This window comes from Leisingera aquaemixtae, from assembly GCF_001458395.1.
GTDB classification, from domain to species: domain Bacteria; phylum Pseudomonadota; class Alphaproteobacteria; order Rhodobacterales; family Rhodobacteraceae; genus Leisingera; species Leisingera aquaemixtae.
Map to the genome: position 1 here is coordinate 273,215 of NZ_CYSR01000021.1, position 54,708 is coordinate 327,922.

At 66.1% G+C, this 54,708-nt stretch carries 58 protein-coding genes (2 of these 58 only partly in view); 29 read left to right on the top strand and 29 right to left on the bottom strand.

Annotation, left to right across the window (positions count from 1 at the left end):
- From PHA8399_RS09850 to PHA8399_RS09875, 7 genes are all read left to right on the top strand, one after another.
- A protein-coding gene (locus PHA8399_RS09850; protein ID WP_058285972.1) for a hypothetical protein crosses the window boundary here: on the top strand, positions 1-205 show its 3' portion. 119 nt of this gene lie to the left of the window's left edge; 205 of the gene's 324 nt are visible here — the last part of the coding sequence; the start codon falls outside the window, past its left edge; it ends in the stop codon at positions 203-205.
- A gap of 3 nt (positions 206-208) precedes the next feature.
- A complete protein-coding gene (locus tag PHA8399_RS09855; RefSeq protein WP_058285973.1) occupies positions 209-634 on the top strand; it encodes a DUF4376 domain-containing protein in 426 nt (141 codons plus the stop codon).
- A gap of 107 nt (positions 635-741) precedes the next feature.
- On the top strand, positions 742-1,023 hold the full coding sequence (locus PHA8399_RS09860) for a hypothetical protein (RefSeq protein ID WP_058285974.1): 282 nt from the start codon (positions 742-744) through the stop codon (positions 1,021-1,023).
- Positions 1,016-1,858, top strand: a complete 843-nt coding sequence (locus PHA8399_RS09865; RefSeq protein WP_145977020.1) for a hypothetical protein — start codon at positions 1,016-1,018, stop codon at positions 1,856-1,858. The genes PHA8399_RS09860 and PHA8399_RS09865 overlap by 8 nt, the downstream gene beginning before the upstream one ends.
- A gap of 172 nt (positions 1,859-2,030) precedes the next feature.
- A complete protein-coding gene (locus PHA8399_RS22315; RefSeq protein WP_145977021.1) occupies positions 2,031-2,219 on the top strand; it encodes a hypothetical protein in 189 nt (62 codons plus the stop codon).
- Between the two features lie 346 nt (positions 2,220-2,565).
- On the top strand, positions 2,566-3,144 hold the full coding sequence (locus tag PHA8399_RS09870) for a nitroreductase family protein (protein ID WP_058285976.1): 579 nt from the start codon (positions 2,566-2,568) through the stop codon (positions 3,142-3,144).
- Positions 3,141-3,830 (top strand): EI24 domain-containing protein, encoded by a 690-nt coding sequence (locus tag PHA8399_RS09875; RefSeq protein WP_058285977.1) that lies wholly within the window; start codon positions 3,141-3,143, stop codon positions 3,828-3,830. Before PHA8399_RS09870 ends, PHA8399_RS09875 begins: the two co-directional genes overlap by 4 nt.
- A gap of 317 nt (positions 3,831-4,147) precedes the next feature.
- Here the strand turns inward: PHA8399_RS09875 and PHA8399_RS09880 are convergent, their stop codons facing one another.
- Together PHA8399_RS09880 and mce are read right to left on the bottom strand one after the other, a co-directional pair.
- The gene (locus tag PHA8399_RS09880; protein ID WP_058285978.1) at positions 4,148-4,423 is read right to left on the bottom strand and encodes a DUF1467 family protein; all 276 of its coding nucleotides are present in this window, start codon (positions 4,421-4,423) and stop codon (positions 4,148-4,150) included.
- 56 nt (positions 4,424-4,479) lie between these two features.
- A complete protein-coding gene (gene mce, locus PHA8399_RS09885; protein ID WP_058285979.1) occupies positions 4,480-4,884 on the bottom strand; it encodes a methylmalonyl-CoA epimerase in 405 nt (134 codons plus the stop codon).
- A 174-nt stretch (positions 4,885-5,058) separates the two neighbouring features.
- Between mce and PHA8399_RS09890 the strand changes: the two genes are divergently transcribed.
- Together PHA8399_RS09890 and PHA8399_RS22655 are read left to right on the top strand one after the other, a co-directional pair.
- Positions 5,059-5,778, top strand: a complete 720-nt coding sequence (locus tag PHA8399_RS09890) for a response regulator (RefSeq protein ID WP_008554988.1) — start codon at positions 5,059-5,061, stop codon at positions 5,776-5,778.
- Position 5,779: 1 nt separating this feature from the next.
- On the top strand, positions 5,780-5,920 hold the full coding sequence (locus tag PHA8399_RS22655; RefSeq protein WP_167510255.1) for a hypothetical protein: 141 nt from the start codon (positions 5,780-5,782) through the stop codon (positions 5,918-5,920).
- Between the two features lie 474 nt (positions 5,921-6,394).
- On the opposite strand, the gene PHA8399_RS09900 is transcribed toward PHA8399_RS22655, so the two are convergent.
- From PHA8399_RS09900 to PHA8399_RS09920, 5 genes are all read right to left on the bottom strand, one after another.
- The gene (locus PHA8399_RS09900; RefSeq protein ID WP_058285981.1) at positions 6,395-7,615 is read right to left on the bottom strand and encodes a DUF1501 domain-containing protein; all 1,221 of its coding nucleotides are present in this window, start codon (positions 7,613-7,615) and stop codon (positions 6,395-6,397) included.
- 14 nt (positions 7,616-7,629) lie between these two features.
- A complete protein-coding gene (locus PHA8399_RS09905; RefSeq protein ID WP_058285982.1) occupies positions 7,630-9,015 on the bottom strand; it encodes a DUF1800 domain-containing protein in 1,386 nt (461 codons plus the stop codon).
- Positions 9,016-9,251: 236 nt separating this feature from the next.
- Positions 9,252-11,036, bottom strand: coding sequence for an aspartate--tRNA ligase (aspS, locus tag PHA8399_RS09910; RefSeq protein ID WP_058285983.1), 1,785 nt, complete (start codon positions 11,034-11,036; stop codon positions 9,252-9,254).
- Positions 11,037-11,407: 371 nt separating this feature from the next.
- On the bottom strand, positions 11,408-12,061 hold the full coding sequence (locus PHA8399_RS09915) for an aminotransferase class IV family protein (RefSeq protein WP_058285984.1): 654 nt from the start codon (positions 12,059-12,061) through the stop codon (positions 11,408-11,410).
- Positions 12,004-13,209: an aminodeoxychorismate synthase component I gene (locus PHA8399_RS09920; protein WP_058286156.1), complete on the bottom strand. Its 1,206-nt coding sequence runs from the start codon at positions 13,207-13,209 to the stop codon at positions 12,004-12,006. Before PHA8399_RS09920 ends, PHA8399_RS09915 begins: the two co-directional genes overlap by 58 nt.
- A gap of 199 nt (positions 13,210-13,408) precedes the next feature.
- Here PHA8399_RS09920 and carB point away from each other — a divergent pair, with 199 nt between their 5' ends.
- Both carB and PHA8399_RS09930 read left to right on the top strand, forming a co-directional pair.
- Positions 13,409-16,765, top strand: a complete 3,357-nt coding sequence (carB, locus tag PHA8399_RS09925) for a carbamoyl-phosphate synthase large subunit (protein ID WP_058286157.1) — start codon at positions 13,409-13,411, stop codon at positions 16,763-16,765.
- Between the two features lie 192 nt (positions 16,766-16,957).
- The gene (locus PHA8399_RS09930) at positions 16,958-17,533 is read left to right on the top strand and encodes a cytochrome P460 family protein (protein WP_058285985.1); all 576 of its coding nucleotides are present in this window, start codon (positions 16,958-16,960) and stop codon (positions 17,531-17,533) included.
- Between the two features lie 109 nt (positions 17,534-17,642).
- On the opposite strand, the gene PHA8399_RS09935 is transcribed toward PHA8399_RS09930, so the two are convergent.
- From PHA8399_RS09935 to PHA8399_RS09945, 3 genes are all read right to left on the bottom strand, one after another.
- Positions 17,643-18,356: a trypsin-like serine peptidase gene (locus PHA8399_RS09935; RefSeq protein ID WP_058285986.1), complete on the bottom strand. Its 714-nt coding sequence runs from the start codon at positions 18,354-18,356 to the stop codon at positions 17,643-17,645.
- Between the two features lie 655 nt (positions 18,357-19,011).
- Complete coding sequence (gene arsH / locus PHA8399_RS09940; RefSeq protein ID WP_058285987.1) at positions 19,012-19,740, bottom strand: arsenical resistance protein ArsH; 729 nt, start codon at positions 19,738-19,740, stop codon at positions 19,012-19,014.
- Entirely contained in the window at positions 19,733-20,197 is a 465-nt protein-coding gene (locus PHA8399_RS09945) for a hypothetical protein (protein WP_027244425.1), read from the bottom strand. Before PHA8399_RS09945 ends, arsH begins: the two co-directional genes overlap by 8 nt.
- A gap of 378 nt (positions 20,198-20,575) precedes the next feature.
- Here PHA8399_RS09945 and PHA8399_RS09950 point away from each other — a divergent pair, with 378 nt between their 5' ends.
- Together PHA8399_RS09950 and PHA8399_RS09955 are read left to right on the top strand one after the other, a co-directional pair.
- A complete protein-coding gene (locus PHA8399_RS09950) occupies positions 20,576-21,157 on the top strand; it encodes a thymidine kinase (protein WP_058285988.1) in 582 nt (193 codons plus the stop codon).
- 76 nt (positions 21,158-21,233) lie between these two features.
- On the top strand, positions 21,234-21,491 hold the full coding sequence (locus tag PHA8399_RS09955; RefSeq protein WP_058285989.1) for a hypothetical protein: 258 nt from the start codon (positions 21,234-21,236) through the stop codon (positions 21,489-21,491).
- Positions 21,492-21,500: 9 nt separating this feature from the next.
- On the opposite strand, the gene PHA8399_RS09960 is transcribed toward PHA8399_RS09955, so the two are convergent.
- The 7 genes from PHA8399_RS09960 to PHA8399_RS09990 all read right to left on the bottom strand — a co-directional run bounded on the left by PHA8399_RS09960 (position 21,501) and on the right by PHA8399_RS09990 (position 26,654).
- Complete coding sequence (locus tag PHA8399_RS09960; protein ID WP_058285990.1) at positions 21,501-22,454, bottom strand: 2-hydroxyacid dehydrogenase; 954 nt, start codon at positions 22,452-22,454, stop codon at positions 21,501-21,503.
- 1 nt (position 22,455) lies between these two features.
- Entirely contained in the window at positions 22,456-22,794 is a 339-nt protein-coding gene (locus PHA8399_RS09965) for a tRNA-binding protein (protein ID WP_058285991.1), read from the bottom strand.
- Complete coding sequence (gene proC, locus PHA8399_RS09970) at positions 22,787-23,602, bottom strand: pyrroline-5-carboxylate reductase (protein WP_058285992.1); 816 nt, start codon at positions 23,600-23,602, stop codon at positions 22,787-22,789. The genes PHA8399_RS09965 and proC overlap by 8 nt, the downstream gene beginning before the upstream one ends.
- Before the next feature lie 39 nt (positions 23,603-23,641).
- The gene (locus tag PHA8399_RS09975; RefSeq protein ID WP_027234835.1) at positions 23,642-24,142 is read right to left on the bottom strand and encodes a type III secretion system chaperone family protein; all 501 of its coding nucleotides are present in this window, start codon (positions 24,140-24,142) and stop codon (positions 23,642-23,644) included.
- 291 nt (positions 24,143-24,433) lie between these two features.
- Entirely contained in the window at positions 24,434-25,510 is a 1,077-nt protein-coding gene (locus PHA8399_RS09980; RefSeq protein ID WP_058285993.1) for a DUF2652 domain-containing protein, read from the bottom strand.
- Positions 25,511-25,639: 129 nt separating this feature from the next.
- Positions 25,640-26,191 (bottom strand): 2OG-Fe(II) oxygenase, encoded by a 552-nt coding sequence (locus PHA8399_RS09985; RefSeq protein WP_058285994.1) that lies wholly within the window; start codon positions 26,189-26,191, stop codon positions 25,640-25,642.
- Between the two features lie 214 nt (positions 26,192-26,405).
- Positions 26,406-26,654, bottom strand: a complete 249-nt coding sequence (locus PHA8399_RS09990; RefSeq protein ID WP_058285995.1) for an accessory factor UbiK family protein — start codon at positions 26,652-26,654, stop codon at positions 26,406-26,408.
- Positions 26,655-26,751: 97 nt separating this feature from the next.
- On the opposite strand from PHA8399_RS09990, the gene lgt reads away from it, so the two are divergent.
- The 5 genes from lgt (at position 26,752) to PHA8399_RS10010 (ending at position 30,946) form a co-directional block, all read left to right on the top strand.
- Positions 26,752-27,651 carry a prolipoprotein diacylglyceryl transferase gene (gene lgt, locus PHA8399_RS09995; RefSeq protein WP_058285996.1) on the top strand — a complete coding sequence of 300 codons (900 nt, stop codon included), beginning with the start codon at positions 26,752-26,754 and terminating at the stop codon, positions 27,649-27,651.
- Positions 27,648-28,715 carry a class I SAM-dependent methyltransferase gene (locus PHA8399_RS10000; protein WP_058285997.1) on the top strand — a complete coding sequence of 356 codons (1,068 nt, stop codon included), beginning with the start codon at positions 27,648-27,650 and terminating at the stop codon, positions 28,713-28,715. The genes lgt and PHA8399_RS10000 overlap by 4 nt, the downstream gene beginning before the upstream one ends.
- Entirely contained in the window at positions 28,712-29,467 is a 756-nt protein-coding gene (gene pgeF, locus PHA8399_RS10005; RefSeq protein ID WP_058285998.1) for a peptidoglycan editing factor PgeF, read from the top strand. Before PHA8399_RS10000 ends, pgeF begins: the two co-directional genes overlap by 4 nt.
- Before the next feature lie 285 nt (positions 29,468-29,752).
- Positions 29,753-29,875 (top strand): hypothetical protein, encoded by a 123-nt coding sequence (locus PHA8399_RS22875; RefSeq protein WP_259944605.1) that lies wholly within the window; start codon positions 29,753-29,755, stop codon positions 29,873-29,875.
- A 285-nt stretch (positions 29,876-30,160) separates the two neighbouring features.
- Entirely contained in the window at positions 30,161-30,946 is a 786-nt protein-coding gene (locus PHA8399_RS10010) for a Hint domain-containing protein (protein WP_058285999.1), read from the top strand.
- A gap of 45 nt (positions 30,947-30,991) precedes the next feature.
- Here the strand turns inward: PHA8399_RS10010 and PHA8399_RS10015 are convergent, their stop codons facing one another.
- On the bottom strand, positions 30,992-31,426 hold the full coding sequence (locus PHA8399_RS10015; protein WP_058286000.1) for a CBS domain-containing protein: 435 nt from the start codon (positions 31,424-31,426) through the stop codon (positions 30,992-30,994).
- Between the two features lie 167 nt (positions 31,427-31,593).
- Positions 31,594-32,094, bottom strand: coding sequence for an Lrp/AsnC family transcriptional regulator (locus PHA8399_RS10020; protein ID WP_058286001.1), 501 nt, complete (start codon positions 32,092-32,094; stop codon positions 31,594-31,596).
- 238 nt (positions 32,095-32,332) lie between these two features.
- Between PHA8399_RS10020 and trxB the strand changes: the two genes are divergently transcribed.
- From trxB to PHA8399_RS10045, 5 genes are all read left to right on the top strand, one after another.
- Positions 32,333-33,274 (top strand): thioredoxin-disulfide reductase, encoded by a 942-nt coding sequence (trxB, locus tag PHA8399_RS10025; protein ID WP_058286002.1) that lies wholly within the window; start codon positions 32,333-32,335, stop codon positions 33,272-33,274.
- Between the two features lie 6 nt (positions 33,275-33,280).
- On the top strand, positions 33,281-33,619 hold the full coding sequence (locus tag PHA8399_RS10030) for a hypothetical protein (protein WP_058286003.1): 339 nt from the start codon (positions 33,281-33,283) through the stop codon (positions 33,617-33,619).
- Positions 33,620-33,700: 81 nt separating this feature from the next.
- Positions 33,701-35,380: an adenylate/guanylate cyclase domain-containing protein gene (locus tag PHA8399_RS10035; RefSeq protein WP_058286004.1), complete on the top strand. Its 1,680-nt coding sequence runs from the start codon at positions 33,701-33,703 to the stop codon at positions 35,378-35,380.
- Positions 35,381-35,614: 234 nt separating this feature from the next.
- Positions 35,615-37,690, top strand: a complete 2,076-nt coding sequence (locus PHA8399_RS10040) for a bifunctional sulfate adenylyltransferase/adenylylsulfate kinase (RefSeq protein ID WP_058286005.1) — start codon at positions 35,615-35,617, stop codon at positions 37,688-37,690.
- A gap of 242 nt (positions 37,691-37,932) precedes the next feature.
- On the top strand, positions 37,933-38,748 hold the full coding sequence (locus PHA8399_RS10045) for a glycosyltransferase family 32 protein (protein WP_145977022.1): 816 nt from the start codon (positions 37,933-37,935) through the stop codon (positions 38,746-38,748).
- A gap of 15 nt (positions 38,749-38,763) precedes the next feature.
- Here the strand turns inward: PHA8399_RS10045 and PHA8399_RS10050 are convergent, their stop codons facing one another.
- The 3 genes from PHA8399_RS10050 to PHA8399_RS10060 all read right to left on the bottom strand — a co-directional run bounded on the left by PHA8399_RS10050 (position 38,764) and on the right by PHA8399_RS10060 (position 40,408).
- Positions 38,764-39,648, bottom strand: coding sequence for a PhzF family phenazine biosynthesis protein (locus PHA8399_RS10050; RefSeq protein ID WP_058286007.1), 885 nt, complete (start codon positions 39,646-39,648; stop codon positions 38,764-38,766).
- Between the two features lie 116 nt (positions 39,649-39,764).
- Positions 39,765-39,989 carry a DUF1150 family protein gene (locus PHA8399_RS10055; protein WP_008556561.1) on the bottom strand — a complete coding sequence of 75 codons (225 nt, stop codon included), beginning with the start codon at positions 39,987-39,989 and terminating at the stop codon, positions 39,765-39,767.
- A gap of 5 nt (positions 39,990-39,994) precedes the next feature.
- A complete protein-coding gene (locus PHA8399_RS10060) occupies positions 39,995-40,408 on the bottom strand; it encodes an Hsp20 family protein (RefSeq protein WP_208856285.1) in 414 nt (137 codons plus the stop codon).
- A 181-nt stretch (positions 40,409-40,589) separates the two neighbouring features.
- On the opposite strand from PHA8399_RS10060, the gene PHA8399_RS10065 reads away from it, so the two are divergent.
- Both PHA8399_RS10065 and PHA8399_RS10070 read left to right on the top strand, forming a co-directional pair.
- Complete coding sequence (locus tag PHA8399_RS10065) at positions 40,590-40,814, top strand: YdcH family protein (protein WP_058286008.1); 225 nt, start codon at positions 40,590-40,592, stop codon at positions 40,812-40,814.
- A gap of 384 nt (positions 40,815-41,198) precedes the next feature.
- Positions 41,199-42,482 (top strand): uracil-xanthine permease family protein, encoded by a 1,284-nt coding sequence (locus PHA8399_RS10070; RefSeq protein ID WP_058286009.1) that lies wholly within the window; start codon positions 41,199-41,201, stop codon positions 42,480-42,482.
- A gap of 108 nt (positions 42,483-42,590) precedes the next feature.
- Here PHA8399_RS10070 and PHA8399_RS10075 read toward each other — a convergent pair whose 3' ends face one another.
- Entirely contained in the window at positions 42,591-44,681 is a 2,091-nt protein-coding gene (locus tag PHA8399_RS10075; RefSeq protein WP_058286010.1) for a calcium-binding protein, read from the bottom strand.
- A gap of 344 nt (positions 44,682-45,025) precedes the next feature.
- On the opposite strand from PHA8399_RS10075, the gene purE reads away from it, so the two are divergent.
- The gene (gene purE / locus PHA8399_RS10080) at positions 45,026-45,514 is read left to right on the top strand and encodes a 5-(carboxyamino)imidazole ribonucleotide mutase (protein WP_058286011.1); all 489 of its coding nucleotides are present in this window, start codon (positions 45,026-45,028) and stop codon (positions 45,512-45,514) included.
- Positions 45,507-46,595, top strand: coding sequence for a 5-(carboxyamino)imidazole ribonucleotide synthase (locus PHA8399_RS10085; protein ID WP_058286012.1), 1,089 nt, complete (start codon positions 45,507-45,509; stop codon positions 46,593-46,595). Before purE ends, PHA8399_RS10085 begins: the two co-directional genes overlap by 8 nt.
- A gap of 161 nt (positions 46,596-46,756) precedes the next feature.
- On the opposite strand, the gene PHA8399_RS10090 is transcribed toward PHA8399_RS10085, so the two are convergent.
- From PHA8399_RS10090 to PHA8399_RS10115, 6 genes are all read right to left on the bottom strand, one after another.
- A complete protein-coding gene (locus PHA8399_RS10090; RefSeq protein ID WP_058286013.1) occupies positions 46,757-47,905 on the bottom strand; it encodes an alpha-D-ribose 1-methylphosphonate 5-triphosphate diphosphatase in 1,149 nt (382 codons plus the stop codon).
- Complete coding sequence (locus PHA8399_RS10095; RefSeq protein ID WP_244270189.1) at positions 47,902-48,666, bottom strand: lipase family protein; 765 nt, start codon at positions 48,664-48,666, stop codon at positions 47,902-47,904. The genes PHA8399_RS10090 and PHA8399_RS10095 overlap by 4 nt, the downstream gene beginning before the upstream one ends.
- 57 nt (positions 48,667-48,723) lie before the next feature.
- Positions 48,724-49,593 (bottom strand): DMT family transporter, encoded by an 870-nt coding sequence (locus PHA8399_RS10100; RefSeq protein WP_058286159.1) that lies wholly within the window; start codon positions 49,591-49,593, stop codon positions 48,724-48,726.
- A gap of 263 nt (positions 49,594-49,856) precedes the next feature.
- A complete protein-coding gene (gene groL, locus PHA8399_RS10105) occupies positions 49,857-51,506 on the bottom strand; it encodes a chaperonin GroEL (protein ID WP_058286015.1) in 1,650 nt (549 codons plus the stop codon).
- Between the two features lie 65 nt (positions 51,507-51,571).
- Entirely contained in the window at positions 51,572-51,859 is a 288-nt protein-coding gene (locus tag PHA8399_RS10110; RefSeq protein ID WP_058286016.1) for a co-chaperone GroES, read from the bottom strand.
- 254 nt (positions 51,860-52,113) lie between these two features.
- Positions 52,114-52,782 carry a DUF2161 domain-containing phosphodiesterase gene (locus PHA8399_RS10115; RefSeq protein ID WP_058286160.1) on the bottom strand — a complete coding sequence of 223 codons (669 nt, stop codon included), beginning with the start codon at positions 52,780-52,782 and terminating at the stop codon, positions 52,114-52,116.
- Positions 52,783-52,933: 151 nt separating this feature from the next.
- On the opposite strand from PHA8399_RS10115, the gene PHA8399_RS10120 reads away from it, so the two are divergent.
- Together PHA8399_RS10120 and PHA8399_RS10125 are read left to right on the top strand one after the other, a co-directional pair.
- Positions 52,934-53,917, top strand: coding sequence for a TraB/GumN family protein (locus PHA8399_RS10120; RefSeq protein ID WP_058286017.1), 984 nt, complete (start codon positions 52,934-52,936; stop codon positions 53,915-53,917).
- A 47-nt stretch (positions 53,918-53,964) separates the two neighbouring features.
- A protein-coding gene (locus PHA8399_RS10125; RefSeq protein ID WP_058286018.1) for a TraB/GumN family protein crosses the window boundary here: on the top strand, positions 53,965-54,708 show its 5' portion. The gene runs 237 nt beyond the window's last position; the window shows 744 of its 981 coding nt (coding positions 1-744); it begins with the start codon at positions 53,965-53,967; the stop codon falls past the right edge of the window.

Genomic DNA, 54,708 nt, shown 5'->3' on the forward strand with positions numbered 1-54,708 from the left:
TGGAGGATATGCTGATCCGGAGGGCGATCACCCCTTTGTCGGTCAGATCCAGCGCATCGGTGGCGAGCTGCATCTATCGCTGCGCTGGTTCTACGATACGGTCACTGCCGAAGCCAATCAGCCCTCCGCTGCGCCGGAGTTGACGGTGATCAGCGGCCCGTTGCCTGACCCCATCATTCGCAAGCCCACATTGCAGGAGGCCTGAGCCATGACCTTCACACTGAACATCACAACCGCCGAGCAGCGGACGGCCGCAACGCGCGAAGCTCTTTTGGCGGATGTCGCTGGCATTCGCTGGCAGCGTGAAACCGGCGGGATCACCCTGCAGGACGGTTCAGTCGTAGCCACCGATGAGCGAAGCACGGCCAAACTCACTGCCACCGTGACCAGCCTGCAAAACGGAATGGTGACGGCCCCCATCAACTTCAAATTCCCGCAGGGCTGGCAGCCGGTTTCGCAGGCGGAGATCGAAGCTGTGGCGGCCGCGGTCGCGCAGCATGTTCAGAGTTGCTTTGACGCGGAGCTGACCGTCTCCGGACAGATCGACGCGCTGACCGATGCGGAAGTGCTTACCTTTGACGTGGCTGCGGCCTTTGCCGCCGCAATGGAAATGGCGCTGGAGACGGGCACTTAACGGCCTTTTGGCACTAGCGCAAAGCACGGCCAGGGAGCTGGCCGCACGAATTCACCGAGGAACACAGGCGAGGCCGACGTCAACGCCTGCCAAGAGGAGACAAAAAGATGGCACATGAGCAAACTCCCATCACTGTAGAAAAAGACACCTGGGTGCAGCTGACGAACGGCGATGTCACCGAAATCAGCTTTCAGGTCCTGGATGGAGAAATCGAATTGAGGCGCGGTGGAACGGCAGCGCCCGGCCTCGAAGCGCGCGGATGGATCTATCCGGGCGGGACCGGCCGGGAAAAGCTGGCTCTGGCAGATATCAGCGTGGCACAGGGCAGCCGTGTCTGGGCCAAGGGCCGCCGGGCCGCGAATTCCACGGTTCTGGTCGATCATGCGTGACCCGTTCTTTTCCTGCCGCGGCGGACTGCGCAGCCCCTTTCAGAGCCGCCGATTTCCCATCCTGGCCCTCAATCCCGCGCTCCTGCTTGACCTTAGAGATGCCACTACAGTCTTTCAGGATGCTTCTGGCAGCGCTCTGGCAGAACCTAGCGGTGATCCGGTGCGGCTGGTGCTGGACGCTTCGCTGAAGCTTGAGCGCGGCGCAGAGCTTTGGAAGGCGGCGGATGCAGTTTCCCAAGCGATCTGGACGGAGGCGGGCGGCGTTTACACCAAAGCCGAAACGGGCAGCGCGGAGTTCGGCCTGACAACGCTGTCCGGGCTTGGGTGGTACGAAGTGGCGTTCACCATATTGGCCAGCAGCGGAGCATTGAACCTGTGGCGGCGCAACAGCGACGGTTCCGCGAATGAACAAGTCGTCAGCAGTCTTTCGACTGGTGACTACAGGCTTAGGGTGCGCGCCGGACCTACGGTGAACGGCTTTGGATCGCGCCTGTGGTTCAACGGTTCGAGTTTCGTTGGCACCCTGTCAAACCTTTCGTTCCGCGCGCTCCCTGGCAACCATGCCATGGCCCCCTCTGACGCTGCCCGGCCGACGTACGAGGCGGACAAGCGGCTGAGCGACGATGGTGTGGATGACGCTCTGATCGCGCCTCTCACGGGCCTCTACTCCGCCTACGTTGCCGCGGGGGCGTCCCTCATCGTGGATGAAAACGTCGCCATGGCGAATGACTACAACGTGCTGCGGGATGACATGACCGGCGCAGTGATCGTGCCCGGCATACTGGACGCCGCAAAGCAAAGGCAAATCGCCAGATATTTTGGAGTGTCAGCATGACCCAGTTTGTGAACCGTATCGCCTTTTTCGCTCCAGCGGCCCACGCGGAGGCCTGCAACCGGGCCGCCAACGCGCTTGGCCGGTCTGGACTTAATTTCAGCGTGCGGCTCTCGGCTTCCGGCCAGGAGCCTGCAACACACAGGGGGGGGCTGCACTTGAAACGGAAGCGTTCGTGCGCAGCGTGGCTATGGCCGGGCGATTCACCCCGCCAGCTGATGACCTTGCCGCGCAGGACTGGCAGGCGGTCGCCGAGCATTTGGTGCTGACCTCCGGCCCGGCCGAGACTACCCACGCCCGGGACCAGTTTGATACCCTGATGGCGGCCTACGGGCTTACGAGGATTGCGTCTGCTTCAGAATAGCAGTTCAGCGCGGCCACGGCTTTGCGCACAAATACCGTTTAACCCGGGTTTAAAGACCGTCCGCAGAGGCCCGGTTTTACGGGTTCAGGCCGCAAACTTACCCTTACTGCAGTTTGAAGTGTCCCAGGCTTGCCGCTTCGGCAGCCGCTATTCCCGCCCCGCTGGGGCTGGAAACCACCCCGGAAAAGCCCTAGAAATCAGGAAATTTTCAAAAACGAGTTGCTGCAATGGGAAGTGTCCCGCACTGCAACGCGAAATGTCCCGCTACACCCAAGGCCCGTTGGCCCTTGAAAATACTTCCCTGCCTGCCGAGATAGGCAGCACCAGATGTAAAAAGGTTTCACATATGCCTGCACGCAACGACGCCGCACTTGAGTTTCTGCTGTCGCGCCGGTCGCGCCCGGCCAAGACGCTGGCGGCCCCGGCCCCCACACGCGAGGAGCTGCGGCCGATCCTGACCGCCGCCGCCCGCACGCCGGATCACGGCAAGCTGGAGCCCTGGCGCTTTATCGTGGTGGAACAGCCCGCAATGGCCCGGCTGGCGGAGCTGTGCACGGAAACCGGCGCCCGGCTGGGCAAAAGCCCCGAGGACATCGCCAAGGGCCGCAGCCAGTTCGATCTGGGCCAGCTTGCCGTGGCCGTGGTCGAGGTGCAGACCGCAAGCCCCAAGGTGCCCGCCATCGAGCAGAGCTACTCCGCCGGCGCGGTGTGCCTGTCGCTGCTCAATGCAGCGCTGGCGGCCGGCTGGGGCGCCAACTGGCTCAGCGGCTGGGCCAGCCATGACCGCGGTTTCTGCGAGGCCGCCTTTGGCCTGGCGGAGAATGAGCGCATCGCCGGCCTCATCCACATCGCCACCGAAACCACCGCCCCGCCCGAACGCCCGCGCCCGGACGTTGACGCAATCACCACCTGGATGAGCGCATGATCCTGACCGCCTTTTTCAAAACCCTCGGCCAGACCGGCGACCCGCGCTTTCGCAAGGTGCTGTTTCTGGGCCTGGGCCTGACCATTGCCCTGCTGATCGCGGCCTATGCCGGGTTCCTGATGCTGATCCAGTGGCTGGTCGGCCCCGAAGCCACGCTGCCGCTCCTGGGCGAGGTCACCTGGCTCGATGACCTGCTCTCGGCCGGCTCGCTGGTGCTGATGCTGGTGCTGTCCATTTTCCTGATGGTGCCGGTGGCCTCGGCGATCACCTCGATGTTCCTGGACGAGGTGGCGCAAGCGGTGGAGGACAAGCACTACCCCGCCCTGCCGCCCGCGCCCCGGGTGCCGTTCTGGGATGCGGTCCGGGACACGGTGAACTTCCTCGGCCTGCTGATTGCGGCCAACCTCCTGGCGCTGGTCCTCTATGTGCTGTTTCCGCCTGCAGCGATCTTCATCTTCTGGGGGCTGAACGGCTTTCTGCTGGGACGTGAATATTTCACGCTTGCCGCCGCCCGCCGGGTGGGCACCGCAGAGGCCAAGAAGCTGCGCCGCCGCCATGCAGGCACCATCTGGGCCGCCGGAACGCTGATGGCCATGCCGCTGTCGGTGCCGCTCTTGAACCTGGTGGTTCCGATCCTGGGCGCCGCCACCTTCACCCACCTCTACCACGCGCTGGCCCGCCGGTAGGACCAGCACCCGGCCCCGGCCGCAGCCGGGTCAAGGCCGGCAAAGCCGCCGCGCGGCACGCGCGGTTCAGCCTTGACGCGGTGGAGGGCGGACTACACTGGAGATGGCGTCTTGAGGGGCAGCCCTGCCCCTCAAGCGCTTCTCAGCAAGTTTCATCTGATTACAGGTTTACGATGCAGCCCGCTCCAGCCCGCCAGTGCTGGCCGCACCCGCGCCGCGCGCCAGCGCGGCGCCATGCCCAACCGGCCCCGAGGCATTTCAATGCCTCCAAACCGGGCGGGAGGGCTGCCTTGCTTGAAAATCGCAGATCCGCGGATTTACCCTTGCTCGGGCATCATCCCCATCCAGTCGAAGTCGCGCACCGAGATCGCGCCGGACAGGATGATCCCGGCCACGATGGCCCAGATCAGCGCCGCAATCCCGGTTGTGATCCAGGCCTTCTGCTTTAGGAAATGCTTCTCCGGCGCGCCCGCATGGGTGCCCGGCACCACGTTACCCCTGTCGCCCTGGGTCTGCAGCCGGATCGGAATGATCACCAGGAAGGTCAGGAACCAGATCACTGCATACAGAACGATCGCTGATGTAACACCCATGGCGCCGGCCTTTCGTAGTTGCCCCGCCCCGCAGCCGGGGCAGGACGCTCATAGCCTCAAACTTCTTCGAGTTCCACCAGGCAGCCGTTGAAATCCTTGGGATGCAGGAACAGCACCGGCTTGCCATGGGCGCCGATCTTCGGTTCGCCGGTGCCCAGCACCCGCGCGCCCTGCGCCTTCAGGTGGTCGCGCGCCGCCAGGATGTCCTCCACCTCATAGCAGACATGGTGGATGCCGCCCGCGGGGTTCTTCTCCAGAAAGCCGTTGATGGGGGAGTTCTCGCCCAAGGGGTACAACAGCTCGATCTTGGTGTTGGGCAGTTCGATGAAGACGACGGTCACCCCGTGATCCGGCTCATCCTGCGGTGCCCCCACCTTGGCGCCCAGCGCGTTGCGGTACTGGGCCGAGGCTGCCTCCAGGTCGGGGACAGCGATGGCTACATGGTTCAAGCGGCCAATCATCCTTTTGTGCTCCTCTCACATATGGTCCTGGGCCCCGGTTATGCGGCGGATGCTGCGCCGCGGCAAGTGCGCCATTGCGCACGGGGGGCCCGGATGCGGCAGCGCACGCGCCGTTAACCGGGTGTTAGCCTAGAGTTCCTAGCGTCGGTTCATATCCCGCAAGGAGGATACGTTATGGACGATTCGGAACTGTTTGCTGCCGCTCAACGCCTGCCCACCACCCGGCGCCCGCTGCTGGGGCTGACCATTCTGGTTGTCGAGGACAGCCGCTTCGCTTGCGAGGCGCTGCGGCTCCTCTGCCTGCGCAGCGGCGCCCGCATCCGCCGCGCCGATTGCCTGAAATCCGCCCGCCGCCATTTGCAGGTCTACCGCCCCTCGGTGCTGATTGCCGATGTCGGGCTGCCGGACGGCTCCGGTCTCGACCTGATCCGCGAACTGGCAGAGGCCAGCCCGCGCCCCGGGGTGATCCTGGCCACCTCCGGCGACCCGGCGCTGGAAAGCGCCGCGCTTGAGGCCGGCGCCGCCGGTTTCCTGGAAAAGCCGATCACCTCGCTGGCCGCCTTCCAGCAAAAGATTCTCGCCAACCTGCCGGCCGACCGCCAGTTGTCCGGCCCCCGCGCCATGGATGACGAAACGGTGGAGCCGGATCTCCTCGCCTACCGCGACGACATGGCCCATGCCGCGGACGTGCTCAGCATGTCGCAGGAGGAGAAGACCCTGGCCTATCTGGCGCAATTCCTCGGCGGTGTCGCCCGCAGCGCCGGCGACGGGCCGCTTGCGGCGGCGGCCGACCGCCTCGACAGCGCCCGCCTCAAGGGGGAGCCGCTGACCCAGGATGCCGCCACCCTTGCAGGCCTTGTGCAGGAGCGGCTCGAACGCCGCGCGGCGATCTGACATGGCAGAAGCGTTTCTCATCGCCCTCGCCACGCTTGTCATCGTGCTCTACGGCCAGACCCGGCTGGAGGCGCGCGCGATCCGCCGCAGCCGCGGCAGCGCGGACAGACGCCCGATGGTTCTCACCCGCCCGAACCGCTGACGCAGCCCCTGCCCGCCGGCTGTCCCGGTGCAGCTGACGCCGCCCGGCATGAGCCAGGCCGGCCGCAGGCGCTTCTCCCGCCCGCCGCTCTCCCTGGCGGCCCGCCGGCTGCTATCTTCCAGCAACAGCCAGCCCAGGCGCGTCATGAGCTGCCGCCGCGCGCTTTCCTTTCCAGCAGCCGCCACCGCCCCCAGTGCCGCCCCCGTCTGCCGCGCCCGTCTTCGGCTGCAGCCGCATTGCCAGCTGGCCTCACCCTGCCAGACCCTATGCTGCGGCCCGTCCGCTCCACCCCGCTCCGGTCCTCTCCCGCGCCCGCAGCTGCGCGGCCAGAGCCGCACCGCTTGGCAGCCTTGGGCCCGGCACCGCCGGCAGGCGGTGCCGGGCCCAACGGCTCAGGTCATTCCCCGAATGATCTGAGCGGGCGGGAGCGGCCCGGCTGGTCTGCACGCTGACGCTCTGCCGGGCTGCGGCGCCCTACAGCAGCAGCCCCGGATCCTCTTCCATCGCAAGCCCCGGGAAGACCCCGCCTTCAAGACCGCTTTTCTGCGCCCCCGCCAGCCCGTGCAGCAGCCAAGCCAGGTAGCGGCGCACATCCGCGGTCGGCATCAGGTCGCGCCGGTCGTAAAGATCGGCCTCCGCCAGCCCAGGCCAGCGCCCCAGCACCCGGCCGCCGCGGACCGCGCCGCCCGCCAGCAGCATCGCGCCGCCGGTGCCGTGGTCGGTGCCGCCGGTGCCGTTCTCCCGCACCGTGCGCCCGAACTCCGTCACCGCCGCAACCGCGGTCTTGCCCCAGATCTGTGGCCCCAGACCGCGTTGCAGCTCCAGGACCGTCTCCGCCAGCCGCCCCAGCGCCGCCTTCAGCCCGCCCGCCTGGCGGTAATGCGTGTCCCATCCGTTGATCGAGAACGCCGCAATCCGGCTGTCGCCACGCAGCTGGCCGGCCGCATAGGCGGCAATCGCGGCATGCGCCTCGCCCTTCGGCGCCCTCATCATCCCCATCGTCCCGCCGTCCGGGCTGCCGTCTTCGCCTTCCTCAAGACCCAGGGACATATCCTGCCGGGTCAGCTCCAGCGCGTCGTTCAGGGCGGCGTGAAACAGCGGGTCGTCCTCCATCAGGAGCGCCGCCAGCCGCTCCGCCTGCGGGCTCATCGCCAGCCCGGCCCCCGGCGCCCATTGCGAGACCGGCGCCGCGCCCTCCAGCAGCAGCATCCGCTCCTGTCCGATGGCAAAGGCAGTGCGCGCGTCCGTGCCCGGCGTCTGCTGCAGCAGGCGGTTCAGCCAGCCGTCGCGGGCCTCTCCCAGCCCGGCAGTGCCCGCCTCCAGCAGGTCCTGGCCGTCAAAATGGCTGCGCCGGTCGCGGTACGGCGTGGACACTGCATGCACAAAGCCAAGCTCGCCCTTGCGCCACAAGGGCAGCAGCGGCGCCAGCCCCGGGTGCAGGGCGTAAAACCCGTCCAGATCGGCAGCCCCGGCGGCAGGCCCGCCCGACAGGGTCCGGCGCAGCCCGGCAAACTGCGGATCGCCATAGGGCTGCACCACATCCAGCGCGTCCATGCCGCCGCGCAGGATGATCACCACCAGCCGCGTGTCCCATGGGGCGGCGGCGAAACTGACGGGTGTCACCAGCGGGCTGGCGGCCAGCGAACAGCCCAGCAAGGCAGAGCGGGCCAGGAGAGAACGGCGGGTCAGCTGCATCGGATGGCCTCCTGTTAGCGGCGCTGAAAGGCAGGAGAGGCCAGGATCAGCCCGACCCCCTCCGCTTCGGTTTCGGCGGCGCGGGCGGCAAACATCACCCGCTCATTGGCAAAGCCGCCCAGCGCCGCAGCGGCAAAGCCGCGCGGATCGGGCAACGGCTGCACCAGCCGCCGCGGGGCCGCCATCGCCCAGCGCAGGCGGGCGGCCAGAGCCTGCGGCGTGACCCAGGCGGCGTCTTCTTCGGGCCAGCCGTCCGGCCCGCCGGAAAACTCCCACCGCTGCCCCATCGGGGTCAGCGGCGCCAGCAGCAGCCGGTTCAGCTGCCCCGGCCTGAGGCCCGCAACCCTCGTCTCGGGCAGCGCCAGCGCGCGGCAGGCGGAGGCCACGTAATCAAACGGCGGCTTCACGTTGCGCAGCTGCGGCTCCCAGGCGGCCGGATGCTCCAGCAGCGCCGCATAGACCTGCACAAGGTCGCCGCCGCTGTCCTGAAACCGGGCCGCCACATGGGACACCAGCGCCGGGTCCGGCGTGTCGGAGAGGAAATGCACCACCAGCTTGCGGGCGATATGCTGGGCGGTGGCAGGATGTCGGGCCAGATCGCGCAGCGCGCTCAGCACCTGCTCCAGCTCCGGTTTGCCGCCGCCGTAAGTCTTTCCCAGCACCGTTTCCGGCCCCGGCTCCGCCATGCCGGGGTGAAAGACGAACGCGTCTTCCCTGGAGACGGTGAGGCCGGTGAACAGCTCCGCCAGCTGCCGCACATCGGCTTGGCTGTAAGGCCCATCCACCCCCAGCGTGTGCAGCTCCAGCACTTCCCGGGCCAGGTTCTCGTTCAGCCCGCTCAGCCGCTTGCGCCGCGCGGCGGCCCGGCTGCCCGGCCCGGCAGAGAGGTTCTGGTCCAGGTACATCAGCATCAGCGGGCTGGTGGCAGCGGCAATCAGCATGTCCTCAAAACGGCCGCTGACATGCGGCCGGATCACGCTCTCGGCATAAGGCGCGGCCAGCACCCGCGTCGGCCCGGATTTGCCCTGTGCCGTGAAGTGATCGGCCCAGAACAGCACCAGCCGTTCGCGCAGCCCGTCGCGGGTGCGGACATGGCGCAGCAGCCGCTGGCCGTGCCACCCGTAGCGGTCATGGTTCTGCGCGCGGCGGAACTCCCTGTAGGCCTTGTCCGCAGCCTCATAGCCGGGCTTGCCGTCCAGCTGCCTGCGCTGCCGCCGCAGCCGCCGGAATGCGGCGGCCCCCGTCACTGCGTCTTCAAACCGGCTGACCGGGAATTGCTGCGCCATCTCGTCAGGCCCTTGAAGGCGGCTCAGCATCTCTGCCGCCGACTCCGGCGGCGCAACCGCCGGCGACAGCCCGGCGCCAAAGCGGATCTCAGCCAAGTCTCCGTCAAACTGCATCGCGCTGCTCTCTCCTTGCCCTGCCGGCCTGCCCGCAGGTTAGAGCATCGCAGCCCTGCCCCACAGGCGAATTTCAGATGATACGCATGTTTCCGCGCGTTCCGTCGCCCGCCCCGCAGCTTTCTGCAAAGCTGCCGTTTCCCGGCGCGGAACTCCGGCAGCGGTCCGCCGCAGATGAGCCGCAAAAGAAAAGGCCCGGACAATTGCCCGGGCCTCCATCAAGACGTCTGTGCCGTTCACTGATCCTGCGGGATCACCCGCAGGCCCAGCTCCATCAGCTGCTCCGCCATCGGCTCAGACGGCGCTGCCATCATCAGGTCTTCGGCGCGCTGGTTCATCGGGAACATGATGACCTCGCGGATGTTGGCCTCATCGGCCAGCAGCATCACCATTCGGTCGATGCCGGCCGCGCAGCCCCCGTGCGGCGGGGCGCCGTACTGGAAGGCGTTGACCATGCCGCCAAAGCGCTTCTTCACCTCATCCTCGCCGTAGCCGGCGATCTCAAACGCCTTGAACATGATCTCCGGCTTGTGGTTCCGGATCGCGCCGGACACCAGCTCATAACCGTTGCAGGCGAGGTCATACTGGTAGCCCTTGACGGCCAGCGGATCGCTCAGCAGCGCGTCCATGCCGCCCTGCGGCATCGAGAACGGGTTGTGCTCAAAGTCGATCTTGCCGGTTTCCTCGTCCTTCTCGTAGATCGGGAAGTCGACGATCCAGGCAAAGGCAAAGCGGTCCTTGTCGATGAGGCCCAGCTCCTCGCCGATGACCGTGCGGGCCTTGCCCGCGACGCCTTCGAACGCCTTCGGCTTGCCGCCCAGGAAGAAGGCCGCGTCGCCAACGCCCAGGCCCAGCTGCTGGCGGATCGCCTCGGTGCGCTCCGGGCCGATGTTCTTGGCCAGCGGACCGGCCGCCTCCATGCCCTCCGCGCCCTCGCGCCAGAAGATATAGCCCATGCCCGGCAGGCCCTCTTTCTGGGCAAAGGCATTCATCCGGTCGCAGAACTTGCGGCTGCCGCCGGTGGGCGCCGGAATGGCGCGGATCTCGGTGCCGTCCTGTTCCAGCAGCTTGGCGAAGATCGCAAAGCCCGAACCGCGGAAGTGGTCGGAAACCACCTGCATCTTGATCGGGTTGCGCAAGTCCGGCTTGTCGGTGCCATACCACAGCGCCGAATCCTTGTAGGAAATCTGCGGCCACTCGTTTGCGGGGTCGACCTTGCGGCCGCCGCCGAACTCCTCGAACACGCCCGCCATCACCGGCGCGATGGTGTCAAAGACGTCCTGCTGGGTGACAAAGGACATTTCCATGTCGAGCTGGTAGAAGTCCGCGGGCGACCGGTCGGCGCGCGGGTCCTCGTCGCGGAAGCAGGGCGCGATCTGGAAGTACTTGTCAAAGCCCGACACCATCATCAGCTGCTTGAACTGCTGCGGCGCCTGCGGCAGCGCGTAGAACTTGCCCGGGTGCAGGCGCGAGGGCACCAGGAAGTCGCGCGCGCCCTCGGGGGAGGAGGCGGTGATGATCGGGGTTTGGTATTCATTGAAGCCGATGTCCCACATGCGCTTGCGGATCGACTGGATCATGTTGGAGCGCAGCACCATGTTGCGCTGCATCTTCTCGCGGCGCAGGTCCAGGTAGCGGTAGCGCAGGCGGGTTTCCTCCGGGTATTCCTGCTCGCCGAACACCATCAGCGGCAGTTCCTCGGATTTGCCCAGCACCTCGATGTCGCGGATGAAGACCTCAACCTCTCCGGTCGGGATCTTGTGGTTCACCAGGCTTTCGTCGCGCGCCTTCACCTCGCCGTCGATGCGGATGCACCATTCGGAGCGGACCTTCTCGATCTCGGCAAACACCGGGCTGTCCGGGTCGGCCATCACCTGGGTCACGCCGTAATGGTCGCGCAGGTCGATGAACAACAGGCCGCCGTGGTCGCGGACGCGGTGGACCCAGCCCGACAGGCGGACGGTTTCACCGACGTTGGATTTGTTCAGTTCGGCGCAGGTATGGCTGCGGTAAGCGTGCATCGGTTGACCTTTCGTTATACCGGTCTTGTGCCCGGGCGGGCCGTCGTTCGGGAGTTGCGCACGGAAACGGCGCGGAATTCGTCCGGGGTGGTACACTAGTTTGCGGCTCAGTTGTCAAGCAAACAGGGCCGATTCCGCAGGGGCTGCCGTCCGGTTTTTGCCGGTTCAGCCTGCTGGCGCAAAGGCTCCCGCCCCTTGCGCGCCCCGCCGCTGCGCGGCCAGACGGCAAGCGTTGGGCCCGGCGCCCCGCCGGCGGCGGGGCGCCGGTGGCGTTCTGCGGCAGCCGCAGCGCGCCGCAGGCGCGCTGCCGGGCCCAAGGGCACGTGCCGTCTGGCGCCAGCCGGGCGGCGCGCGTCCGCGGGAGCGCCCCGCTACACAATCCGCGCCGGGATCAGCCCGCGCAGGGAATTGCCCATGTGGATGGCCTTCGCCTCTAGCAGATCCTGCACCCTCAGCACCTGCTGCACGCATTCGCCGCCTTCCAGCAGCGTCTGGCGCAAAATACCCGGCAGCAGGCCGCAGCTCAGCGGCGGTGTCACCCTCTGCCCGTCTGCACGGGTCACGAAGAGATTGGTGATGGTGCCCTCGCAGACCTCGCCGCGCTCATTCAGGAACAAGAGTTCGTCCACCCCCTCCGGCAGCGCTGCCCGCGCAGCGTCATAGAGCGCGCGGCGGGTGGTCTTGTGCTGCAGCCAGAGGTCATCGGCCGCCAGCCGGGTGTCCGCGATGCCCAGCCGCCAGTGTGCAGGGCTGTTTCCCAGAGGGGCCGTGGTCAGTTCCAACTGCCCGTCCGCATCCAAGGTCAGGCAGCAGCGCAGCGGCGCCCCGCCGGCGGCGTCTGCCAACACCGCCTGCGCCTGTTCAGGATCAAAGGGAATCCCGAACACAGCCGCGCTGCGCCCCATCCGGGCCAGATGCTGCGGCAGGTGCCTGAACCCCGCGCCCGGGTGCCAGCCCAGCGTCTCGATCAGGCGGAAAGCGGGATCGTTCTGGACGGTGTCACGCGGGCGAACCGGGCTTTCCATAGGGCTTCCTCATATTCGGACTCCGCAGTGCTGTCCCAAACCACGCCGCCGCCCACATTGAGCGTCGCGCGGCCGTCTTCCAGCATCAGCGTGCGGATTGCCACGTTGAACTCCGACGCGCCGTCCGGTGCCGCCCAGCCGATGGTGCCGCAATAGATGTCGCGCGCCCAGGGTTCCAGATCCGCGAGGATCTCCATCGCGCGGATCTTGGGCGCGCCGGTAATCGAGCCGCAGGGAAACAGCGCCGTGAAGATGTCCGCAAGCCCCGCATCGGGCCGCAGTTTCGCCCGCACCAGCGACACCATCTGATGCACGGTGGCATAGCTTTCCACCGCAAACAGCTCCGGCACATGCACCGAGCCGGTCTGCGCCACGCGGCTGATGTCATTGCGCAGCAGGTCCACGATCATCAGGTTCTCGGCGCGGTTCTTTTCATCCTGGCGCAGAAAGTCGCGGCGGCGGGCGTCCTCCACCGGATCGTCGCTGCGCGGCTGGGTGCCCTTCATCGGGCGGGTCTCAATGACGCCGTCCGCCCCGGTGCGGAAGAACAGCTCCGGCGAGCGCGACAACAGGTCCGGCAGGCCGTCCTGCTGGACCAATGCGCCGTAGCCGACCGCCTGCCTGGCCTGCAAGGCGGCATAGAGCTCTTCGACGGTGCCATAGGCGTCTGCGTCAATCGGGAAGGTCAGGTTGGCCTGATAGATGTCGCCCTTGCCGATGTTTCGGTTCACTTGCGTGAAGGCTTCAGCATAGCGCTCATAAGTCCAACGGGGCGTGATGCCGTCCAATCCTGCATCGCCCGGCGGCACGCCGGGCAGCGCCCGTCCGCCCCCCCGGGCGGGCGCCTCGCTTTCCGCCCGCGGACGGGCACTGCCCTCAGCGACAGGTTCAGAAGGCGCCTCATAAACCCCAAAGCAGATCAGCGGCAGCCGCCGCCCCGCGGGCATCCGGCCCGCCAGTTTCGGCTCCAGCGCATAGCCCAGTTCATAGGACGCATAACCCGCCAGCCAGTGCCCGGCACCCCGCGCCGCATCCAGCGCGGCCAGTGCGGCGGACACCTCATCCGGCCCGTCCGCACGGATCACCCGCAGCGGCTGGCTGAACACTGTGCCGGCCCCCATGGGCCCCTGATCAAAGCGAATCCGCACCGCAAGCAACTCCCCGGGCTCTTGAGCTCCACATATATCTGTTCGCTATGCGAACAAAAGGGGTGGATGCGGCATTTTCAAATCCGTTTCCGATCCCCCTTGAACCTTTCGGTGCGGTCCCTATAACGCGGAACAATTTGGGCGCACGCCAGCGCCTGTGAATCAAAGCTGCCCGCACGTCAATCAAAGGAATATGGCCATGCCCAAAAGAACCGACATCCAGTCGATCATGATTATCGGAGCCGGTCCGATCGTCATCGGGCAGGCCTGCGAGTTTGACTACTCCGGCGCCCAGGCCTGCAAGGCGCTGCGCGAAGAGGGCTACCGGGTGATCCTGGTAAACTCCAACCCCGCCACCATCATGACCGACCCGGGCCTCGCCGACGCCACCTATATCGAGCCGATCACGCCCGAGGTTGTCGCCAAGATCATCGAGAAAGAGCGCCCCGACGCGCTGCTGCCCACCATGGGCGGGCAGACCGGCCTTAACACTTCGCTGGCGCTGGAAGAAATGGGCGTGCTGGAGAAATTCGGCGTTGAGATGATCGGCGCCAAGCGCGACGCCATCGAGATGGCCGAGGACCGCAAGCTGTTCCGTGAGGCGATGGACCGCCTCGGCATCGAGAACCCGCGCGCCACCATTGTCACCGCCCCCAAGCGCGAAAACGGCACCGCCGACCTGGAGGAAGGCGTCCGCATCGCGCTGGAAGCCCTCGATGACATCGGCCTGCCCGCGATCATCCGCCCCGCCTTCACTCTCGGCGGCACCGGCGGCGGCGTCGCCTATAACCGCGACGACTACATCCACTTCTGCCGCTCCGGCATGGATGCCTCGCCGGTGAACCAGATCCTGGTCGACGAGAGCCTTCTGGGCTGGAAAGAGTATGAGATGGAAGTGGTCCGCGACAAGGCGGACAACGCGATCATCGTCTGCTCCATCGAAAACGTCGACCCGATGGGCGTCCATACCGGCGACTCGATCACCGTTGCGCCCGCGCTGACGCTGACGGACAAAGAATACCAGATCATGCGCACCCACTCGATCAACGTGCTGCGCGAGATCGGCGTCGAGACCGGCGGCTCCAACGTGCAATGGGCGGTGAACCCCGCCGACGGCCGCATGGTGGTGATCGAGATGAACCCGCGGGTCAGCCGCTCCTCCGCACTGGCCTCCAAGGCAACCGGCTTCCCGATTGCCAAGATCGCGGCCAAGCTGGCGGTGGGCTACACCCTGGACGAACTGGACAACGACATTACCAAGGTGACGCCCGCATCGTTCGAGCCGACCATCGACTATGTCGTCACCAAGATCCCGAAATTCGCCTTTGAGAAATTCCCCGGCTCCGAACCCTACCTGACCACCGCGATGAAATCGGTGGGTGAGGCGATGGCCATCGGCCGCACCATCCATGAATCGCTGCAAAAGGCGCTGGCCTCGATGGAATCGGGCCTCACCGGCTTTGACGAGGTGATGATCGACGGCGTCGGCGCCGGCCCGTGGGAGCCCGCAGGCGACACCGCCGCGGTGATCAAGGCCATCGGCAAGCAGACCCCCGACCGGATGCGCACCATCGCCCAGGCGATGCGCCACGGCCTCAGCGACGACGAGATCCACGCGGTCACCAAATTCGACCCCTGGTTCCTGGCCCGCATCCGCGAGATCGTCGAGGCCGAGGCCGGGATCCGCGAAAACGGCCTGCCGTCGGACGCGGCCGGCCTGCGCGCGCTCAAGATGCTGGGCTTTACTGACGCCCGCCTGGCCAATCTGACCGGCAAAAAAGAAGCCGAGGTCCGCAAGGCCCGCCGCGGCTTGGGCGTCAACGCCGTGTTCAAGCGGATCGACACCTGCGCCGCCGAGTTCGAGGCGCAGACGCCCTACATGTACTCGACCTACGAGGCCCCGGCCTTTGGCGACGTCGAATGCGAGGCGCGCCCCTCGAACAAGAAGAAAGTCGTCATCCTCGGCGGCGGCCCCAACCGGATCGGCCAGGGCATCGAGTTCGACTACTGCTGCTGCCACGCCTGCTTTGCGCTGACCGACGCGGGCTATGAAACCATCATGATCAACTGCAACCCGGAAACGGTGTCGACCGACTATGACACCTCGGACCGGCTGTATTTCGAACCGCTGACGTTCGAGCATGTGATGGAAATCCTGCGGGTGGAGCAGGACAACGGCACCCTGCATGGCGTCATCGTGCAGTTCGGCGGCCAGACCCCGCTGAAACTGGCCAACGCGCTGGAGGAAGAGGGTATCCCGATCCTGGGCACCTCCCCCGACGCCATCGACCTGGCCGAAGACCGCGAGCGCTTCCAGGCGCTGGTCAACAAGCTGGGCCTCAAGCAGCCGAAGAACGGCATCGCCTCCACTGGTGAACAGGCAATTGAAATCGCAGGTGAAATCGGCTTCCCGCTGGTGATCCGCCCGTCCTATGTGCTGGGCGGCCGGGCGATGGAAATCGTCCGCGACATGGACCAGCTCAAGCGCTACATCGCCGAGGCGGTGGTGGTCTCCGGCGACAGCCCGGTGCTCCTGGACAGCTACCTGTCCGGCGCGGTGGAGCTGGACGTCGATGCCCTTTGTGATGGCAAGGACGTGCACGTCACCGGTATCATGCAGCACATCGAGGAGGCCGGCGTGCACTCCGGCGACAGTGCCTGCTCGCTGCCGCCCTACTCGCTTGAGAAGGAGATGATCGACCAGATCAAGGTCCAGACCAACGCGCTGGCGCTGGCCTTGAACGTGGTCGGCCTGATGAACGTGCAGTTCGCGATCAAGGACGATGAGATCTACCTGATCGAGGTGAACCCGCGGGCCTCCCGCACCGTGCCGTTTGTCGCCAAGGCCACCGACAGCGCCATCGCCTCCATCGCCGCCCGTGTGATGGCCGGGGAGCCGCTGTCGAACTTCCCGCTGCGCCCGCCCTACGGCCCCGATGCGGGCTATGACGTCAACACCCCGATCGCCGATCCGATGACGCTGGCAGACCCGGACATGCCCTGGTTCTCGGTCAAGGAAGCGGTGCTGCCGTTTGCCCGCTTCCCGGGCGTCGACACCATCCTCGGCCCGGAAATGCGCTCCACCGGCGAAGTCATGGGCTGGGACCGCTCCTTTGCCCGCGCCTTCCTCAAGGCGCAGATGGGCGCCGGCATGGTGCTGCCGTCCAAGGGCCGCGCCTTCATCTCGATCAAGGACGCCGACAAGGGCAAGCTGATGCTGGAAGCGGCGCAGATCCTGGTCGAGCAGGGCTTTACCCTGGTCGCCACCCGCGGCACCCAAAGCTGGCTGGAAGACCAGGGCGTCGCCTGCGAGCTGGTCAACAAGGTCTATGAGGGCCGCCCGCACGTGGTCGACATGCTGAAGGACGGCGGCGTCCAGCTCTTGATGAACACCACCGAAGGCGCTCAGGCGGTCGAGGACAGCAAGGAAATGCGCTCCGTCGCGCTCTATGACAAGATCCCCTACTTCACCACCGCTGCCGGCGCCAACGCCGCCGCGCGCGCCATCAAGGCGCAGGCCGAAGGGGACGTCGAGGTGAAGAGCCTGCAGGGCTAAGCCCCAGCGCTGAGGCATTTTTTGAACTTCTGAAAGCCCCGGCACCGACCGGGGCTTTTTCTTTGCGCCCGCGGCCCTTACCGGCCCGGCCGTCACGCAGCCGTGTAGAGGAGTGACCGCCCCGCAAGCCGGAACCGTGCGACCCTGAACGGTACCACATGCTTCTCAGTAACAAGTTCAGGGAGACAGGTCATGACATCACGTCTGAAACTCATCGCAGGACTTCTGGCCCTCGCCCCCTTGGCCGCATTTGCCCAGGAGTGCCCGGTGGAGGGCGACCCGCTGGACCTCGGGGATGAGGCCGTCAGCGCGCTTTACGACTGCATCGAAGCCAGAATGGCCGAAGGCTACGCCGCAAACGGCGACCCGGTCGCGGCAGAATACCGTTCCTGGCAGGTGACTTCGACCCGGCCCGCCCTGGCCGGGCCGCATGGCGAACGGTTCCTGCAGACCTTCGCCAACGGTATCGCCGCAGACCAGTATCTGAAGTTCGCCGAAGAGGGTGTTGAGATGCCGGCCGGATCGGTTCTGGCCAAGGAGAGCTTTGCCGTGAAAGACGGCAAGGCGGTGCCCGGCCCGCTGTTCATCATGACCAAACTAGAGGCCGGAGAAGCCCCTGACGCGGGCGATTGGCTCTATGCGGCGCTGATGCCCAACGGCAAGGACATGAAAATCCAGCAAAGCTTCTGCGCGGGCTGCCATCTGAACTGGGCGGCCCAGGACAGCCTCGCCTACCCGATGGAGGACGTGCGCCTGACCAGCCAGTAACCGCGGGGCGGGCTGACCCCAGACAAATGCAGCCCCGGCTCCCGGCCGGGGCTGTGTGGTGCTGCGGCTCAGCCAGTCAGCAGGAACGGAGCGTTTGCAGGCGCGGAAGTCAGCCCGCCTGCCGCATCAGCGTTTGCAGCGCGTGGCCCAGGGGGGCGGCCAGCGACACCCGCTTGCCGCCCAGCTCCGCCTTGGAGGAAATCACCGACACCAGCTGCGGCGCGCGGCCCGGGCGGGATTGCAGCACCGGCGAGCCGGAGGCGCCAAGGTCGACGCGGCAGGTGGTGATCAGCGACATCTGGCGGGCCACCAGCACCTGGCAGGCGGTTTGCAGCCGCGGCGAGGTGGCATTGCTGTGAGAGTAAGACATCACATCGACGCGCGCGCCCCGCTCCGGCGGGGCGGCCAGCGCCAGCGGGCGCACCACATCGGCGCTGATCGGACGCTCCAGCCGCAGCACTGCAATATCGGTGCCGGTCTGGAACTGGCCGGTCCGGCCATGCTGATAGCCTGCGTGGATAGCCACCTTGGACACCCTGCGCGACGCCTTCGACTGGCGGCCGTTCAGCCCCGCTTCGAACTGGACGCTGCGCGGGTCCACGGCCCGGCCGGTGCGGATGTCATACATGCAATGCGCCGCGGTCAGCACCATGTCCGGCGCGATCAGGCTGGCGGTGCACATGGCCCGGCCGCCGATGTTCAGGCGGCCCACCGCCTCCCATCCCGGCACCGACTGCACCGCTCCCCGCCTCCCGTCCGCGACGGCGGCTCCGGCACTCAGCCCCATTAGCACAGCGGCGGCAATTCCTAGCAAACGTCTCATAACCCACTCCTTTTCCCACACCGCCATGGTGGGTGAGTCCTGAGGCTGGAATGGGGCCTGCTGCGGTGCCGCGCTGGCAGAAAGATGGGCAGAATGCGACAGGATTAACAAAAGATTAAGACACGCACCGCGTGCATCCCTCACCGGCCCGGAAGCCCTTATTTTCTTAACGCTCCCGTTCGATTTTGCGAAAATTCGCCTTAAAACACTGAAAAACCCTACGGTTTTCGTTAGGAGATCACGCGGCAATTTCCCCGGTTTCCGCGCGGTTTCCACCTCCGGCGGTAACTTCGCGGCCCGAATGCGGCACAAATGAGCCTTAACAAAAGGCTAAACGCGGGCCGCGGCGCGGACTGAGTCTTTAACGGCGGGCTGCGCCGCCAGGCCGTGCAGATGCGCGCGCAATCCCGCCGGGCACGGGCGGCGGCACTTGCCGCGGTTGCGGCGGCAGGGCAAGGTTGCGGCAACCTCAACTACACCAAAGGACCCCTCTATGCGGCTCCCCCTGCTTGTCACCGCCCTGCTGTTTCTGTCCGCCTGCGATGTGCCGCTGATTCCGCTGATCTGAGACATGAAAAAGCCCCGGCAGAATTGCCGGGGCATCCTAACGCGGGCCGGATCATGAGGGCCGTATCATACAGGCCGGGCCGCCCGGTTATTTTTGCGACACCCGCTTATGCACGTCCTCAGCGCTTTCCACCCGTTCGGAGTAACGGTCGACAAGATAGTCCTTGCGCCCCCGCACCAGCCAGGTGAACTTCACCAGCTCCTCCATCACATCCACCAGACGGCGGTAGAACGGGCCGTCGGGCAGGCGCTCGCCCTCTTCGAACTCCAGCCACGCCTTTGGGATCGAGCTTTGGTTGGGGATCGTCACCATCCGCATCCAGCGGCCCAGGATGCGCATCTGGTTGACCGCATTGAAGCTTTGCGAGCCGCCGGAGACCTGCATCACCGCCAGCGTCTTGCCTTGCGTGGTGCGGATGCCGCCCTGCAAGGACAGCGGCAGCCAGTCGATCTGCAGCTTCATGATGCCGGTCATCGCGCCGTGGCGCTCCGGGCTGGACCAGACCATACCCTCGGACCAGACCGCCAGATCGCGCAGCTCCGCCACCTTGGGATGCTCCGCCGCGCCCGCATCGTCGGGCAGCGGCAGGCCGGAGGGGTCGAAAATCCGCGTCTCGCAGCCCAGGGCCTGCAGCACCCGCGCCGCCTCCTCCGCCGCCTTGCGGGAATAGCTCACCTCGCGCAGGGAGCCGTAAAGCAGCAGGATGCGCGGCGGGTGGCGCGGATCGCCGGGCGCGGCCAGCGCGTCCACGTCAATCGGATGCAGCTCCGCCGCCGCAATGGCAGGCAGGCCGCTCAGATCCAAGGTGTCAGGCACTCTCTTCTTCCAGGTGCAGTTTCATATCCAGCAGAACCTGTTGCAGCAGCACGGTTTCCCGCAGCAGCCGCTTGGCCTCATTGACGGTGATGATGCCGTCCTCGATCGCCGCCTGGTATTCGCTCATCAGCTGGGCAAACCGCTGGCTCAGCGCGATCACATCCGCGTTGACCCCGCCGCTGCGGCCGGTTTCCCCGGCGCTGCCGTTGCCGTTATAGGACAGCGTGATGTTCTTCAGGTCTGCCAGCGCCGACGTCACATGCGGATAAGACGCCGCGCCTTCCAGCTTGGCCACCGCATCCACCGGCATGAACCGGTCCGCGTGTTCGGCGTTGTCAGAGTAATACCGCCCCAGCGTCGCCTTTGACTTGCCGGTGATCTGGCAGGCCGCTTCGATACCGACATCCTTGACCAGCGCTTCGGTGTGCTTCTTCAGATACGTCCCGATTTCAGCCATATACATCCTACCTGGCTTGCCCGCCGCCCCCATGGGGAACGAACCGGTTAATTTCCCATTTCTGAGTTGTAGATCAATTGCGATACCTTATCCATCCCTCAGGTTTTCAGGGATTTAGCGAGTGGCATGGTGCGATTGGCATCTGTTGTCCGGTGCGAAGCGGGACGGGTGAGTGACGTCCCGCGGTAAGGGTAATTGGTCTGCCCGGAACTTGCGCCTTCCGGGGCTATTGGCGTTGGCCGTTACACGGGGTTTTGTTCCACCCCGGCCATGCCAGCCCCGGGGGGCCATCCCAGCTGATGCCGGTCTGCCGCTGCCGCGGAAAAACCTGCGCGAATCCGGTTTTCCCTCCGCCCCTGTGCGGGTAAACCCGCCGCCATGGCCAAGCTCTATTTCAATTACTCCACCATGAACGCGGGCAAGTCGACGGTGCTGCTGCAGGCCTCGCACAACTACCGCGAAAACCGCATGGACACCTACCTGCTGACGGCGCAGCTGGATGACCGGGCCGGCGCGGGCAGAATCGCCTCCCGCATCGGCATCGGCGAGGAGGCCGACATGTTCTCGGCCGGCGACGACCTGTACCAGCGGATCGAGCAACGCCTGGCCCGCGGCCCGGTGGCGGCCATTTTTGTCGACGAGGCGCAGTTCCTGGAGCCGGACCAGGTCTGGCAGCTGGCCCGCGTGGTCGACGATCTGCGGGTGCCGGTGCTCGCTTACGGCCTGCGGGTCGACTTCCAGGGCAAGCTGTTTCCCGGCTCCGCCACCCTTCTGGCGCTGGCGGATGAGATGCGCGAGGTGCGCACCATCTGCCACTGCGGCAAGAAGGCCACCATGGTGGTGCGCCAGGACGGTCAGGGCCAGGTGCTGACCGAAGGCGACCAGGTGCAGATCGGCGGCAATGAGACCTATGTGTCGCTGTGCCGCCGCCACTGGCGCGAGGCCGTCGGCAGCCGCTAGCGGCGCGCCGGTGCGGAACCCGGCCTGCCCCGTTTGCGTTTTCCTCCTGCACAAGCCCTTTATACAGGAGATTGTCATGACCGCACGGGATCCGCTCGCCGGCAAGCTGCGCTTTCACATGGCCAGCCTGGCAGGCGCCTGCATCGCAGGCGCCCTGATCATCGCCGCCTTCACCCTTGGTTTCTATTCCTGGCAGTCCATCGCCGTCTGCATCGCCGTCGGTGCCGTCTCAGCGTGGCCTGCAGGCGTCTTTCTGACCCGCAAGATCAAGAGGGAAGACCCCGCCTGGGATCACCGCCGCGACGTGCCCCGCGATGACCCCAAGGACAGCTGACCGCCCGCGTCAGACCCGGTTCGGCAGCGCCGCGCCGGCCAGGAACGCCGCGACGTTGTCAAGCGCCATATGCCCCATATTGCTGCGCACCTCCTCGGTGGCGGTGCCCAGATGCGGCAGCAGGGTGGCGTTGTCCAGGTCGATCAGCGCCTGCGGCACCTTGGGCTCGAACTCATAGACATCAAGGCCCGCGCCGCCGATGCGGCGGTTCTGCAGCGCCTCGATCAGCGCCGCCTCCTCCACCACCTCGCCGCGGGCAATGTTGATCAAATGCGCGTGCGGCTGCATCTCGCTCAGAACCTCGGCGTTGATCAGGTGACGGGTCTCAGGCCCGCCCGGCACAGCCACCACCAGGAAATCCACCTGCCCCGCCATCGCCATCAGGCTCTCGGCCCGGTCTGCCGGAAAATCCAGATCCTTGGGCGACCGCGCCACATAAGACACATCCATGCCAAAGCCGAAATGGCAGCGCCGCGCAATCGCCTGGCCGATCCGGCCCATGCCGGCGATGCCAACCCGCTTGCCGGTGGCGTGCAGCCCCAGCATCTGGGTCGGGTGCCAGCCTTCCCACGCGCCCTTGCGCAGCATCCGCTCGCCTTCCGAGGCGCGGCGCGCCGACATCAGGATCAGCGTCATGGCGATATCGGCGGTGGCGTCTGTCACGGCGCCCGGCGTGTTGGTCACCTCAACGCCAGCGGCCCGCGCGGCCTCGACGTCGATATGGTTGTAGCCGACCCCGAAGTTGGCCAAGAGCTTGCAACGGGGCGTGCCCGCCTTGGCAAAGATCTCAGCCGAGAACCTGTCGCCCAGCGTCGGCACCACGATGTCGAACTCGCTGAGCGCGCGCAGCATCTCCGCCTCGCTCATCACCGCGTTGGTTTCACGGATTTCCAGACCGGCAAAGGCCTCCCGCGCCCGTGCCGTGACCGCGGCCGTCATCGGCCGCGCAATCCAGATTTTCATCTCAATGCATCCTCCCGCCCAGCGGGACCTTTCCGTCGGGACCCGCCAGGTAAATTTCTCCATCCTCATCCGGCAGGCCCAGAACCAGGATCTCTGACATGAACCTGCCGATCTGCCGCGGCGGGAAGTTTACGACGGCCAGAACCTGCTTGCCCACCAGCGTTTCCGGCATGTAATGCGCCGTAATCTGCGCTGAGCTCTTTTTTACGCCGATTTCGCCCCCGAAATCGACCCACAGCTTGATTGCCGGCTTGCGGGCCTCGGGAAACGGCTCCGCACGGACCACCTCGCCGACGCGGATGTCGACCTTCATGAAGTCTTCGAAGTTGATTTCAGCCACGCGACAGCTCCTTGGACCGCTCCGTTGCCGCCGCAACCGCCCGCTTCAGCAAGGCTGGGAAGCCGTTCTGCTCATCCATCAGCACCTCCAGCGCGGCCTGCGTGGTGCCGTTGGGGCTGGTCACATTGACGCGCAGCTGGCCGGGGCTGTCCTCGGCCGCCTCCGCCAGCGCGCCGGCGCCTGCGACGGTGGCCTTGGCCAGCTGCATCGCCAGCTCCGCCGGCAGCCCCTGCGCCTCCCCGGCCGCAGCCAGCGTCTCGATCAGGTGGAACACATATGCGGGGCCAGAGCCGCTGACGCCGGTCACCGCGTCCATCTGGCCCTCGTTGTCCAGCCGCACGGTCTGCCCGACGGCTTGCAGCAGCCCCTCGGCCCGCTCCAGATCCTTGGGCGCGGCATGGGCGTTGCCGATGATCGCGGTGATCCCGCGGCCCACCGCCGCCGGCGTGTTGGGCATCGCCCGCACGATCGGCGTCTCCGCCCCCAGAATGTCCTGATACGTCGCAATCGAGGTGCCCGCCGCCACCGAAATGAACAGCGTCTGGCCGTTGCCGTAACTTTGCAGCACGGGCAGCGCCTCGCCCATCATCTGCGGCTTCACCGCGATCAGCACGATGCCCGGCGCCTTGGGCAGCTCGGCATTCAGGCGGACGCCGGTTCCCTTCAGCCAGTCCGAGGGGTTGGGATCAATCACCCAGGCCAAGGCAGCGGGCAATCCGCCCTCCAGCCATCCGGCCAGCATCGCCGATCCCATCTTGCCGCAGCCCAGCAGCACCAGGCCGCGCGCAGCGATTTCCTGCATATCCATCGTAAGCCCCTCCCCTAAATCTCAGGTTCAGGGAAAGGTTTACGCCCGCCCGTAAGCCTCTGCAATGGCGACCTGCATCGCCTCCTGCGGGCTGCGCTTGCCCCAGACCGCCAGCTGGATCGCCGGATAGTAGCGCTCGGCATTGGCCACCGCGGCATTCAGCATCGCGTCGATCTGCTGCGGGCTGGCCATCTGGCCGCCGGACAGCATCAGACCATAGCGGAACAGCATCAGCTTGTGATCGGCCCAATAGGTGAAGGAGCCTTCCCAGCACTGGTCGTTCATTTGGTTGATCAGCTCATACAGCCGCGGCAGCTCGGCCTCCGGCGGCTCCATCTCAAAGCTGCACACCAGCCGCAGGCATTCCTCATAGCCCGACCAGGCCAGCGTCAGCGAATAGGTGCGCCACTGCCCTTCCACCGACATCGCGATCTGATCGTCCCCGACCCGGTCAAAGTCCCAGTCGTGGTGCGACGCCAGGGTCTCGACGATGTCGATGGGATGGATGTCTTCTTCCAGGTGAAGCTCGGATAGTGCCATGATGCCACCTCTCTGATTGCCTAGCTAACCGGGCACGTCGGCACCCTATAGCTGGTTCTTTTTGCTATGGGCCGGGGAGGCATCCCCGCTCCCATACTAAATATGGTGGGCCTGAATTGATGATCTGGCAACCTTTATTTTGGGGATATCTGCAATAACTTGTGGATGAACTGTCCACAGACCCCCAAATGCCGGCCTGGCGACTATGGGGCGGGCAAGGGCAAAGGTAAACCCCGGGCTACCTGCGGCAGGCCCGGAAAATGCGGCCGCTGGAAACCTGTGCAGCCCGCCTCAGGACGGGTTCGCCAGCTCTGCATCCATCGCGTCAAAGGAGACTGGCCAGAACTCCGACAGGAACCCCACCGCCTCCTGCTCCGAGACTTCCGACCGGTTGCCCGCGCGGTCACAGGCCCGGCCGATGGTATAGCGCAGCCCGGTCCCGCCCGCCGCCGGCGTCAGTTCGTAGGTTTCGGGCAATTCTATCCCTTCGCGGCCCGGATCCTTGATCCGGGTCGAGAAATACTTGAACGGCTGCCAGTCAGTGACCCGGTAGACAAACTCCGCCAGGTGATGCCCGCAGTGGTACACCGACCCGGCGCCCAGCCGGCCGTCCGGGTTGTCCATTTCCATGGTGCTGACCTGATCCATCCAGCGCAGCTTGAACTCCGGCGCGGTCAGCGCCTCCCAGACAAGCTGCGGCGCGGCCTCGAACCGGCGGCGGCAGGTCCAAACCCCGTCCGCCTCCTCCAGGAAGTCCCGCTCCTGCCCGGCCCGGAACCGGTCCCAGGCGCGGGCCAGGTCGTAGACTTGCATGGACACGTCGCCAAAATGCTCAAACGGCTGCGAATAGGGCTCCATCGCCGCCTGCAGCTGCATCGCCTGCACCGCCGCATCGCTGAACAGCGCATAGCTGCGCACGCCGGTTTCCGCCGCGGCCGCCGTCTTTGTCATCCGGTGGACCAGGATCACATCGGCGCCGGACAGGTCCCTGACAGGCCCCACCTGCATTTCCTCAAAGGCGCCGTAATGGACAATCACCTTCAGATCCAGCCCGCCCGCATTGGCGCAGGCGCGGCAGGGGCATGTGGTGTTGGCCACGATATCCTGCTGCCGGGCGGCAAAGGCGTTATAGAGGTTCTCGCAAAACGTCAGCAGCAGATCGCCGGAGACCAGCTCGGCCCGGGTCGAATAGGCCAGCACCGCGTCGCCCTCCAGCTTCCAGAAGTGCAGCGGCTCGCCGACCTGCTCCGCCACCGCCTGCAGCAGCGACTGCAGGATCGGGTTCGCGTGGTCCAGCTCCGAGGACGTCAGAAACTGCGTGTACCCGGAAATATCCGCAATCAGCAGATAGCCGTTTTGTGCCGTCATCGTACTAGTCCCCCGCCAAACACACCCGCGCGCCGCACGGCGGCGCGGGATCAGTATAGCAGAACACATCGCAGTTTGCGCATGAATGCCCCCGCGCGCCAAAGCGCGCGGAACAGGCCGGCCGAAGGCTCAGCGGAAGGCGGGCCCGTGCGCCCAGACGGTCAGCGACCGGCGCGTGCCGCGGGTGACCGGCGTCACCTGATGCAGCAGAAAGCTCGGAAACACCGTGGCGCTGCCCAGCACCCGGCTGGCGGTGACCACATGGGCGCCCGGCATGATCTCCAGATCGCCGCCGTCATAGGATCCCGGCTTGCTCAGCTGCACCACCAGCGTCAGCTTGCGCTTGCCCGCCACCGGCCCGTCGCCGATGTCGGAATGCCAGGTGAAATGGCCGTTGTCCCGGTCCTTGTAGCTGGCAGCCTGCGGGCTTTCGGCAAACTCGCGCAGGTCAAAGTTGAACTGCTCCCGGTTGGCCCGCCGCACCAGGGTGATCAGCCGTTCCATCACCCAGCCGGTGCCCGGCACATCGTCCAGCCACACCACGCTGGCCCGGCGCAGGTTGTGATCGCGGGTCTGGCCCACCAGCCGCGCCTCGCTGTCCGGCTCCGCCTCCACCTTCCGCAAAATCTCCGCGCACTCCTGCGTGCTGAACGCACTGGGCACCGAATAGACCGCAACCATGCCTCACTCCTTTTCAAGCAGCACAGGCAGCATGTACCGGACCGCGCCGCCGGCGCTGGACGGTTTTCGACCCGGCGGGCGGAAAGCGACGCGAAAATTTGCACGCCAGCCATGCACAGAACGCAAAGCAAAGCCCGCCGCAGCAGCCGCTGCGGCGGGCCTGTCATCATCGCGGCGCCTGCGCCCGCGGGCCGCCGGCCCGCGCCGGAAAGGCTCAGGCCTTGCCTTTTGCCTCCAGCGCGTCCAGCCGCGCCTTCAGCGCCTCGTTTTCCTCGCGCGCCTTCTGGGCCATTGCGCGCACCGCGTCGAATTCCTCGCGGGTGACAAAGTCACGGTCGGCCAGCCAGCGGTCGATCATGCCTTTCATCGCGGTCTCGGCTTCGTCCTTGGCGCCCTGGGCCACGCCCATCGCATTGGTCATCAGCTGCGAAATATCGTCCAGGATCTTGTTGCGGGTCTGCATGTTCTTCTCCGTCTCAAGGTTGTCCCCTATATGGGCAAGCAAAGCCGCGGCGGCAAGCCGTTGACTTCCCATAACCCGCAAAGGCATTCAGTCGCACATGCAGGCCTTGATCCAATTCCCCGACCTTTCGCCCGAGATTTTCTCAATCGCCATCGGCAGCTTCGAATTTGCCCTGCGCTGGTACGCGCTGGCCTATATCGCCGGCATCGTCATTGCCTGGCGCCTGGCGGTGGCCGCGCTGCGCCGCCCCGGCTTATGGCCCGCCAGCCAGCCGCCAATGCGCCCCGAGCAGGTCGAGGACCTGCTGACCTGGATCATCCTCGGCGTGATCCTGGGCGGGCGCCTGGGGTTTGTGCTGTTCTACCAGCCGGCCTATTACCTGGCGAACCCGGCCGAGATCCTGAAGATCTGGCAGGGCGGCATGGCCTTTCACGGCGGGCTGATCGGCGTGGTGCTGGCCACCCTGATCTTTGCCGCGCGCCACAATATCCCGAAACTGCAGATTTCCGATCTGGTCGCCCACACGGTGCCGCCGGGGCTGCTCCTGGGGCGGCTGGCCAACTTCGTCAACGCCGAGCTGTGGGGCCGCCCGACGGAGCTGCCCTGGGGTGTCGCCTTTCCCGGCCCGGCCGCACAGGACTGCGGCCAGGCGCTGGGAGAGCTCTGCGCCCGCCACCCCTCGCAGCTTTATGAGGCGCTGATGGAGGGGCTGATCCTTGGCGCGCTGCTGCTGTACCTCGCCTGGCGGCGGGGGGCCTTCCACACCCCGGGCCGCCTCTTGGGCGTGTTCCTGGCGGGCTATGGCCTCGCCCGCTTCCTGGTCGAATTCGTCCGCCAGCCGGATGCCCAGTTCGTCACCCCCGGCAACCCGCTGGGGCTGGCCTGGCACATCGACGGCATCGGGCTGACACAGGGACAGGCGCTGTCGCTGCCGATGATCGCGATCGGCCTCTACTTCCTGATCCGCGCCCGCCACGCCGCCCGGAGCCCGGCATGAGCCTGATGGACCACCTCGCCGCCCGCATCCTGGCGGATGGCCCGATGTCCGTCGCAGAGTACATGGCCGACTGCCTGCTGCACCCGCAGTACGGCTATTACACCACCCGCGACCCGCTGGGCGCGCAGGGCGATTTCACCACCGCGCCGGAAATCAGCCAGATGTTCGGCGAGCTGCTGGGCCTCGCCCTGGCGCAGGCCTGGCTGGATCAGGGATCGCCGGCGCCCTTCACCCTGGCAGAACTTGGCCCGGGACGCGGCACCCTGATGGCCGACCTCCTGCGCGCCACCCGCGGCGTGCCCGGTTTCCACGCGGCGATGCAGATCCATCTGGTCGAGGCGTCCCCCGCCCTGCGCAGCGTGCAGGCCAAAACGCTGGAGAGTTACGCGCCTGAATGGCTGGACACGGCGGACGCCCTGCCCGATCAGCCGCTTTTCCTGATCGCCAATGAGTTCTTCGACGCCCTGCCGGTCCGCCAGTTCCTCCGCGAAAGGGAGGGCTGGAGCGAAAGGCGCATCGGCCTCAAGGACGGCGCGCTTTGCTTCGGCCTCACCCCGGCGGCGCCGCAGCCCGCGCTGGCGCACCGGCTGGCGGACACCCGCGACGGCGATCTGGTCGAAATCTGCGAGCCCGCCGCCCCCGTTACCCAGGCCATCGCCACCCGAATCGCTGCCCATGGCGGCGCCGCGCTGATCGTGGATTACGGCGACTGGCGGGCGCTGGGGGACACTTTGCAGGCCCTGCGGGCGCATGAACCTGCCGATCCGCTGCAAACGCCGGGAGAGGCCGATCTGACGGCCCATGTGGATTTCGAGGCGCTGGCAATGGCCGCAAAAACCGCAGGTTGCGCCTTCACCCGCCTTACGCCCCAGGGGGTATTCCTCGAACGGCTCGGCATCACCGACCGCGCCCGCGCCCTGGCCGCGCCGCTGCAGGGCGACGGTCTGGAAACCCTGATCGCCGCACATCGGCGGTTGACGCACCCGGAGGAAATGGGAAACCTGTTCAAAGTCCTCGGCCTCTACCCCTCACAGGCCGCCCCACCGCCGGGATTGAACACATGACGCTTGAAATTCTGACGTCCGATCTGCTTGGCCCGGTGCGGCACGGGTTCTTCACCCGCAGGGGCGGTGCGTCCTCGGGCATCTACCACGGCCTGAACTGCGGCCTCGGCTCCACCGACCAGCGCGAGGCGGTGCGGATCAACCGCACCCGGGTGGCCGCCGCGATGGAGGTGCCGCCGGAGAATCTGAGCGCGGTGCACCAGGTCCACAGCGCCGATGTCGCCGTCATCACCGAACCCTCGCAGGACCGCCCGCAGGCCGATGCGATGGTTACCAATGTGCCGGGGCTGGCGCTGTCGATCCTGACCGCCGACTGCCAGCCGGTGCTGTTTTCCGACCCCGAAGCGGGGGTCATCGGCGCCGCTCATGCGGGCTGGCGCGGCACCCTGGACGGGGTGCTGGAAGCCACCCTGGAAGCCATGGAGGGCCTTGGCGCGCGGCGCGAAAATACCGCTGCTGTGATCGGCCCGACGATCTCCCAGCGCGCCTATGAGGTGGGGCCGGAGTTCTTTGAGGACTTCATGATGCAGGACGAGCGCTACGCCCGCTTCTTTGCCAGCGGCGAGGGCGGCCGCTACCTGTTCGACCTGCCGGGCCTGGGCCTGCACAAACTGCGCGAGGCCGGCGCCGGCGCCGCGGAATGGACCCGCCACTGCACCTATTCGGACCCGGAGAAATTCTTCTCCTACCGCCGCGCGACCCACGCGAAAGAGGCCGACTACGGCCGCCTGATCTCCTGCATCCGGCTTTAACAGCGCGTTAACCTTGCAGATTGCGGCGGATTCTCTGAAATTTTGCCGCATTTGCCACCGCCCGCTGCGCCATCTCCCCTGCCCGGCGGAATTTTCTGAACGAATCCAGCCGCCTGCCCCGTATGTCCGCCCCGCCCTCCTGTCCCTGGCGCGGGCCCGGCGGCGGCAAAATTGCCCCGCGCAGGCCTTAATTGCGGCGCAATGATTACCCATAAAGAGATCACAAAAATAACCAGCTGCCGTCCCGCAGAGGGGCGGCGCTGCCGGGCGAAGGACAGACAGACCATGAAAATGAACAAGCGTTTCATTGCTTCCATCATCCGCGCCGCCAAGAGCGGGACCGCGGACCTGCCCTGGGCCGCCGCACGCCAGCCTGACCGCCAGGCGTCCAAGCGGAAACTGGTTTAACGCCGGGGACGGGTGCCCTGGCGGCGGGCCGGACTGGCGCAGCCGCGCCAGCCCAAGTCCGCCGCCGGGGCACCCAGCCCGCCGGGCAAACCCCGGGACAGGCGTGATGCGCCCTCCGCCGAATCATCCCGTCTCCGCCCCGGCCAGCCGTTAACCAGTTCGCTTCAGATTTTTTGACAATTCGAATTAAATCCCGCCACACTCAGGCACACATATCGTTCAAGCGCGTCTGTGTTGCCGGTGGGGGCCGATGCAAACGGGCAGTTTGAAAGGAAAGGTCCGGTTATGACCATCCCCCACTCGCTGCAGCGGGCTGCAGCCAATGCCGTCGAAACCACGTCAATCCTGCAGGACCCGGCGGTTCTGCGGGCGGCCAACAAGCCGCAATTGCGCCGCTACGAGGTCAGCAGCCTGCTGCCCGGCGGCGGCATCTCGGAAACCCGCCACATCGCCCCGGCGCTGCCGCTGTTCGAGGACGCCTTCTGCGCGTTTTCCCGCGGCTCGCTGGTGGAAACCGCCAGCGGCCCGATCGCGGTCGAGGATCTGCTGCCTGGCGATGAAATCCTGACCAGCGGCGGCGGCAGCCAGCCGCTGGTGTGGATCGGCCGCACCAGCCTGCTGCCGGCCCGGCCCGGCAGCCGCGGCCGCAGCCACCGGCTCACCAGCTTCATGGCCGACAGCCTCGGCCTGCAAAAACCGTCCGCCAGCCTGGTGGCCGGCCCTGCCGCCCGGCTGCTCCGCACGCCGCCGCACCTGCAGGGCAGCGGCAAGGGCCCGCTGCTGACCCCCGCGGCCGCGTTTCAGGACGGGATGAGCATCTTTGAAACCGCGCCGCCGACGCCGGTGGACATGTACCACCTGTGCCTGCCGCGCCATGCGGTGATCAATGCCGGCGGGCTGGAGTTTGAAACCTACCACCCCGGCCCGGATGCGCTGAAGCTCGCCAGCTATGCCATCAAGACCCTGTTTTTGAACATGTTCTCCCACGCCGACAGCATCAGGGACTTCGGCCCGCTGGCCTACCCCCGTGCCGACGGCCAGGGCGGCAGCGCCGGCGGCCCGCTGCTGTGATTTCCCTGCCGGCGGCCTGTCCGCCGCCGGCACAGGGGCTGCGGGTCAGTTCATGCCGCGCACATAGCGCACCAGCTGGCTGGCATTGAACTGCTCCTCGTCGATGATGCTTTTCATCAGGTCGCCGATCGAAACGATTCCGGCCAGTTCGCCGTCCTTCAGCACCGGCAGATGGCGGACATGCTTCTCCACCATCACCGCCATGCAGGCCTCGGCGCTCTGCCCCGGCTCGACGCCATAGAAATCCGTCGCCATCACATCGGCAAGCGGCGTCGTCGGAGAGGTCTTGCCCGCCAGAAACACCTTGCGGGTATAGTGCCGCTCGGTGAAAATCCCGGCCAGCTTGCCGCCGGACATCACCAGCACGGAGCCCACATCCTCCTCCGCCATCAGCTTCAAGGCGTCGACCACCATGGCCTCCGTCGGAAGCGTGTGCAGGGTGCCGCCCTTCGCATCGAGAATTTGCTGAACAGTTGCCATCGTTACACCTCCAGTCGGCGGAACAACGACCGGGTCAAACCGATCAACCGGCATGCCCCGCCTTACCAGCATCCGGGGTTTCCCCCTCGCGTCAATGACTTGGATCAAGTAGCCCCGGCACCGCCCTGCAAAAGGGCCGCCGCCGGCACGCGCCGGGCGGCTCCGGCTCAGGCCTCGCGGGCCAGCCGCTCCTCCAGCACCTCAAACGGCACGCCCGGCTCATCCTTGGCGCCGCGGATCACCAGCGAGGTCTTGACGCTGGCCACATTCGGCGTGGTCAGCAGCTCGCCGGTCAGGAAGCTTTGAAAGGTGCTCAGATCCGGCGACACGCATTTCAGGATGAAATCCACCTCGCCGTTCAGCATGTGGCACTCGCGCACCAACGGCCAGCTGCGGCATTTCTCCTCAAAGGCGCTCAGCTCCACCTCGGCCTGGCTCTCCAGCCCCACCATGGCAAAGACCTGCACCTCGAAGCCCAGCTCGCGGGCGTTCACATCCGCATGATAGCCGTGAATCAGCCCGGCCTCCTCCAGCGCCCGCACCCGGCGCAGACAGGGCGGCGCCGAGATGCCGACCCGCTTGGCCAGCTCCACGTTGGTCATCCGCCCATCGGCCTGAAGCTCCGACAAAATCTTGCGATCAATCGGATCTAGACGGGTTGTGACCATGCTGGAAACTCCTGTGAACTTTGCGTTTCTTATAGCACCGCCGCCGGGCTGCGCAATAATGTTTCATCACCGCGCAATATTCTTTGCACTCCGAAGGTGCAAGCGGCAATCCGGGGCGGCAGCGGCACCAGCGCCAGGCACCCCGGCACGGCTGGGGGGTTTAAGCCAGCGGGTCCTGCCGCTATATGCATTTCCTGACGGCGGCAAGCCCGCCATGCTGCTTACGTAAGGGACGAACATGAGCGAGACGCGCCACACCAAGGTTCTGATCATCGGCTCCGGGCCTGCCGGCTATACCGCGGGGGTCTATGCCTCCCGCGCCATGCTGGAGCCGATCCTGGTCCAGGGCATCGAGCCCGGCGGCCAGCTGACCACCACCACCGAGGTGGAGAACTGGCCCGGCGACACCGAGGTGCAGGGCCCCGACCTGATGGTGCGGATGCAGGAGCACGCCAAGGCGATGGGCACCGAGATCATCGGCGACATCATCACCTCGCTCGACACCTCCGCCCGCCCGTTTGTCGCCAAGGGCGACAGCGGCACCACCTACACCGCTGACGCTGTGATCCTGGCAACCGGCGCCCGCGCCAAATGGCTGGGCCTGCCGTCCGAGGAGAAATTCAAGGGCTTCGGCGTCTCGGCGTGCGCCACCTGCGACGGCTTCTTCTACCGCGGCCAGGAGATCGTGGTGATCGGCGGCGGCAACACCGCTGTCGAGGAAGCGCTGTTCCTGACCAACTTCGCCTCCAAGGTCACGCTGATCCACCGCCGCGACGAGCTGCGCGCCGAGAAGATCCTGCAGGACCGCCTGATGAAGAACGACAAGATCGAAACCCTGTGGTTCCACACCCTGGAGGAGGTCGTCGGCACCGACAACCCGCTGGGGGTCGAGGGCGTCGTGGTCAAGAACGTGCAGACCGGCGAAGTGAAGGAAATCCCCTGCAAGGGCGTCTTTGTCGCCATCGGCCACGCCCCCGCGAACGAGCTGGTCAAGGACGTGCTGGAGCTGCACAACGGCGGCTACGTAAAGGTGAAGCCCGGCACCACCGAGACCTCGATCCCCGGCATCTATGCCGCCGGCGACCTCACCGACCACAAGTACCGTCAGGCGGTCACCTCGGCCGGCATGGGCTGCATGGCGGCGCTGGACGCCGAACGCTTCCTGGCCGAGCAGGAGTAACCCCGGATGCCGCATGATTTCGCCGCGCAACGGGCCGGAACCGTTGCGGCATTCAACGACATGCAGGCCGAACACGGCCTGCCGGAGGCGGCGGACGTGGATTACTTCTTCGTCCCCGCCCGCGACGGCGCCGACTGGCGCAAGCTGGCCGATGACCTGAGCCGCGAGTGCTACCTCTGCAACTGGGTCAGCGGAAAAGACGCCGAGGGCGGCAGCCCGTATCTGGCCGCCACCCTGCCGGATCAGATCATCTCCGCCACCGGCATCTGGATCGGCGAGGAAGTCGCCACCCGCGCTGCCCTCTCCCACGGCTTTGCCCCCGACGGCTGGGGCCTGGAGGGCTGAGCGCCCGCCACCCCCGGCATTGACCCCAGGCCCCCGCCCCCGCAGTCTGCCCTCAGCGGACCGCAGGACAGGAGGACCGGCGTGGCAAGCGCGCTCTGGCAGGGCAACTGGATCACCCGCACCCGGATCACCACCGGACTGGTGCTGTTCACCTATGCCTTCTTCCACTTCCTCAACATCGGCCTGGGCTTGCTGTCGCCAGACTGGATGGAAGCCTTCCAGGACGTCCGCCAGCTGATCACCCGCAGCGTCCTGGGCGGTCTCATCCTCTATACCGCGCTGATCCTTCATGCCGGGCTGGCGCTGTGGAGCCTGGCCCGCCGCCGCACCCTGCGGATGCGCCCGGCGGCGGCGCTGCAAATGCTGCTCGGGTTTCTGATCCCGCTGCAGCTGCTCAGCCATCTGGCCTACACCCGCTATTCGCATGAAATCTACGGCGTCAACGACGAGATGGCCTATGTGATCGTGCTGATGTGGGCCTCGCCCGAGGCCTGGCAGCAAAGCGCGCTGCTGCTGGCGGTGTGGATCCACGGTTGCATCGGCCTGCATTACTGGCTGCGGCTGACCCGCTGGTGGCGGCGGCTGATCCCGTGGATGGCCGGGCTGGCGGTGCTGATCCCCGGCTTTGCCCTGGCCGGCTTCCTGACCGAAGGCCGCCGCATCCACGGCCTGTTCGTAGAGGGCAGCCAGCGCCCGGCGCTGATGGAGGACTTCAACTGGCCCAGCCGCGAGGTTTTTGCCGAGCTGCTCCTGACCGACAGCCGCTGGTTCACGGCGTTCCTGCTGCTCTTGGGGCTGGCGGCGGCGGCGCATGTGCTGAACCGGCTGCTGCGGCGGCGCCGCGCGGTGCGCATCCGCTATGCCTTCGGCCCGGAAATCCGCGCCGAACGCGGCCTCACCCTGCTGCAGATGTCGCAGGCGGGCGGCGCCCAGCACACCTCCCTGTGCGGCGGCAAGGGCCGCTGCACCACCTGCCGGGTGGGGGGGGAGGAAGGCGGCGACACCCTGCCGCCCCCCGCCCCGCCCGAGGCGCGCAGCCTCGCCCGCGTCAAGGCGCCCGCCAATATGCGGCTGGCCTGCCAGATCCGCCCGGAGGCGCCGCTGACCGTCACCCGCATGTTCCGCCCCGACGGCCGCAAGACCCGCGCCCATGCCAGCCAGGGCAGCGAACAGCAGCTGGCGGTGCTGTTCCTGGACATGCGCGGCTTTACCGCCCGCACCGCCGGCCAGCTGCCCTATGACGTGGTGTTCCTGCTGAACCGCTTCTTCGACGCCATCGTCCCCGCCGTCACCAGGGCTGGCGGCACGGTGGACAAATACCTGGGCGACGGCCTGCTGGCGCTGTTCGAGGCCCCCACCCCCGCACGCTCCGCCGAGGCGGCGCTGGAGGCCGCCGCCGCCATCGGCACCGCGCTGCAGGACTTCAATGCCCGGCTGGCCGCGGACGGCGAGCCGCAGATCCGCATCGGCATCGGCATTCATCTGGGCCAATTGGTGCTGGGCGAGATCGGCAGCGCCGGCCACGCCCCGCGCACCATCATCGGCGGCAGCGTCAACACCGCCAGCCGGCTGGAGGCCAAGACCAAGGATCTGGGAATCGAACTGCTGGTGTCCGCCCGGGTGCTGCAGGCGGCGGGCTACCCGCTGGACCGGTTTCCGCTGCAGGAGTTCCAGCTCAGGGGCGTCTCCCGGCCGCTGGCGGCGCTGGCGGTGGAGCAGGCCGCCGCGCTGCCGCGGCTGCTGGCCAAAGAACAGGGTTAAGCCCTGCCCGCGGCCCCGCGAACACCCGTTTCCGCCCCGGCGCCGGACCCGGACGATCCCGCCCGCATAACACGCCTTAGGAGAACTTTCTGCCGCACACCCGGATGCGTTGCAGCACGGCAACGCGGCAGAAAATCGCCAATCCGAGGCAATTCCCCCTTTGATTCCCGGCCGAACCATGCAATGCGTTCACGCGTGAACACACTTTGACCCCCGCCCTGGACCCGCTGCGCCGTGCCTGAGACCCTGACCACATCCACCCCGGACGAGCAAGACCTGCTCTTCCGCCTCCTGCGCCAGCTCGATGCGGCGCCGGATGCCTCGCAGCGGACTACCGCCGCGGCGCTGGGGATCTCGCTGGGACGGCTCAACACCTTGCTGCGGTCTGCGGCAGAGGGCGGCCTGGTCACCGTCAGCGCCCGCCCCGGCCCCGACAAGCGGCAGCGGTTTGCCTATTCGCTGACCACCCGCGGCGCGGCGGAGAAAGTGCGGCTCACCGATCAATTCCTCGCCCGCAAGCTCGCAGACTACAACGCGCTGCATGCGGAACTCACCGGCTCCGCTAGCGGCCTCCCCCCTCTCAAACACAGGACCAACCCGATGCAAAGCAACCTGGCTCCCATTCCTGAGCTTTATGTCTCCTACGAAAGCGCCCAGAAACTGAAGGTCGAAGCGGCCGATCTGGTCAGCTGGGATCTGACCCCGCGCCAGATCTGCGACCTGGAGCTCTTGATGAACGGCGGCTTCAACCCGCTGAAGGGGTTCCTGTCTCAGGCAGACTACGACGGCGTCATCGAAAACATGCGCCTGGCCGACGGCACCCTGTGGCCGATGCCGATCACCCTGGACGTCTCCGAAGACTTCGCCGCCAAGCTCGAAGCGGGCCAGGACATTGCCCTGCGCGACCAGGAAGGCGTGATCCTCGCCACCATGACCGTGACCGACAACTGGGTGCCGAACAAGGCGCGCGAGGCGGAGAAGGTCTTTGGCGCCGATGACGACGCCCACCCGGCAGTGAACTACCTGCACAACACCGCGGGCAAGGTCTACCTGGGCGGCCCCGTGACCGGCATCCAGCAGCCCGTCCACTATGACTTCCGCGGCCGCCGCGACACCCCGAACGAGCTGCGCGCCTATTTCCGCAAGCTGGGCTGGAACAAGGTTGTTGCCTTCCAGACCCGCAACCCGCTGCACCGCGCCCACCAGGAGCTGACCTTCCGCGCCGCGCGCGAAGCCCAGGCCAACCTGCTGATCCACCCGGTGGTCGGCATGACCAAGCCGGGCGACGTTGACCACTTCACCCGCGTGCGCTGCTACGAGGCGGTGCTGGACAAATACCCGGCCGCCACCACCTCCATGTCGCTCTTGAACCTGGCAATGCGTATGGCAGGCCCGCGCGAGGCGGTCTGGCACGGCCTGATCCGCAAGAACCACGGCTGCACCCATTTCATCGTCGGCCGCGACCACGCAGGCCCCGGCAAGAACTCTGCCGGCGAGGACTTCTATGGCCCCTATGACGCACAGGAGCTGTTCCGCGAGTTCCAGGGCGAAATGGGCATCGAAATGGTCGACTTCAAACACATGGTCTATGTGCAGGAGCGCGCCCAGTACGAGCCGAACGACGAGATCGAAGACCGCGACAACGTCACCATCCTGAACATCTCCGGCACCGAACTGCGCCGCCGCCTGGCCGAAGGCCTGGAAATCCCGGAATGGTTCTCCTTCCCGGAAGTGGTGTCCGAACTGCGCAAGACCAAGCCGCCGCGCTCCAAGCAGGGCTTCACCGTGTTCTTCACCGGCTTCTCTGGCTCCGGCAAATCCACCATCGCCAACGCGCTGATGGTCAAGCTGATGGAAATGGGCGGCCGCCCGGTGACCCTGCTCGATGGCGACATCGTGCGGAAAAACCTCAGCTCCGAGCTGGGCTTCTCGAAAGAGCACCGCGACCTCAACATCCGCCGCATCGGCTATGTGGCGTCTGAGATCACCAAGAACGGCGGCATCGCCATCTGCGCCCCGATCGCGCCCTACGCCACCACCCGCCGCGCCGTGCGCGAGGACGTGGAACAGTTCGGCGCCTTCGTCGAAGTGCACGTTGCCACCTCGATCGAGGAATGCGAGCGCCGCGACCGCAAGGGTCTGTATAAACTGGCCCGCGAAGGCAAGATCAAGGAGTTCACCGGCATCTCCGACCCCTACGACGTGCCGCAGAACGCCGAACTGGTGGTCGAGACCGAGAACGTCGACGTCGACAACTGCGCCCACCAGGTGCTCTTGAAGCTGGAAAGCATGGGCCTGATCAAGGCCTGAGCCTGACAGCAGCACAAGACCGCAGAGCGGCCCGCCAATTGGCGGGCCGTTTTCCGATTGGCCGATTGCGGGCAGTGGCAGCCGCCGCACCGTTCCGGCAGCCCCCGCCTCCCCGCCGGCGCTTTGGTCAAAAAGGCAACGGTCCCCCGCTGATGCGCATGGGGCTGCCCCGGAACGCTTCCCGGATCGGCGGAAAACCGCTAATCATCCAGCAAAAATACAGCATTACAGGCGGATTTCAGGTGCGTGTCGTTTCTCTTTGGATCGGTGAAGAGCTTCCGCTGCTGACACAGCTGGCGGTCATGTCCTGGCAGCGCCACACCTGCGGCGTCGACCTCTATGTCACTGACCCCGCCTGCCCGCCCCGCGGCGTGCCGCCCGGCGTCTGCCTCAAACCGGCCGGAGAGATCCTGCCGCTGGATACGCTGGAGCGCCTGAAGCCCCTGATCCGCACCCGCTACAGCCCGCGGCAGGAGCGGCTCAGCTACTCCGACATCTTCCGGATCGCGCTTCAGAAACAGGGCCTTGGGGTCTGGCTGGATACCGATGTCATCCTGTTCCAGGACTTCCAGCCGGACCCGGCCCGGGCCTGGTTCGCCTTCGACGGCGCGGCGACGGTGGGCTGCTCGGCGCTGTATTTCCCGCCCGGTGACCCCTTTGTCTGCGACTTCCTCAAGGTGCTTGACCATCCCGAGCTGTGGCCGGACTGGCTCGGCTTCAAACGGCGGGTGGTCAAACCCGCGCTGCTGCGCGCGCTTGGCCGGAAATTCCGCGCAACCGATCTCGGCATGACCGTCTATGGCAACGAGGCGATGGTGCGGATCCTCAAGCGGCAGAACCGCTTCGGGGAGGCCAAGCCGATGAAATCAATGTATTACCTGCCGGGCGCCAGCTGTGATTTCTATGACCCGGCGCACACGCAGGCGCTGCTTGGCCAGCCCGACATCATCGGCCTGCACGTGCATCAAAAAGGCCCCTCTACCCAGCCGCCCCGCAGCGGCAGCGCGTTTGATGTGACGCTGCGCGCCTACGGCCTGACCGCCGCGGTACCCGCCTGAGGCCGCCGCCCGCGGTCACAGCGCCGCGGGCAGGTCCACCGTGCCGCGCATCAGCACGAACCCCTCACCCGCAACCCTGACACCCTCGATCGCCTCCGCAGGGCCAACCCGGGCCACCCGCGCCTGGCCGGGCCGGCCCAGCCCGTGGCCCTGTTCCGCCACGAACTCCGCCTTCTGCATCAGCCCGTGGTGCCACAGATAAGACGCCATCGCCCCGGTGGCCGACCCGGTGAAGGGATCCTCCGGCGGGCTGGGCGGCGCCATCAAAAGGCGCGAGAAGGTGTCCCCCGCCGCCGTCGCGCCCTCCAGCGTGACCAGGAACGGCTCCATCATGTCGATGCCATCGGCGCCCAGCGATTTGCCCAAGGCGGCCAGCGCCTCAAGGTTCAGCTGCGCCGCCTCCAGCGCCGCCCGGTCGCGCAGGACAGTGATACAGAACGGCAGCCCGGTGGAGACTTTCTGCGGCCGCCCTGCGATGGCCTCCACCGGCAAGCTCACCGCCGCCGCCACCAGCGCCGGATCGGCAAAGGGGCCGAACTCCGGCGCCACCTGCGTCATTTCGATCAGATCGCCGTCCAGCCGCACGGGCACGATCCCCGCCCCGGTTTCCAGCGTGATGCTATCGCCCTCGATCAGCCCGCGGTCCCGCATCGCCGCCACCGTGGCGATGGTCGGATGGCCGGCAAAGGGGATCTCGCGGCTGGCCAGGAAATAGCGCACCTTCACATCCGCCGACTCAGACGGGCCGGTGAAGGTGCATTCCACCAGCGAGGTCTCCCGCACGTAAGCCGTGCAGACCGCCTCCGGCAGAGACGCGCCGCCATGCACCACCGCGCAGCCGTTGCCGCCGAATGCCTGGCCCGAGAACGCATCCACCCAGTCGAAATCATAGCGCGCCATCTGCATCTCCCGGCTTTAAGGCAACAAAAAAGGCGGGCTGCGGCCCGCCATTCGCATCATCAAAGCCCGCCGCGGGATGTCAATCCGCCGGCCCCGCACATCTCCGTGCGCTGGCCCTAGTGGACTGGCACCGGCGTCATGTCGTTCTGGCGCGCCAGCACAAAGGCCAGGCTGCGGTCGGCCACCAGCGCCAGCTGGCCGCCCTCGGCGTCGTGCACCGCATAAAGCTGTTCACGCCCGCCCGCGCTGGCCTGCACCTCTTTGGGAAGATCTGCCACCGCAACCGCCTTCACATAGACGGTCCGGCTGCCGGCATCCTTGAAGTCAAACGGTGTATGCATTGCTCTTACCCCTTCTTGATGTTGATCGTCTGAACCACGGTTTCGGGCCGCGACCGGGTCAGGTCCACATGCAGCAGCCCGTTTTCCATCACCGCCTCGCCCACTTCGACGCCATCGGCCAGCACGAACATGCGCTGGAACTGGCGCGCCGCGATGCCGCGGTGCAGAAACACCCGCCCTTCGCTGTCGTCGCGCTGGCGGCCGCGGATCACCATCTGGCGGTCCTCGACAGTGATCGCCAGGTCCTCCTCGGCGAAACCGGCCACGGCCAGAGTGATGCGGTAGGAAAAGTCAGAGGTCTGTTCGATATTATATGGAGGATAGCCTTCGTTGCCCGATTTGGCCGAGCGTTCCAGGAGGCGTTCCAGCTGCTCGAACCCCAGCATATGCGGGTAAGAGCCCAAGGTAAGTTTCGACACGTTGTTCGTCCTTTTTGCCAAAGCGACGGATGCTTGCGGCCCCGGTCACGGCAGCCGCTTCCAGAAGAATATGGGAAGTTCCTGCTGGATTCACAAGAGCATGTGCTCATAGGTCTAGCGGAAAAGCGGTTAAGGAAGTATCTTCAGCCTCACTTCATTCATCAGCTTTACTGAGTCGCCCATGAACGCACCCACAGATGTGTCGATGAAGACGGATGAGGTCCTCAGGGTTGAGCTGGAGGTTTTCCGCAGACAGCACCGCGATCTGGACGAAGCGATCTCCGCGCTGGAAGAGCGCGGCACCGCCGACCAGCTGACCATCCGCCGTCTGAAGAAGCAAAAGCTTATACTCAAGGACAAGATCGCCTTGATCGAAGACCGGCTGACCCCGGACATTATCGCCTGACGCCGCGCCGGCAGGACCGGCAGCGCATCAGCGCCTGTTGCCCGGCGCCAAAGCCGCCCGGGCCCCGGCTGCAGAACGCAGCGCTTTTTTTCAGAACCCAAGCCCTCCCGCCCCCTGGCGGTGCAGCGCAGCTGCCCAGCCAGGCGTTGGGCGCGGCAGCGCGCCTGCCGGCGCGCTGCGCTCCCGCAGGGCCGCCGCCCGCCCGTCCTGCCCGCCCGTCCTGCCCGCCTGGCCCGCCCGCCTGGCCCGCCTGCCTGGCCCGATTGCCGGCTGCGGCGGATGGTCAAACCGGCCGGAACCGGTTAGGAGCAGCGCGATTGTTTCCGGCGGCCGTGCAAAGCGGCCTCCGGGCGCAAGCCTCTGAACAACAAGACGAGTTAATCCATGACCGCTGCGAGGGAACAGATCCCGGCGTCCGATCTGCAGGACGCCGATTACAACTTCACACCAAGGCAGGCGCTGGCCGGGGCGCAGATGCTGTTTGTCGCCTTTGGCGCACTGGTGCTGGTGCCGCTGCTCACCGGGCTGGACCCCAGCGTGGCACTGTTCACCGCGGGGCTTGGCACCCTGATCTTCCAGGTCGTCACCCGCGGCCAGGTGCCGGTGTTCCTGGCATCGTCCTTCGCCTTCATCGCGCCGGTGATCTACGGCGTGCAGACCTGGGGCATGCCCGCCACCACCGGCGGGCTGGCGGCGGCGGGCCTGCTGTATGTGGCGCTCAGCTTTGCCATCCGCGCCTTTGGCACCGGTTTTCTGCACCGGCTGCTGCCGCCCGTTGTGGTCGGCCCCGTCATCATGGTGATCGGCCTGTCGCTGGCGCCGGTTGCGGTCAATATGGCCACCGGCCTTGCAGGCGACACCCAGGTGATGCCGCGCAGCACCGCGCTCTTGCTGGCCGGTATCTCGCTGGGCACCACCATGCTGACCGCCATCCTCGCCCGCGGCATCATGCGCATCGTGCCGATCCTGGCCGGCGTCGCCGCAGGCTGCAGTGCCGCGCTGATCCTGGGCGCCGTCACCGGCGGCCCGCTGATCAGCACCGCCGCCATCGCGGACGCCCCCTGGTTCAAGATCCCGGCCTTCGTCGCGCCCGAGTTCAACCTGGCCGCCATCCTGTTCATCCTGCCGGTCGCCATCGCGCCCGCGATCGAACACTTCGGCGACATCCTGGCGATCTCCAACGTGACCAAGCGCGACTATATGGAAAAACCCGGCATCCAGAACACCATGCTGGGCGACGGCCTTGCCACCGCCGCCGCGGGCCTCCTGGGCGGGCCGCCCAACACAACCTATTCCGAGGTGACCGGCGCCGTGACCCTGACCCGTGCCTTCAACCCGGCGATCATGACCTGGGCGGCGGTCTTCGCGATTGCGCTGTCCTTCGTTGGCAAGCTGTCCGGTGCGCTGGCGGCGATTCCGATGCCGGTGATGGGCGGCATCATGATCCTTCTGTTCGGCATGGTCACCGTGGTCGGCCTGTCGGTGCTCGCCAAACTGGGCGAGGCGCTGTCGGAGGCGCGCAACATGGTAATCATCTCCACCGTGCTGATCATCGGCCTGGGCGGGCTGACGCTGGAATTCGGCGAAGGCTTCACCCTCGCAGGCATCGGCCTGTCCGGCGTGGCCGGCCTCGCGCTGAACCTGATCCTGCCGAAACAGCGGGATTGATCCGGCACTCTGCCTGCGCTGCCCCGGCGGCGGCGCAGGCCCCCTATTGGAACTGCAGCCACGAGTTTGCTGCTAGCCGTTCCTGCTTGGTGCATGCTATCAGCTTCACTAAAAAATCAGAATACTGTTCTCCAGTTCCTCAACACGCTCAACTCCAATAAGCGTGACGGAATCGCCGCCTCCGAAATCAAGGACGACCCGGCCGCTGCTATCATCGCCAAACCTGTTTAGCACTTGCCCCGGAGTGAGAGAGCGGTCCCACAGAGTATCGTCGAGTTTCAACGTGTCTTCACCTGGCAAGAAATCCAGCACATTGTCGGCACCGCCCCCTTTGCGGAACACGAAGGTGTCATTTCCATAACTGCCCTTCAGTCTGTCCGCTCCGCTTCCTCCCAGCAGCGTGTCGTTGCCGTGGCCGCCATCAAGCCTGTCCTTTCCAGCACCGCCAAACAGCCTGTCATTTCCGCCGTCTCCTTCCAGCTCGTCCGCCTCGCCACCACCGATCAAGGTATCGGAGCCACCGCCGCCCCTTAAGATGTCCAAGTTCTCACCGCCGGAAATCCGGTTCGCATCGTCGTTGCCGGAAATGTAATTGCCCCAATCGCCACCGATTACATTCTCAACACTAAAGTAACGGTCCCCCTCCGCCAGGCCGCCGTTTCCTCTGCGCAGATCCTCATCCAAGTAAATATGCAGATACCCGCCGGCCAGCGAGTAGTCCGCCGTATCTTTGCCTGCGCCGCCTTTCAGGATATCGGCACCCCGCCCGGCCACAAGCGTATCGTTGCCACTCCCGCCCAGCAGAGTGTCATTCCCGGAACCTGCAATCAGCCGATCGTGCCCGCCCAATCCCGACAAATAATCATCAAGTGTTCCGCCGTCCAAAGTATCATTCTTTGAAGTGCCGATCAGCGTGTCGTTTGTATCCAGCGGATCGAATTCCATTTCTGACACAACGTATACGCCGTCCTTGAATCTGATTTCCTCCACATCCCGCAACACCCAGGTTGTGTATTTGTCGGGCGCGATATTCGTTTGGCCAGTCACCCGAATTTCATTTCCGTAGTTTTGCACAGTTACTTCGCTGCGGAAAAAGGAGTAGTAATAGTAGGCGGCGAAGTCCGCCCTGTCATAGTCTGCACCGCCATCCATTGTGTCATTGCCTTTGTGGGCCAGCAGGCGGTCGTTGCCCGCGCCTCCGCGCAAGATATCCTTGCCTAAGCTGCCCTTGAGAACGTCATTCCCGCTGCCGCCGTGCAGAGTGACAGAGGTATAGTATCCGGTCAGTGTGTCGTTCCCTGCGCCGCCGTAAGATTTGACGCTGCCGATTTCCGACTTGATCCGATCATCGCCCTTTCCGCCGAAGAACCGGTCGGCACCTCCGCCGGACAGGGCAACAATAGTGTCGTTTCCCTCACCGCCAAAGACAGTATCGTTGCCATGATCCCCGTGAAGTATGTCGTTTCCGCTGCCGCCATAGGTCAGGTCATCACCACCCAACCCGGAGATAAAATCATTGCCAGAGCCGCCAAATAGCGTGTCGTTTCCATCGTCGGTTACAATCCTGTCGCGGCCTGCGCCCCCGTAAACAAGAACGTCACCGGCAACTGCCTCGATATAATCATTTCCCCGGCCGCCATAAATCGTCGCGTTGCCGCCGATATCGAATCTGTCGTCCCCGTCCCCTCCATAGACGAGCGGCGCTTCACTGCGCCCCGTGAAAGTGTCGGCCCACTGAGATCCCCTAAGTTCATTGTCGTTGCGGACCCGGAATGCGTAGCCGTGCGCAACATAGGTCACTGAATAGTCGAACGGCTGGCTGGTATAGTTGCTGGTGACGGAGACATACAGCGGTGTTTCCTGAGACACGTCGAAGAAGCTTTGCAGGCTGCGGTCGTCCATCGTGGCACCGACGCCGCCATTCTCCGACGGCGACCACAGGCTGATAGTGCTGACGGTGTGGTATTTTTCGTCAGTCGGGCTGAAAACCTCCAGCCCAATTTCCGGAGACTTGTACCGGTTTGGAAACGTGCTGGTTATAATGATTTCATATACGCGCCCTGGCTCCGCATTAATTTTCACCCAATCCGATTCCGCCCCGGTTTCAATATGGCCGTGGAATGTATCTCCTGCAGAAATCGAATACACCGTTTGACTGGAATCTGCAGCATCAACGGGACCTTCAAAAATGGAAACCACTGTCAAACTTCTCCTGGGCAAAGCGCCAAAATCAACGGAAACTGAAACCGTACAAGCCAAACACTCCGGAAATCCCTCGAAAAATGCAGGATCCGAAAAACTTCCATTCAACCCCTACAAGACAGTTTCGCCCCAGTTCAACCCAAATGTTCTCCGGTCAGCACATGCCAGGTTCTGCCTTTGGCGCATCGGTGCAAGCCATTGCAATCACGCCCCCCTGCGGCATAGCGGCCAGCGGCGCAAAACAAGGCAAATTCCCCTGCTTTCCCGGCCAAGCCGGATTGCGCAAAACCCAACATTCCCTATAGTGCGCGCTCCACAAGCCGCGACAGGAGCCACCAGCCATGGGTGACATCAAAGTGGGCATCATCATGGGCAGCCAATCCGACTGGCCCACCATGAAGGAAGCCGCGAATATCCTCGATGAACTGGGCGTTGCCTATGAGGCCAAGATCGTCTCCGCCCACCGCACCCCGGACCGGCTGTGGAGCTACGGCAAATCCGCGACGGACCGCGGGTTGCAGGTGATCATCGCAGGTGCGGGCGGCGCCGCCCATCTTCCCGGCATGGTCGCCTCCAAGACCCGCGTGCCTGTTGTGGGCGTGCCGGTCCAGACCCGCGCCCTTTCCGGCGTCGACTCGCTCTATTCCATCGTCCAGATGCCCAAGGGCTTCCCGGTCGCGACCATGGCAATCGGTGCTGCCGGGGCCGCCAACGCAGGCCTGATGGCCGCGGGCATCCTGGCGCTGCAGGACGCGGACCTCGCCCAGCGCCTGGACGACTGGCGCGCGGCGCTTTCCGCCTCGATCCCCGAGGAGCCCTCCGATGACTGACGTGCTTGCACAGGCTTTGCAGCCGGGCGCCACCATCGGCATCCTCGGCGGCGGCCAGCTGGGCCGGATGCTCTCGGTCGCGGCCTCCCGCCTCGGCTTCAAGACCCATATCTTTGAGCCCGGCGCCAACCCGCCCGCAGGCCATGTCGCCGACCGCGTGACCACCGCAGGCTACGAGGACGCCGAGGCGCTGGCCGCCTTCGCGGCTTCCGTCGACATCATCACCTATGAGTTCGAGAACATCCCGACCTCCGCGCTCGACCTGCTGGAATCGCAAAAACCGATCCGCCCGGGCCGCGAGGCGCTGCGGATCAGCCAGGACCGGCTGACGGAAAAGACCTTCCTGCAGGACCTCGGCCTGCAAACAGCCCCCTTCGCGGACATCACTGACCAGGCCAGCCTCGACGCCGCCCTGGCAGAGATCGGCGCCCCATCGATCCTGAAAACCCGCCGCTTCGGTTATGACGGCAAGGGCCAGGCCCGCATCAAATCGCCTGAAGACGCAAACGAAGCGCTCGCGTCCATGGCCGGCGCGCCCTCGATCCTCGAAGGGTTCGTGAACTTCACCCACGAGGTCTCGGTCATCGCCGCCCGCGGCGTGAGCGGCGAGATCGCCTGTTTTGACCCCGGCGAAAACGTCCACCGCGACGGCATCCTGCACACCACCACCGTGCCCGCAAAGCTCAGCACGTCCCAGCGCATGGACGCGGTGCTGATGGCCGGCAAGATCCTGAACGCGCTGGACTATGTCGGCGTTCTCGGCGTCGAACTCTTCGTCACGCCCCAGGGCCTGATCGTCAACGAGATCGCCCCGCGCGTGCATAATTCCGGCCACTGGACCCAGAACGGCTGCACCGTCGACCAGTTCGAACAGCACATCCGCGCGGTTGCGGGATGGCCGCTTGGCGACGGCCAGCGCCACTCGGACGTGGTGATGGAAAACCTGATCGGCGATGACGTGGAGCGCTTGCCCGAACTGGCAAAAGAAGCCGATTGCGCACTCCACCTCTATGGCAAGGCGGAGGCCAAGCCGGGCCGCAAGATGGGCCATGTGAACCGGGTGGTTAAGGCGCAGGGGTAATCCCCGGTTTCGCAGGCTGGGGGCGCTGCCCCCAGACCCCCGGGATACTTTTCAGCCAGAAGAAGCAGGCGGCCCGTAGCGGAAACGCCCGGTGAAAGCGGCCCCGCCGGTTTCACGCGCCGCAAAGAGGGCCATCAGGCCTGATGCGCGGCGCTTCCCCCTCAGGCCAGGAACCGGCCCGCAACCTCCCCGGCCATATAGCTGACCCGCCCGCCGGCAATTGTCGCCGCGACCCGCTGGGTGGCCTTGTCCAGCACCAGGATGTCGGCGCGCTTGCCCGCCTCCAGCGTGCCGCGATCGTCAAGCCCCAGCAGCTGCGCAGGCCCGTGTGAGACCAGCCGCCAGGCGCCCTCCAGATCCAAGAGGCCGGAGCGTTCCAGCATCAGCGCTGCACGGCGCGGGCTGGGGTAGTGATAGTCGGAGGCCAGCGCATCGCACAGCCCCATGGCGATCAGCTCCACGGCAGAGGCATTGCCCTTGTGCGAGCCGCCGCGCACCACATTCGGGGAGCCGAGGATCACCGGATCGCCCGCGGCGCGCGCCGCTTCTGCGGCCTCAAGTGTCTCGGGAAACTCGGAAATCCGCGCGCCGCGCGCGCGCCAGACGGCGCGGCCTTCTGCGGTCTGGTCGTCATGACTGCCGAGCCGCACCTCCAGCGCCGCCAGCTCCGCACAGAGTGCGTCCAGGCGGCCTGCCGCCTCCTCCCGGCGCGCGTGCATGTCCTTCAGCATCTGCCAGTGCACCTCCGGATTGCGCCCCGCCTTCAGCGCCTGCCCGGTCAGCCGCGGCGGCTTCTTGCCCGCCGCCAGCCGGTCATGCGGCAGGTGGTCGTTGAACACCACATAAGGCACCTGCCAGTCCGCCACCTTGCGGGCCAGCCCTTCGTAATCCTCCAGCATATGGATCTCAAACCGCAGCTGCGGCAGCAGGCCGGTCACGACAGAGCCGCGCACCGCCTTGATGGCCTCAAACACCTGCGCGGCAAACTCCGGGCTGCGCAGACCGCCCTCCCAGGAGTAGAACTGCGCCAGCACCGCGGTGGTGATGCCGTTGGCCGCCAGCTCCGCCTCGGCGGCCACCACCCCCTCGGCCATCTGCTTCATCGCGCCCCGGCGCGGCGCCAGGTGGCGTTCAAACCCGTCGCCATGCACGTCCACAATTCCCGGCAGCACCAGATAGCCCGACAGGTCCACAATCCGTCCCGCAGGCGCATCCGCCACCTGCCCGTCCGCAAGGGCGATTTCACCGCCGCGCTCCAGCCCGCCGGGGCGCAGCACATCGCCGCCCTGCAAGGTCAGTTCCAACGTCATTCCTCTGCCTCTTCACAGCCGCCATTCAGCTGGCAGGCCTCGGTGATGATCTCTTCCACCGCCGCCAGCCAGCCCAGGCCGGGCTCAAACCGCCCCTCTTCCAGGAAATGCAGCGCCTGCGCCATCACCTGCGGGTTGTTCATCATGTAGGTGTGGGTGACCGGCAGCGTCAGATGCGCCGCCATGCCTGCCACCTTGGTGCTGTCGACCGACACCTTGCCGTCATCCTCCCCCGGGATCAGCGAGGAGAACAGCGGGTTCAGTGTCTCATTGCCCGCAATCACCCCCAGCTCGAAATTCACCGGCGGCAGGCGCCTGGGCAGGCTGCCCGTTCCGGTCCCCAGCTGCAGCCCGGCAGGCCCGTTCAGCAGGCCGAACACCTCCCAGTCGCCCAACTCATCCACCAGCTCGCTGCCCTGGTTGGGCGGCCCCATCATCACCACCCGGCCCAGATTGCCCGGGTGATTGCCCTGCAGCCAGTAGCGCAGCAGGATGCCCCCCATCGAGTGGCTGACCACATGAGTGGTTTCCGCGCCGCAGGCGGCAAAGGCCCCCGGCAGGGTCTCCTCCGCCAGCACCTGAATCGCCGCCTCGGTGGAGGCATAGCCGGGCCGCACCACGCTGTAGCCGCGCGACTGCAAAACCTCCTCCATCACCGCGAATGAGGTCTCGGTGCGCGCCAATCCATGCAGCAGGATCACGCAATCGGCGGCCGCGGGCAGCGGCAGCAGCGCCGCAGCGGCGGCAAGGAGGGGTTTCATAAACTCACGCATGGCGCCCAGATAAGCGCAAGCGGCGGCACAGGGAAGACCCCGCGGTCAGCCGGCGGCCCGTTTGGCCGGCTGCGCCTTGCGCCCCGGCGCCCGCAGCACCACCAGCGCAATGCCGCCCAGCACCGCCGCGCTGCCAAACAGCAGCCGCAGGGTCACGGTCTCGCCCAGCAGCACGGCCCCCGCCAGGATCGCAATCACCGGCACGCTCAGCTGCACAGTGGCGGCCACCGCGGGCAGGATCTGCGGCAGCAGCCGGTACCACAGCGCATAGCCCATGCCGGAGGTCACCGCCCCCGACAGCACCGCCAGCCCCGCGCCATAGAGGCTGACCGAGCTGCCGCCCAGCCATAAGGCAATTGGCAGGAACATCGCCGCCGACCACAGGAAATTCACCGCCGTCGCCGCCAGCGGCTGCGCCGCCCCCCGCCCCAGAATGCTGTAGATCCCCCAGCCCAGACCCGCCGCCGCCATCAACAGCGACGCGCCCAACGGCGCCGTGCCGGAGCCGTCGGGCCAGACCACATAGGCAAGCCCCAGAAACGCCAGCACCGCGCCCGCCAGCTGTCCCGCGCTGACCGGATTGCCCCGCACCGCGCCCCAGAGGAACATCGTGACCTGCACAACCCCGAACAGCACCAGCGCGCCAAGCCCTGCATCAAGCTGCTGATAGGCCAGCGAAAATCCCGCGATATAAAGCGTCAGCGCCGCCCCGCCCCCCAGGCTCTCCCTAAGACCCTGGCGCACCGCCAGCCCTTGGGCCTGGCACAGCACCACCAGCATCGCCGCACCGGAGGCCAGCCGCAAAAGACCAAAGCTGCCCGCATCCATATGCCCGCCCCCGATCGCCAACCGGCTGAGGATGGAGTTCGCGGCAAAGGCCGCCATGGTGAGGGAGACAAGAAGAAACAGGCGCATTTTCAAGGGGTAGCGCGCCGGAGCGTGCGGGGCCAGTGAAATTTCCGCGGCGCTTGCTTCAGGACACCGCGCGCTTTCACCTTTGCCCAAATACTCCCGCCGGAGGCAGGCCCGCACCGCGGGCCTTCAATACCTCTCAAAACGAAAAGGGGCCGCCCGAAGGCAGCCCCAGTTCTTGCAGTCATCAGCGGTGGGCTTTCGGCAGATTGGCCTTCCCGGCCAATCGCCTGTCACCGCATCCCAAATTCCGGAGGGATTTGTGATTACATCATGCCGCCCATGCCGCCCATGCCGCCCATGTCGGGCATGCCGCCGCCTGCCGCGCCTTCTTTGGCGGGCTTGTCGGCAATCATGGCTTCGGTGGTGATCAGCAGGCCTGCAACCGAGGCCGCGTCTTCCAGTGCGGTCCGGGTCACTTTGGCCGGGTCGATCACGCCGAAGGAGAACATGTCGCCATATTCACCGGTCTGCGCGTTGTAGCCGAATGCGCTGTCGGAGGACTCGCGGACCTTGCCGGCAACCACGGCACCGTCGACGCCTGCGTTTTCGGCGATCTGGCGCAGAGGCGCTTCGATGGCCTTGCGGACGATGTTGATGCCTGCGTTCTGGTCAGCGTTGGCGCCTTCCAGGCCGTCCAGGCCCTTGCCGGCCTGCACCAGGGCAACACCGCCGCCGACGATCACGCCTTCCTGCACGGCTGCGCGGGTCGCGTTCAGCGCATCGTCCACACGGTCCTTGCGCTCTTTCACTTCGACTTCGGTCATGCCGCCGACGCGGATCACGGCCACACCGCCTGCCAGTTTGGCAACGCGTTCCTGCAGCTTCTCGCGGTCGTAGTCAGAGGTGGTTTCCTCGATCTGGGTGCGGATCTGGGCCACACGGGCTTCGATCTCGGCCTTCTCGCCAGCGCCGTCGACGATGGTGGTCTCGTCTTTGGTGATGGAGATTTTCTTGGCGGTGCCCAGCATGTCCATGGTGACGGACTCGAGCTTCATGCCCAGATCTTCGGAGATCACCTGGCCGCCGGTCAGGATCGCGATGTCCTGCAGCATGGCCTTGCGGCGGTCGCCGAAGCCCGGTGCCTTGACGGCTGCGATTTTCAGGCCGCCGCGCAGCTTGTTGACAACCAGGGTTGCCAGCGCTTCGCCTTCGACGTCCTCAGCAATGATCAGCAGCGGCTTCTGCGACTGGATCACCTGCTCCAGCAGCGGCACCATCGGCTGCAGCGAAGACAGTTTCTTCTCGTGCAGCAGGATCATGCAGTCTTCCAGATCCGCGATCATCTTGTCCGGGTTGGTGACGAAATAGGGCGACAGGTAGCCGCGGTCGAACTGCATGCCCTCGACCACGTCGGTCTCGGTTTCCATGCCTTTGTTCTCTTCGACGGTGATGACGCCTTCGTTGCCAACCTTCTGCATCGCGTCAGCGATCTGGCGGCCGATTTCGGCTTCGCCGTTGGCGGAGATGGTGCCAACCTGCGCAACCTCGTCGGAGTCTTTCACTTCGCGGGCCATGTCCTTGATGCCCTGCACGACTTTGGCGGTTGCCAGGTCGATGCCGCGCTTCAGGTCCATCGGGTTCAGGCCGGCAGCAACCTGCTTCAGGCCTTCTTTGACGATCGCCTGGGCCAGAACGGTTGCGGTGGTGGTGCCGTCACCGGCTTCGTCGTTGGTGCGGGAAGCAACTTCCTTCACCATCTGGGCGCCCATGTTCTCGAACTTGTCTTCCAGTTCGATTTCCTTGGCAACCGAGACACCGTCCTTGGTGATGCGCGGTGCGCCGAAGGATTTGTCCAGAACCACGTTGCGGCCTTTCGGGCCCAGGGTCACTTTCACGGCATCGGCCAGAATGTTGACGCCCTTCAGCATGCGGTTGCGGGCATCGGTGTCGAATTTGACGTCCTTAGCAGCCATTTTTCACTCTCCTAGAGTAATCTGTAATTGTCAGCGAGGGATGGGATCAGAGCAGGCCCGCGGGCTTACTCGATGATGCCCATGATGTCGCTTTCCTTCATCATCAGCAGCTCTTCGCCGTCGACGGTGATCTCGGTGCCGGACCACTTGCCGAACATGATGCGGTCGCCGGATTTGACGGCCATCTCGATCAGCTCGCCGCTGTCCTTGCGGGCGCCTGCGCCGCAAGCAACCACAACGCCTTCGCTCGGCTTTTCCTTGGCGGAATCGGGGATGATCAGGCCGCCCGCGGTTTTTTCTTCGCTTTCGGTGCGGCGCACCATCACGCGGTCATGAAGCGGTTTCAATGCCATCTTTGCAGCTCCTTAAAAAGGCTCAAAGGTTGTTATCTGTTGGACCTCCGCCTCCCCGGCGGGGCCGTTATCACTCACTCGGGGTGAGTGCTAACGACGGGGAAGCTAGGCATCGGGCCGGGCCGAGTCAACATCTTCCGGCAAGAAAAATCGCAGGAAATTGCGCAGCGCCGCGGGCATCGTGCGGAACCCCCGCAAAGCAATGATTTTGCGCCGGAAATCAGGCGGCCGTTACCGCTGCTGCCCGGCGCCGCCTAGGTTTCCCAGCTTTCCGCCCAATGCACCAGGCCTGCGCGGCCCGCCTCGGTCAGCTGGTAGATCCCGGTCTCCACCCGCTCGAACCAGCCGTAATGGTTGCTGGCCATCAGCCGGGTGGCACGGGCCACGCCGGTGGCGCGGGCGACTTCCGCTCCCTTGCAGGCGCCCGCCCCGGCCAGATGCGCGGCGCAGGCCAGCGCGTCCTGGCGGTAGGCGGTGACGATGCCGTGCCGGGTGGCGCCGCCTGCGTTCGGGTCGCCGCGCAGCGCCTGAAACTCGCGCAGCAGCCGCGCCTGTTTCTTCTTCGATTTGCGCGGGCTGTACGGTCCGGGGTCGCAATGCACCTCGGCCCGGCCGTCCTCCAGCACCGTGATCAGGCCCAGCCCCAGCCGCCGGCACATCGCCAGATTGTCCTTCAGCATCCGCCGCGCCTGCCGCCCCCCGGGCCGCGGCACCGCGATATAGACGTGATCGGTGACCGCCAGCCGGGCCACCGCCTGGTGGAACAGCGACAAGGAGAATTTCAGCTTCAGCTCGACAATCACCGGCGGCTCTGCACCGCGGACAGCCACCACATCGGCAGCCCCCACCTCGCCCTTCACGGCATAGCCCTGGGCCTCCAGCAGCGCCTTCACCGGCGCATAAAGCTGATCCTCGCGTTCCATGCCGCCATGACTGGCAGCAAGCGCCGCCGAAGGCAATCCGCCGCGCGGTTTTACGGCCCAGGCGGCAGGTTTTGCATTGCCGCCCCCCCTGCCCCGCCCTAGGGTCATACACTCAGGCCACAGTTCCGGACCCCCGGGGAAAGGGCGCTTGATGAAACCCATTGCACTTGCCTTGGCCCTGGTCCTGCAGGCCTCTGCCGGCCTGGCCGCCTGCCGCGGCATCGACTACCGCGACCACCTGCCGCCCGCCACCGAAGCGCGGCTGGAGCGCGAGATGGCCGCCACCCCGTTTTCCCGCGGCAACCACTGGATCGCCACCAAGGGCAGCCGCACCATCCATGTGATCGGCACCATGCACGGCGGCGATTCCCGCATGGCCCGGGTGATGCGCAACCTGCGCCCGGCGCTGGCCTCGGCGCAGGCGATCTACCTGGAAACGCTGCAGCCCGGAGTGGAGACGCCGGAAACCATGCCCGCGAGTCTGGCCAGCAGCTTTCTGCTGCCGCAAGGGCAAGAGCTGCGGCACCTGCTGGGCAAGGAAGCCTGGCGCCATTTTGAACTGACCGCGCGGGTCTCCGGCGCCAATCTGGACACCATGAACCGGATGCAGCCCTGGGCGGTGTCGATGTTCCTGGTGCAAAGCGGCTGCCGCCCCTACGGCTTTGGCCTGAAGCGCGGTCTGGACGACCGGATCGCCGATTTCGCGCGCCGCAAGCGGATCCCGGTGGGCGGGCTGGAAACCCCGGCGCAGGCGCTGACGGCGATTGCCGGCCTGCCGCTGCGCGACCAGGCGCGGATGCTGGAGCTGGAGCTGGAGCTGGTGCGCTCCTCCAAGCCCGAAGATGCCACCCCGGTGGAGGCCTATTTCGATCAGAGCGTCTGGTCCGCCTTCGTGCTGGCCCCGTGGATCAGCGCCCAGTACAGCAGCTTTTCCGGGGCGGAGACCGCGCGGCTGTGGCGCCAGTACAATGACCGCCTGCTGGACCAGCGCAACAGGCGCTGGATGAAGGTGATCGAGGCCGCCCGCCACGAGCGGATCGTGGTTGCGGTCGGCGCGGCGCATCTGCCCGGCAAAAACGGGGTGCTGAACCTGCTGCACCGCAAGGGGTTCAGCCTCACCCGCGCCGCGTGGTAGACCCGGCGCATCGCGGTTTTCCTCCCCAGTTTCAGGACCTGTCTGTCATGCGGCTTTTCCTCACCCTCCTCTTTCTGCTGCTGCCCGCCGCGCTATGGGCCGGCTGCACCGGCACCGACCTGCGCACCACCCTTGCGGCCGGCGATCTGGCCCGCCTGCAGGCCCGGGCCGCAGCCGCGCCCTTTGCCGAAGGCAACCACTGGATCGCCCGCCGCGGCACCCGCACCGTGCATGTGATCGGCACCATGCACATTAATGACCCGCGGATGGAGGCGATCACCGCCAAGCTGGCCCCGGTGGTCCGCGAGGCCGACCTGCTGCTGATGGAGGCCAGCCCCGCCGAGAAGGCCGCCTTCGAACGGAAACTGGGCCGCACCCCGTCGCTGATGCTGATCACCGAAGGGCCGACGCTGATCGACCGCCTGCCCCGGCAGGAGTGGGAAAACCTGGCCGCCAAGGCCCGCGCGCACGGGATTGCGCCCTGGATGGCTGCCAAGATGCGGCCCTGGTTCCTCGCCCTGTCGATGGCGGTGCCGCCCTGCGTGCTGCGCCAGCCGGACGTCAAGAACGGCCTCGACCTGCGCCTGGCCGCCGCGGCGGAACAGGCCGGGGTGCCGATCCGCTCGCTGGAGGATCCGATGAGCGTGATCCGGATGCTGGACGGCGATCCGCTGGAGGAGCAAGTCCGCCAGCTGCGCGCCTATACCGCGTTGCTGGGCGGCGGCCAGGACGATTTCTTCACCATGGCAGAGGCCTATTTCGACCAGCAGGTGCTGCACGCGCTGCTGCTG

Excerpts from the sequence above, each read along its gene's own strand:
- PHA8399_RS09855 (WP_058285973.1), top strand. The coding sequence starts at position 209 with ATGACCTTCACACTGAACATCACAACCGCCGAGCAGCGGACGGCCGCA.
- PHA8399_RS09860 (WP_058285974.1), top strand. The coding sequence starts at position 742 with ATGGCACATGAGCAAACTCCCATCACTGTAGAAAAAGACACCTGGGTG.
- PHA8399_RS09865 (WP_145977020.1), top strand. The coding sequence starts at position 1,016 with ATGCGTGACCCGTTCTTTTCCTGCCGCGGCGGACTGCGCAGCCCCTTT.
- PHA8399_RS09870 (WP_058285976.1), top strand. The coding sequence starts at position 2,566 with ATGCCTGCACGCAACGACGCCGCACTTGAGTTTCTGCTGTCGCGCCGG.
- PHA8399_RS09875 (WP_058285977.1), top strand. The coding sequence starts at position 3,141 with ATGATCCTGACCGCCTTTTTCAAAACCCTCGGCCAGACCGGCGACCCG.
- PHA8399_RS09880 (WP_058285978.1), bottom strand. The coding sequence starts at position 4,423 with ATGGGTGTTACATCAGCGATCGTTCTGTATGCAGTGATCTGGTTCCTG.
- mce (WP_058285979.1), bottom strand. The coding sequence starts at position 4,884 with ATGATTGGCCGCTTGAACCATGTAGCCATCGCTGTCCCCGACCTGGAG.
- PHA8399_RS09890 (WP_008554988.1), top strand. The coding sequence starts at position 5,059 with ATGGACGATTCGGAACTGTTTGCTGCCGCTCAACGCCTGCCCACCACC.
- PHA8399_RS22655 (WP_167510255.1), top strand. The coding sequence starts at position 5,780 with ATGGCAGAAGCGTTTCTCATCGCCCTCGCCACGCTTGTCATCGTGCTC.
- PHA8399_RS09900 (WP_058285981.1), bottom strand. The coding sequence starts at position 7,615 with ATGCAGCTGACCCGCCGTTCTCTCCTGGCCCGCTCTGCCTTGCTGGGC.
- PHA8399_RS09905 (WP_058285982.1), bottom strand. The coding sequence starts at position 9,015 with ATGCAGTTTGACGGAGACTTGGCTGAGATCCGCTTTGGCGCCGGGCTG.
- aspS (WP_058285983.1), bottom strand. The coding sequence starts at position 11,036 with ATGCACGCTTACCGCAGCCATACCTGCGCCGAACTGAACAAATCCAAC.
- PHA8399_RS09915 (WP_058285984.1), bottom strand. The coding sequence starts at position 12,061 with ATGGAAAGCCCGGTTCGCCCGCGTGACACCGTCCAGAACGATCCCGCT.
- carB (WP_058286157.1), top strand. The coding sequence starts at position 13,409 with ATGCCCAAAAGAACCGACATCCAGTCGATCATGATTATCGGAGCCGGT.
- PHA8399_RS09930 (WP_058285985.1), top strand. The coding sequence starts at position 16,958 with ATGACATCACGTCTGAAACTCATCGCAGGACTTCTGGCCCTCGCCCCC.
- PHA8399_RS09935 (WP_058285986.1), bottom strand. The coding sequence starts at position 18,356 with ATGAGACGTTTGCTAGGAATTGCCGCCGCTGTGCTAATGGGGCTGAGT.
- PHA8399_RS09945 (WP_027244425.1), bottom strand. The coding sequence starts at position 20,197 with ATGGCTGAAATCGGGACGTATCTGAAGAAGCACACCGAAGCGCTGGTC.
- PHA8399_RS09950 (WP_058285988.1), top strand. The coding sequence starts at position 20,576 with ATGGCCAAGCTCTATTTCAATTACTCCACCATGAACGCGGGCAAGTCG.
- PHA8399_RS09955 (WP_058285989.1), top strand. The coding sequence starts at position 21,234 with ATGACCGCACGGGATCCGCTCGCCGGCAAGCTGCGCTTTCACATGGCC.
- PHA8399_RS09960 (WP_058285990.1), bottom strand. The coding sequence starts at position 22,454 with ATGAAAATCTGGATTGCGCGGCCGATGACGGCCGCGGTCACGGCACGG.
- proC (WP_058285992.1), bottom strand. The coding sequence starts at position 23,602 with ATGGATATGCAGGAAATCGCTGCGCGCGGCCTGGTGCTGCTGGGCTGC.
- PHA8399_RS09975 (WP_027234835.1), bottom strand. The coding sequence starts at position 24,142 with ATGGCACTATCCGAGCTTCACCTGGAAGAAGACATCCATCCCATCGAC.
- PHA8399_RS09980 (WP_058285993.1), bottom strand. The coding sequence starts at position 25,510 with ATGACGGCACAAAACGGCTATCTGCTGATTGCGGATATTTCCGGGTAC.
- PHA8399_RS09985 (WP_058285994.1), bottom strand. The coding sequence starts at position 26,191 with ATGGTTGCGGTCTATTCGGTGCCCAGTGCGTTCAGCACGCAGGAGTGC.
- PHA8399_RS09990 (WP_058285995.1), bottom strand. The coding sequence starts at position 26,654 with ATGCAGACCCGCAACAAGATCCTGGACGATATTTCGCAGCTGATGACC.
- lgt (WP_058285996.1), top strand. The coding sequence starts at position 26,752 with ATGCAGGCCTTGATCCAATTCCCCGACCTTTCGCCCGAGATTTTCTCA.
- PHA8399_RS10000 (WP_058285997.1), top strand. The coding sequence starts at position 27,648 with ATGAGCCTGATGGACCACCTCGCCGCCCGCATCCTGGCGGATGGCCCG.
- pgeF (WP_058285998.1), top strand. The coding sequence starts at position 28,712 with ATGACGCTTGAAATTCTGACGTCCGATCTGCTTGGCCCGGTGCGGCAC.
- PHA8399_RS22875 (WP_259944605.1), top strand. The coding sequence starts at position 29,753 with ATGAAAATGAACAAGCGTTTCATTGCTTCCATCATCCGCGCCGCCAAG.
- PHA8399_RS10010 (WP_058285999.1), top strand. The coding sequence starts at position 30,161 with ATGACCATCCCCCACTCGCTGCAGCGGGCTGCAGCCAATGCCGTCGAA.
- PHA8399_RS10015 (WP_058286000.1), bottom strand. The coding sequence starts at position 31,426 with ATGGCAACTGTTCAGCAAATTCTCGATGCGAAGGGCGGCACCCTGCAC.
- PHA8399_RS10020 (WP_058286001.1), bottom strand. The coding sequence starts at position 32,094 with ATGGTCACAACCCGTCTAGATCCGATTGATCGCAAGATTTTGTCGGAG.
- trxB (WP_058286002.1), top strand. The coding sequence starts at position 32,333 with ATGAGCGAGACGCGCCACACCAAGGTTCTGATCATCGGCTCCGGGCCT.
- PHA8399_RS10030 (WP_058286003.1), top strand. The coding sequence starts at position 33,281 with ATGCCGCATGATTTCGCCGCGCAACGGGCCGGAACCGTTGCGGCATTC.
- PHA8399_RS10050 (WP_058286007.1), bottom strand. The coding sequence starts at position 39,648 with ATGGCGCGCTATGATTTCGACTGGGTGGATGCGTTCTCGGGCCAGGCA.
- PHA8399_RS10055 (WP_008556561.1), bottom strand. The coding sequence starts at position 39,989 with ATGCATACACCGTTTGACTTCAAGGATGCCGGCAGCCGGACCGTCTAT.
- PHA8399_RS10065 (WP_058286008.1), top strand. The coding sequence starts at position 40,590 with ATGAACGCACCCACAGATGTGTCGATGAAGACGGATGAGGTCCTCAGG.
- PHA8399_RS10070 (WP_058286009.1), top strand. The coding sequence starts at position 41,199 with ATGACCGCTGCGAGGGAACAGATCCCGGCGTCCGATCTGCAGGACGCC.
- purE (WP_058286011.1), top strand. The coding sequence starts at position 45,026 with ATGGGTGACATCAAAGTGGGCATCATCATGGGCAGCCAATCCGACTGG.
- PHA8399_RS10085 (WP_058286012.1), top strand. The coding sequence starts at position 45,507 with ATGACTGACGTGCTTGCACAGGCTTTGCAGCCGGGCGCCACCATCGGC.
- PHA8399_RS10090 (WP_058286013.1), bottom strand. The coding sequence starts at position 47,905 with ATGACGTTGGAACTGACCTTGCAGGGCGGCGATGTGCTGCGCCCCGGC.
- PHA8399_RS10095 (WP_244270189.1), bottom strand. The coding sequence starts at position 48,666 with ATGAAACCCCTCCTTGCCGCCGCTGCGGCGCTGCTGCCGCTGCCCGCG.
- PHA8399_RS10100 (WP_058286159.1), bottom strand. The coding sequence starts at position 49,593 with ATGCGCCTGTTTCTTCTTGTCTCCCTCACCATGGCGGCCTTTGCCGCG.
- groL (WP_058286015.1), bottom strand. The coding sequence starts at position 51,506 with ATGGCTGCTAAGGACGTCAAATTCGACACCGATGCCCGCAACCGCATG.
- PHA8399_RS10110 (WP_058286016.1), bottom strand. The coding sequence starts at position 51,859 with ATGGCATTGAAACCGCTTCATGACCGCGTGATGGTGCGCCGCACCGAA.
- PHA8399_RS10115 (WP_058286160.1), bottom strand. The coding sequence starts at position 52,782 with ATGGAACGCGAGGATCAGCTTTATGCGCCGGTGAAGGCGCTGCTGGAG.
- PHA8399_RS10120 (WP_058286017.1), top strand. The coding sequence starts at position 52,934 with ATGAAACCCATTGCACTTGCCTTGGCCCTGGTCCTGCAGGCCTCTGCC.